Below are 57,671 nucleotides of genomic sequence, written 5' to 3'. Positions count from 1 at the left end.
GTAATACCAGCAGCCCTGCCTTAAATTCTCTTAATTTGTCGTGCAAGAGGCCTTCGTGGGTAAGACTGTTTATAGAGTAATTCTCAAATATTGATAAGTAAATTTTAATTATATTTAATTATTTTTTAATTTAACTAATAAAAATACAATTATTAACGTTTCTTTAACTTAGTGCTTTTGCTCTAATAAATTTAATGTTTTATTTTTGAGACACAACCAAATATAATTTAATATGAAAAAATTTTTGTTGCCTATCGGAATTATTGCATTGTCAATGTTCTTCGCCTGTTCATCTGAAAATGATGCCACATCATCTCAAACCATTAATACAACAGCAGCTTACCGCATAGGTAGCATGGATGTGTCAACTGCGAAACAGCTTTATTTAGACATGACAAAAACTAATGAGTACATTGACTTTAAAAAAGCTATTAAAGATTTCAATTCATTATTAGGTGCAAATGAAGTTTCATTTGAAAGCAAAGCTAAATTGATGGCATGGATAAATTCTAATCTTTCAAAAACGTCATTTAAAAGCGTTACTCAATTCGAAACTATGTTTGATGACAGTGTTAATAAAGGTCAGATTTTAATAGATGCAAATACCAAACTATTTGGTTACTTAGGCAAAGCTGATAAAGACGAAATAGCTATAATTGTTGCCCCTGAGATTGGCGATGGTTCAATACCTGATTATACTGCCAGCCCATCGTCATGTCTAGATGATTGTATTGCAGCATATGAAACCGCTTATGAACAGGCAACTGAGGACTATTACGGTGATTTAGACACACCTAGTGGTGATATTTTTTCAGCGATATCATTGGTGCTTAACTTGAGTGATTATGAACATACAATTTACGTAGATTTGCCGTATCAATTTAATAATTGCGTAGGGTCAACACCAGGATGTAGTTAATATGAAATATCTTATTATACTTATATTTTTATTCTCAACTGTTGTTTATGCACAGAATCCTGCAACATCAACAATAAATAAGTCAGGCCTTACTCCAACAGAACTTGAGGCTACGAAGGATATGTACCTGAAAATGATGCAATCGGATACTTATATTAAATTGCAGGCGGGTACAAGGGCTATGAATAAAAAATTTAAAAATGTTAAATTACCCAAAGCATCCGAGTTTTCGGGAGTAAAAGATTCAATAGAAGTTAAGGACAGACTTAAAGTTTTATTAGCTAAGGATATAGGTAAGACAAATTTTAAATCCTTGGATGAAGCTGTAGACACGATGATGGGTAATATTTTGTTGACTCAAAAGTTGTTAAAAGAGAATCTGGAACTGTATACGTTATTACCTAAAGCAACTAAAGATCAATTTAAGGAAATTCTTGAACCTGAACGGCAACGGGCATTTGATTCGCTTGTGCCAAATTAATCAAAATTGTTTTAGAGCGTTATAGAACTTAAAACGGGCTACCTTTTGGATAGCCCTTTTTTTATATACGGTTTAGTGGTTATATCCCGAAAGCAGCTTTCACTTTATCCACATCATCCTGTCTACTATTGCTTTTCAAGCAACGTTAAATGCGGCATGGTTTCTCCGGAATCGCTAATTTTCACTTTGGATACCGTATATAACCTGTTCTTTTTGTAAATTGTTAAAGACGAGTCTTTATAATCTGCGTTGTCAGGATGCAGTGTTACAGTTTTTCCAGACCTTTTCCAGGTTCCCGTATAGCTTACCAACCCTTCGGAGCAGGTATTGATTGTACACACAAATGTACTGTCCGGTTTCAACTCCAGTTTTTCATTCTTTGGCCCAGTGTATAAAAAATTGGGATGCCCTCTCAAATACATCATAGCTGCTTTTTCGCCAAATGTCGGCTGCTTGCTGATGTAAACACCTGTAATGTCGTCTTTTTCCTGTTCCGGAAATGACACACTTAAAAAGAGGGTACACAAAATAAGGATACTAAGGAGGGTTTTCATGAAGTTATGTTCTAATTTTCTTTTTACGATATAAATTTAGTTAACTTCACTAAATAAAAAATGCTCCCATATCCTGAGAGCATTTTTTGATATAATAAAAAAGCGATAATTACAGATTAAAAGCACTTTTTACTTTCTCTACATAATCCAGTTTTTCCCATGTAAACAATTCCACAGTTACCTCTTTTGTTTCACCGTTTGGCGATTTAAAGGTTTTAGTAACGGTTTCCGGCTTGCGTCCCATGTGGCCGTAAGCAGCCGTTTCGCTGTAAATAGGGTTCCTTAGCTTCAGGCGCTGCTCGATAAAGTAAGGGCGCATGTCAAACAGCTCCTCTACCTTCGCCGCGATTTCGCCATCAGTAAGGTTTAGTTTTGAAGTACCGTTGGTATTTACATAGATATTTGTAGGTTTGGCAACCCCGATAGCATACGAAACCTGTACCAAAATCTCTTCGGCTACGCCTGCAGCTACAAGGTTTTTGGCAATGTGGCGTGTGGCATAAGCAGCGCTGCGGTCAACCTTACTTGGGTCTTTGCCCGAGAAAGCGCCACCACCGTGGGCTCCTTTACCGCCATAGGTATCCACAATGATCTTCCTTCCGGTAAGCCCGGTATCTCCGTGAGGCCCGCCTATCACGAACTTGCCCGTAGGGTTGATGTGGTAGGTTATATTTTCATTGAAAAGGTGCGCATACTCCGGGTTGTTCTTTACCACCCTTGGTATGAGTATTCCTTTTATGTCCTTGTGTATTTTGGCAAGCATGGCCTGCTCTTCATCGAAATCATCATGCTGTGTGGAGATTACAATAGCATCAATCCGCACCGGCTTGTTGTTATCATCATACTCCAGCGTCACCTGGCTTTTTGCATCCGGGCGAAGGTAGGTGATCTCATTATTCTCGCGCCTTAAAACGGCAAGCTCCTGCAGCAGCTGGTGCGACAGGTTCAATGCAAGCGGCATATAGTCGGCAGTTTCGTTGGTAGCATAGCCAAACATCATACCCTGGTCACCGGCACCCTGTTCTTCCTTATTCTGGCGGTCTACACCCTGGTTAATGTCCTGCGACTGCTCATGGATGGCCGAAAGCACACCACACGAGTTAGCCTCAAACATATATTCGCTCTTGGTATATCCTATTTTACGGATAACTTCGCGCGCTATCTGCTGTACGTCGAGGTATATTTTAGATTTTACTTCACCTGCAAGTATTACCTGTCCTGTAGTTACAAGGGTTTCACACGCTACTTTCGACTCAGGGTCGAAAGCCAGGAAGTTATCAATTAATGCATCCGAGATCTGGTCAGCAACTTTGTCAGGATGCCCTTCGCTCACTGACTCTGACGTAAATAAATATGCCATATAGTTATAATGTTTAAGAGGAGGAAGATTGCTGGGCTAAAGGGAGTGGGTCCTGCTTTAGCATTTTTTAATGAGGTTGCAATCAGTACAAATTTTTCCTCCGGGATTAAATCAGGGACAAATGTATAAAACCCGATTGGAATAAAAAAAGTACAGCGTGTAAATAATTTAAAGTTTTGCTGACACTAATGTAATGTCCCTACAAAAACTGGCGATCATCCTTTTAAATCCGAATCATTTGCTCTTGCTTCTTCGCAAACGTTTTCTGTTAAAATTTAAAATTATGCTTGCATATATTAAAAATAGTGACGAAGTTTGTTTCAGTTAAAAATACGAAAAAATGAAATCTTTTATCTGTCAATACCGTCATTCGATGTGGAATATTTCCGCAGGGGTCGCTATTGCATGATTTTAAGTAGTACAATATAAAATCAAACGAAGCCCCTGCAACACCAAGCAGGGGCTTTTTTATTACCATAAGAATTAAAAAAATGAAATCCATTATCCGCACATCGTCACATATCCAGCATATCCGTTTTTCATGGATGTACTGTATGCGCACGCTGTTGCCAAAGGGAACGACTTAATCTTTAGTTTTATTTAAATTCAGATAAGGTCCTTTGGTAACAGCTCCAAAGGGCCTTTTTTGTTTCAGCACTGTTCAATCATTAATCATAAAAAAATCGCAATCATGAAAAATCAAATTAACGTACTTGGCTACACCGGAAATAACAGCCAGTTTGTTGTAAAGACACTCAATGCCAACCTCAGGTTCAACCAAAATGAAAAATACCCCGAGCTCGAAGGGCCCAATCCCTACGAATATATCCTTGCGGGCTTTGCCGGATGCATTAATGCGCTGGGGCAGGAGGTGGCGGCAGAACAGGGGATAACTTTGCGTTCTTTGCAGATAGAGATAACCGGCAGCATGGAAACTCCTGATGCCGGAAGCCGTAAAGTAAGGCCGGGCTTTAAAAATATAGAAATCACTCTTAAACCCGCAACTACTGCCCCACTCGGGGCGCTGCAGGCCTGGATGAAGGAGGTGCAGTTTCGCAGCCCCGTATATGATACGCTTGTGAACAACACACCCGTACACCTGTCGCTGTACAAAGAGTACACGTATAATTATAACTAAGGTAACTAACCCGGAAACACCTGCGGGTCTGCGGATGTTGCGGGTGTTTTATTAAAAAATATGGTTTGTTTTGTTTGTTTGTGAAGAGGGTGTTCCATGAGTCTGTCATTCTGAACGGAATAAAATGGAGTGAAGAATCTGATATAATTATTTAGAGATTCTTCCTTCGTCAGAATGACAAATAGCACTCCAATTGGAACACTCTTTTTTTTAAAAATCGTAAATTATCATCATGTCTAAAAGAATAAATATAGTGCTGTTCGGTATCGGAAATACAGGCAGCGCACTCATTAATAAAGTAGTAAAGGAACGCAAGGAACTCGTTCTCGAACGAAATCTCGACCTGAGGTTTCCGGTAATCACCAACTCGACGGTGGCATTCTTTGAAAAGGAAGGCCCGAGTTACTCCTGGGAAGCCAACTTCATACAGTTTGCTATCCCTTTTAAGCTGGAGGATGTCCTGTATTACCTGATGGAGAACAATATTGAGAATATCATTGCGGTAGATGCTACTGCCAGCGCTGCCCTTGCCGTAGAATACCACGACCTTATAAAAAGTGGCTTCAGCATTGTAACCGTAAACGAAAGCCTGAACGACCTGCCGGAAGACTTTACAAAAGGTTTGCAATTCCTTGCGGAAAGCAGGGGAATGGAGTTCCGCCGGGTAGCGAATGCCATTAAAGGGAAAGAAGCAGCTGCCGATGCCTTGTTCGATGCCATACTGGATGTGGCCGAAAAGCGCAGGAAAGTGGCCTGAAAATAAAATGTGTTTGGTTTTTTGTTTGTTAAAACCCTGTCATGATCATGGCGGGGTTTTATTTTTGGCCACATATTCAGGAAGTACAATTGTAATTTCGAATACAATATACAACTACGTCACCGTCATTGAGCGGAAGAACGGAGCGCGGCAATCTTTCTGTTCCGGCAAAAGAATTACTATACGGAGGAAAGATTGCTTCGTGCCTCGCAATGACCCCGCCGATCATCTGACTTTTATCTTCACTTTCTTCCCCACAATATCCGCACCTTCCTCATCCCAGTTGCGGTAATGCAGGTAATAACCCATTTTTTCTTTCTTCACCCGCAGGGCATCCGGCTCATCATCATCAAATGTGTTAGCTTCGGCGAGCAGGTGCCACTTTTTGCCGTCATAGCTCCATACCAGCATGTCGTGGCAGCATCCGTGAAAATAGTGGGTTGCTATAATGATCTCGTCCCTGCCATCGCCGTTGAGGTCGGGCAGTGGCTCAATGCTCATCCAGTAGCACATGGACCGGGTGATGTCAGGAATGCCCTTGCCAAAATTCGCCGTCATATAGCAGGTTCCCCGCCCGCAGTCATTGCTTAGGGTATCATTGGCATCAACCACCTGTTCATAATCGACTCCCGCAGTATCGCCTATCCTGTCGCCATCGATATCGCCGACTATATAGTTGATCCTGAACTGCTGTATCCTTTCGCCTTCCGCCAAAAAAGTAAAAGCAGGGTCGACCACTACGGGATACGCAATGTTTTCGGGGTTGTCGATAACGGCTTTTAGCTTGTAATATTTAGAATTCCCATCACAAACATGGGCGCTGTTCACGGTTATGACCACAGTGTCATTCTTTATTTTGGCTGATGCCGAATACTTTCCGCATTCTAATATGTTGAAGTAAGTAGTAGCAGTAATTTTTTTATCATCCCTCGTTACACTGATACCCTCTTTTTCGGCCATTGCCTTCACTGCATCAGTAACTTCTGTGTCCGGAAGCTGCGCGATGGTTATGTCAGCAGGGATGTTTTGCGCATTAGCATAGCGTGGCCAGCTGAAGAACAGGAACAGCAATAGCGAAAGGGTTTTCATATAAGAAGAGGTGTGTTTGTAGTATCGGCTAATTGATTAATCTCAACAACGAAAAGCGCTGCTTAATTATTTCTTTTCCGCGACCTTAAAAACGAATATCTTGCATTTATTCGGCAGGTAATCCACATTTGCTAAAAGGGCCTCTGCATTTTCGTTGGGTGTCGTTTCCAGTATCTTGCCTTCCGGGAGTTTCACGATAGCATTGGCAATTGTTCTGGCCGACTCTTCGCCGTTCATACTGTTGTTCACAGCTATCTTGTCATTTTTAAAACCGTTCACATGCCATGATATCTTTCTCATTTTGGTATTCACATGCTTTTTTCTGGCAAGGTGGAGGTTTACCTGCCCGCTGTCGCCAGCCGGTTTTTCGGCTCTTTTCCAGTAGTCCATTATACCGCTTTCTGTCCACGTGCCTTCTTCGGCAGATTCGATATCGGCTGCATCGCCAATAACAATTATATGGAACATATTCCTGTCTTCGGCTACGGTTGCATTTAAATACGACTTGAATGATTTCATTTTATGGGTGATGTATGGTTATTCGCGCACGAAGATCGGGCACGGGCTGTAAAGGTACGACTTTGTCAATTGCTATTTTCGCAACAGCAGCCTTTCGGTGGTGAGGGTGGGGAAGAGAAAGAAGTTATGGGTGGGCATTGGTTAAAATATTTGAATATAAGACGTGGGCTACGGCTATCTCTTAACTGGACCTTTTCTTTTATTAATAGTTTTTCCTAAAGATTTGATTCGTTTAGATTCCATTTCAAATAATTTATTTAAAACATGTTCTAACATTTCAAACCCATCAAGTATGTCATCTTGGGTTAAAGGTTCAATAGAGTGACTTCCAATATTTCCAATCCATTTGATGGCCATTAATAATTCACCTTCAGAAGAAAATTTCTCTTTGAAGAGTTCAATCCTTTCATGTAATGTTACTCTTTTTCTTTTTCTCCTACTGGTTATAATTGTTTTTTTAATCTTATAAAAATCCATCAAAAGCTCAACTACAATTCTAATTTTATTAGCACAGGCAGAGGTGTCAACATGATAAAGGGAAAACGCCTCACGTATATACATGTTGATTGATGGAGGTAGATTATCATTCAAGTCAAATATCTGCAAAGGAGGTATAAATATTTTAGGTTTCAAAACTTCATACGCTACGTATTCTACATCATCATATTTATCATCATATACATGTTCTTCTTCTACAGACATATCACCAATGACCGCTACGAATTCCATACATTTTGAATTATTACATTGAATCATTCCAGTAAAAACCCCTGTAATCCAAGAGGCTTCCCAGTCGCGCTCTTTAAGCATAGTTTTTGAAGCGCTATCTTCATGTATAATGAAATTGCTTTTATTGCCGGTTAGGTTCCCTTTTTTACAGGTTGGACAAATCCATTCTGGTAATCTTTCTACTGTAAAGGTATATTTCCAAATGATTCGATTTATTCCCATGTGTTGTTTTCTATTAAATACTGATCTAACCTGTTAATCAATGAATCTTGTGCTAAGATTATATGATCTATATCAATTACAAGTTTTCTAATATATGTTAACCTAAATTCATGCTCTTTTTGTTTGGATGTCCATGTAGTCGTAAATCCATTTTTTACCTCTGTTTCAATATGTAACCTGGATTCATAGCATTTTATCAAAATATCATTTTCAAATTCATATGGTTCGCCCCATACTCCATGAATAAAAAGATTTCTTTTAGATTTAATATTCCCTATTTTTCCAATCAAATCATCAATTATGTTTTTTTCAAATTGACGATGTTTGCTAACTTTTTTTAGTAATTCAATATTTGTTTGTAATGTATTACCTTGAAAAATAAGGGATGTCAAAATGTAATCATCGACAATTAACAAGCCTAAGATGTCCATTATATTTGATTCCATCTTTGCAAATTTGGTTGATAGCAGACCCAAATAACAATAAAATTCCTTATTCGGTTCTTCGATTTTTGAATACCTCATTTAGTCGAACTTTTAGTAAATATAAATATTAAATGGTAATTGATTATTGCCAAAACATAAATTTGCATCTTCCCATTTTATTCCGTTTCTTTGTCCTGTTCTTTTACACACTGATACGTTATCACGAAAGGCAGAGGGAATAGACCCTATGAAGCCTTAGCAACCCTTTAATCTTTAAAGAAGGTGCTAAATTCTACCAAACTCACGTGCGGATAGATAACACACGAAATACTTCACGGTATTTCCCTTCCATTTTTGATGACATATTTAGTAAAGCACGAGCGAATCACAGGTTCAATTCCCGTCTTCGCTACAAGTTTTTTTCGGTCTCAGAGGCAACTTTGGACTTTAAACCTTAAACTTTGAACTAAAATTATGTCTAAAATACAACAAGTTATAAACGAACGTATCCTCGTACTCGACGGCGCGATGGGCACCATGCTGCAGCGCCATAACTTTTCGGAAGAAGATTTCCGCGGCGAACGCTTTAAGGATTTCCCGCATTCGCTAAAGGGCAACAACGACCTGCTATCTATCACGCAGCCCGAAGCCGTAAAAGGCGTGCACCGCCAGTATTTTGCGGCAGGCGCCGATATTGTGGAAACGAATACCTTTTCAGGAACCACCATCGGTATGGCCGACTACCACCTGGAAGATTTGGTATACGAACTTAATTATGAGTCTGCCAAAATTGCCCGTGAGGTAGCCGATGAGTTTACCGACAGGCCAAGGTTTGTCGCAGGTTCGATAGGCCCGACCAACCGTACCGCCAGCATGAGCCCCGATGTGAATGACCCGGGCTACCGTGCCGTAACCTTCGACGACCTGCTCATTGCCTACAAAGAACAGGTAAAAGCCCTGATAGATGGCGGCGTAGATATCCTTTTAGTGGAAACCATATTCGATACGCTTAACGCCAAAGCCGCCCTTTATGCCATCGAGGAAGTAAAGGACGAACTCGGCATTGACATCCCCATCATGGTCAGCGGCACCATAACCGATGCATCGGGTCGCACGCTCTCCGGACAAACGGTTGAGGCATTCCTTATCTCCATTTCGCACATACCATTGCTAAGCGTGGGCTTCAACTGTGCCCTTGGCGCCGACCAGCTTAAGCCTTACCTAAAAAGGCTGGCGCACAATACCACGCTCAACATTTCGGCACACCCAAATGCAGGCCTGCCCAATGCCTTTGGCGAATACGACCAGACTCCCGCAGAGATGCAACAATTGATCAAGGAATACCTTGATGATAACCTGATAAATATTATTGGAGGTTGTTGCGGGACAACGCCTGAGCATATTAAGCTGATAGCTGAAGTGTCAAAGCAGTACAAACCACGCCCCCTAACCCCCGAAGGGGGAACTGAGCTTCACTCAAACGAAGAAGTATTATCCCAAAACAGAGCCTTTTAATGATGAACGATAAGAAAACTGATATAGTAACAGATAAGGATTCTACTCCGTTCGAGTCGGCAGTCCCCCCTTCGGGGGTTAGGGGGCTTGGGGCGGAGGGGGTTGGAGCGGCCCGGTATTTGAAACTATCGGGGCTTGAACCACTAATTGTGACTCCCGAAAGCAATTTCATAAACGTTGGAGAACGTACTAATGTAACGGGCTCCCGTAAATTCCTGCGCCTCATAAAAGAAGAAAAATATGAGGAAGCGCTGGATGTTGCCCGGGCACAGGTAGAAGGCGGCGCACAGATCATCGACATTAACATGGACGAAGGGATGCTCGACGGCATGCATGCCATGACCACTTTCCTGAACCTAATTGCCGCTGAACCGGATATTGCCCGCGTTCCCGTAATGATCGATAGTTCCAAATGGGAGATTATTGAGGCAGGATTAAAGGTGGCGCAGGGGAAGAGTGTCGTGAATTCCATCAGTCTTAAAGAAGGTGAGGAGAACTTTATCGCCCACGCGAAAAAAGTAAGGCGTTATGGCGCAGCCGTTATTGTAATGGCTTTTGACGAAGCAGGGCAGGCCGATAGCTACGAGCGCCGCATCGAAATATGCAAACGCTCGTATGATATGTTGGTGGACAAAGTAGGCTTCCCGCCCGAAGACATCATTTTCGACCCGAACATTTTCCCCGTGGCTACAGGCATGGAAGAGCACCGCAGGAACGCGCTCGACTTTTTCCTGGCAACAAAATGGATACGCACCAACCTGCCCTATGCCCACGTTAGCGGCGGTGTGAGCAATGTATCATTCTCCTTCCGCGGGAATGACAGGGTGCGCGAGGCCATGCACTCGGCGTTCCTGTACCATGCCATCCAGCACGGTATGGACATGGGTATAGTAAACCCCGAGATGCTTGAAATATATGACGAAATCGACAAAGAACTTCTGGTTCATGTGGAAGACGTGCTGCTCGACCGCCGCGATGACGCTACCGAAAGGCTTCTGGCTTTCGCCGAAAATGTAAAAGGTGGTGCAAAAATGACCGAAAAGCAGGCGCAGGAATGGCGTTCGCTTCCGGTGCAGGACAGGATAACGCATGCCCTCGTAAAAGGTGTTGATGAGTTTATAGAGATCGATGTTGAAGAAGCACGGCAGCAGGCAGCAAAACCGATAGAAGTTATCGAGATCAATCTGATGGCCGGCATGAATGTGGTAGGCGACCTTTTCGGAAGCGGAAAGATGTTCCTGCCACAGGTTGTGAAGTCGGCACGTGTTATGAAAAAAGCGGTGGCGTATTTGCTGCCGTATATAGAGGCAGCAAAAATAGCCGCGGCAGCCCCCCCCGCCCCCGAAGGGGGAGCTCCCAAGCCTGATGTAAAAGGGGAGTCGCATTGGAGGACGGCAAACCCAGCTAATTATGGGTTGCTTAAAGATTTTTGCAAGCAAATGCGAAATGTCCCAACTGAAGCTGAGAAGCTTCTTTGGGAGCAGTTAAGCGGAAAAAAACTGGAAGGGTATAAATTCAGGAGACAGCATATAATTGGAAATTACATTGCGGACTTTATTTGCGTAAAAGAAAATCTTATAATTGAAGTTGATGGACTCATACATCAATTGCCTGATAATATTGCCAACGATATAGAAAGGACACAATGGTTGGAAGAGCAAGGATATAAAGTGATACGATTTACAAATGATGAAGTTATTTATCGTTTGAACGAAGTACTCGATAAAATTGAGGCGGAACTGGTAGCAAACAAGCTAACGGCTGAGTCAGAGGCTCCCCCTTCGGGGGCGGGGGGGGCTTCTGGAGGGACTCGTGGCAAGATATTAATGGCAACCGTAAAAGGCGACGTGCACGACATCGGTAAAAATATAGTAGCCGTTGTACTTGGCTGTAATAATTTTGAAATAATCGACCTTGGCGTAATGGTACCGCCCGAAAAAATTATAGAAGTCGCTGTCAGGGAACAGGTGGATATCATCGGCCTTAGCGGACTAATAACTCCTTCGCTTGACGAAATGGTGTACCTCGCCAAAGAAATGGACAAGCTGAACATCAGCATCCCGATAATGATAGGCGGGGCAACAACGTCGAGGGCACATACCGCAGTGAAGATAGCGCCGCAGTACCGCGAGACCGTGGTGCATGTGAACGATGCATCAAGAGCAGTAACTGTGGCGGGCAATCTTTTGAACAGGGCCACAAAACTTGATTATTCGATAGCGCTACGTGAAGAATACGACAAGTTGCGCGAAGGCTACCTGAACCGTGCCCGCGATAAGGATTTCCTCAGCATTGAAGAAGCCCGAAAGAACAAGCTGCAACTGGAGTTCGATCCCGTGAAGCCTAATTTTATCGGTACCCAAACCCTCTATCCGGAACTGAAAGAGCTGGTGCCGTATATTGACTGGACGCCCTTTTTCCAGACATGGGACCTGCACGGACGATACCCGGCAATACTCACCGACGGCGTTGTAGGCGAGCAGGCACAGATACTTTTTGAGGATGCCCAAAAAATGCTGAGCCAAATAGTGGAGGAGAAATGGCTTGAAGCCAAAGGTGTCTATGGTATCTTTCCGGCGAATACTGTGAATGATGATGATATTGAGATAGGCCCCCTAACCCCCAAAGGGGGAATCAACTCAGACGCAACAGTGGCTAATGGGTTCGAGTCGGCAGCTCCCCATTCGGGGGCGGGGGGGGCTGGCAGGGGGGCTACGTTCCTTACATTGCGCCAGCAATCCCAAAAAACAAAAGGCGCACCTAATATAGCTCTCGCAGATTTCATTGCACCAAAGGATTCTGGTAAGCAGGATTACATGGGAGCCTTTGCCGTCACCACTGGTTTTGGCGTGGATGAGAAGGCGCGTGAGTTTGAAAAAGCGCAGGACGATTACAACTCCATTATGGTAAAAGCCCTTGGTGACCGCCTTGCTGAGGCATTCGCCGAATATTTACATGAGAAAGTGCGTAAGCAAATTTGGGGCTATGCCTCAAATGAAACCCTTAGCAACGAGGCCCTGATTAAAGAAGACTACGAGGGAATACGCCCTGCACCCGGCTATCCTGCGTGTCCCGACCATTTGGAGAAAAACACTATCTGGCAAATCCTGGACGTGGAGAAACAGATCGGGATAACATTGACCGAAAGCCTTGCCATGTGGCCGGCATCATCGGTTTCGGGGTACTATTTTGCCCATCCGCAGAGCAAGTACTTCGGACTAGGAAAGATAAAAGAAGACCAGGTAAAAGATTACGCCAAAAGAAGAAGTATAAGCACAGAAGAAGCCACGAAATGGCTCAATCCTAATATAGCCGAATAAGCCCCCTAACCCCCGAAGGGGGAACATAGTAGCGGCTATTCAACACTATATTAAAATATGATGAAATACGAGAATAAGAATAATAACGATAATAATTCCCCCTTTGGGGGTTAGGGGGCTGAAAAAATGAAAGTAACAGAACATATAGAGAACGCTAAAGGAAAACCGCTTTTTTCCTTTGAGATACTGCCGCCGCTAAAAGGCCAGAACATTCAGTCGATATTCGACAGCATCGACCCGTTGATGGAGTTTAAGCCGCCCTTTATCGACGTGACCTACCACCGCGAGGAATATGAATATAAGGAACTGCCAAGCGGCCTTCTGGAAAAGAAGATCGTAAAGAAACGTCCCGGCACGGTGGGTATTTGCTCGGCCATACAGAACAAGTACCAGTTGGATGCCATTCCGCATATCCTGTGCGGCGGCTTTACCAAAGAGGATACCGAGAACTTCCTTATCGACCTTGACTTCCTGGGCATCCAAAATGTTGTGGCCCTGCGTGGTGATGCCGTAAAAAGCGAGATTTATTTCAAGCCCGAAAAAGAAGGTAACCACTATGCAACCGAACTCGTAACACAGATCAAGAACCTGAACAAAGGTATTTACCTCGATGACCACCTGCAGAATTCGTCAGCTACCAATTTCTGCATTGGTGTGGCCGGATACCCTGAAAAGCACATGGAAGCGCCCAGCCTCGACAGCGATATTTATTTTTTAAAGCAAAAGATAAGAAACGGTGCGTCCTATATCGTGACACAGATGTTTTTCGATAATAAGAAATTCTTTGATTTTGTTGCGAAATGCAGGAAGGAAGGAATTACCGTACCTATTATCCCGGGACTGAAGCCGATATCCACCAGAAAACAGCTCAACCAGATCCCGCACCGCTTTAAGGTCGACCTGCCGGACGACCTGATAATGGCAGTAGTGAGGGCAAAAGACAACGAAGCCGTTCGGCAGATAGGCATCGAGTGGTGTACTGCACAAAGCAAAGAGCTGGTTGCCGCCGGTATTCCGGTGCTGCATTATTATTCAATGGGTAAACCGGATAATATTAAGGCAATAGCGGAGGAGGTTTTTTAAAAAATCCCGCGTCCGACCCTGAAAGGGTCAGACAATATAGCCCGGGGCATTGCCCTGGGTTAGGATCCAACCGGGTGATAAAGCCCTGAAGGGGCGTAACATTTAACCTGTAAGCTTTTTTGGGCGTGCCACCTCCCTGTTTCTGCCTTTGCTGTGGCCGGGCTGTCGGCTGTATCTGCTTCGTGCCTCAGCAGGATTCCACCTCCATCCCTCACGCATCCGTTCGAAAAGGAAATTCGCGTTGGCTACAGAAATCCGCACAATAAAACCGTTTAACCACAGTTTTAATTTCAACCAAACCAAACAAAGATGCGCCAACTACTCCTTTTGGCATTGCTCGTTACAAGCAATGCCTCCTTTGCCCAGGATTACCCGTTCCTTTCTGCTTCAAGCAAAAAATCGAACATGACCGACTATATTGATTACCTCAATACCCAGCCGGCGGCGAAAAGGGACAGCCTGATAAAGTTTACCCGTTATTATAAGGAAGATGGTACGCTTTCAAACAAAGCGTATTCCGACTCATTGTTCCACTCTAAAGAAGGCTTTAAATACAATACACTCATTTACAAAGATACTTTGACAAATTCTTACAGTTATATTTTTCATAGGCAGACGGAAGAAGAGATAACGGCAAACAATGAGCATTGGAAAAAGCAGCAAAAGGACGATGAGGAAAACCGCAAAAACCTTTTGGGGACAACGATAAACGAATTGAGCCTTACCGATATGGATGGAAAAACGCATACACTTGAAAGTCTTAAAGGCAAGATTATAGTCCTCGATTTCTGGTTTGTGAATTGCGGTGCGTGTATTGAGGACATGCCGGAACTGAATAAGATGCGGGAAGAATACGGTACTGACGATGTTGCCTGGTTTGGCATCACCTTCGATAAAAAAGAAAAGGTGGAAAAATTCTCGCAAAAAGTAAAGTTTGATTTTACGCTGATTCCGGACGGCAGGCACCTCGTAGACCGCTTTGCTATTAAATACTTCCCTACTACCTTTATCATAGATCCATCCGGGAAAATAGTTTTTACGGGTAAATCACTTCTTGCCAACAGGACAAAAGAAACGGCCCGCGCCCTTAAAAAGGCAGTTAGGGATTTAAAGAAAACCAGGAAGTAATAGTATACAGGCTGTAAGTTTTTTCGATATACTTACCACAGCATAATAATTTTCCTATTTTTGGCAAAACTTTAACCAAATGCCAAAAAAAATTGCGATCGGTTCAATTCTCGCAGGTTTAATGGGAATGTATACCGAACTTATGCTTACCACTTCTGTTGGCAGCAGGCCTGCATGGCAATACTATATAAAAGATTTTTTCACATCGCTGAATCTTGGTTATATAGGCGTCGAAGCCAGTTTCAATGAGATCAACTATATCAATCTCTTCTTTTACTCTTTATTGCTCGCAGGCGGCATCCTTTATTTTTTCAGTAGAAAAGAAACCCGGCTGGTACGCTATGTGCTTTCCATGATATTGTTTTCGAAGGCAATAAAGGTTTTCTTTATGGTAATTTACATCCCTTCGAGTCTTGTATGGCTGCTTCAGGGGTTCAACTCGCTTATTTTTATCGGCTACCTTATATGGTACCTGCTTTGGGTATGGCTGTGCTGGAAAGCGCTTATCTATTTCCGAAATCACAAACAGATCGCTACGGTAACGCAGCAGTATGGTGACGATACAGAGCGGGAAATCATTGTTGAGTCTTCCCGTTGGCAGCGCCTTTTTAACCTTATTACTGATGCATTTACCTTTATTTTTATATTCTTCCCAATAGTAGAGTCGTTGATCCGGGTCGATGCAATACGGAATTTCCTTGAGCCACTTGAAAATTCAGTGGGTCCCCAATTGGGATTGTATATGATATGCGTCATTTTCCAGGTTTTGTATTACATGCTATTCGAAGGCTTGCTGCAGACCACGCCTGGCAAGATGCTTACAGAAACCAGGGTTGTAACGGATACCGCAGGGAAACCCGCTATGGGAAAATTATTCGTGCGCACTATCGTAAGGTTTGTGCCTTTCGAATCCCTTTCGGTATTGTTTGGCAGGGGCTGGCACGACGACTGGTCGGATACTTATGTAGTCCGTGAAAAGCGCGAAGGCGTCAACGGCGGCTGGTACTTTTTCATCTTCCCTGCTTTTCTCTTTTTAGGTGTGACGGGATATTTGGGATATAAATCCTACGAGAAGCATAAGGTCGAGGTAGCGGCACAGGAACGGTTCAAAAAAAATGCTGCTGTAATAAAAGAAACGCTTAAAAATCTTACAGCGAACCATGTTATCAAGCTGGAAAGGCCGGATAGTTATGTGTACTCCGGAAGGACGGAAATGTTTCTGAAAACGGAAGCTGTTGGGCCGGACGGGATAACATTTTCGGTAATGGAAATACCTGTAAACTACCAGGAGAGTAATTCTGAGGTACTTGAAAATTTTTATAACAGTAATGACGGGGACCTCCCAGTTATAAAGTTTACGCTAAAGCAGTTGGAGGATGCTGTCCGCAAAGAATATGTTTCCAGTGAAAAACGCTATAATGAAACAGGTAGCGCAGATAAAGAAGCTGCCGGTGCGATAACCGTCAATGGCTATCCGTATCATATTGAGTCGGTAGAATTATATTTTATGCCGAACATAAAACTGGAAAGCATGGGCGAGTACTACCTCGATGACTATAACCTGGAAATTGTACTGTCCAATAAAGGAAGGGCAGCCGACCTGATCAGCATTAAAAGCAATACGGAAAAAATAGAATGGGAAGGGTCATTCCCGAAACATTATGATAGTGAGAACCAATATAGAACCGGGCCGGAACTACATGGTAAAGCCGAAGATAATGATGACCTCGACCTTACGCTGACTTTCAGGGACGAATCTTTTAAAGAATATGTGTACCGCCTTACCTGCGATGGGGATTATGAAGAAGCGGTATTAAAAAAAATAAAATAGCATAATGCGCACACGGTATTTTTGCATTCTGTTATTCTCGGTGGCTTTATTTGCCCAGGAATCCCCTAATGGCAAATTCAGCGTGGATGCCAATTATTTTTATGGCAATATCGTACCGCACCGCAAATCGATACAGCACCTTATTACTGCGCATCCGGTGGGCGTTATCCTTGGGTTTAACCGCCACACCTTTGGCGACGAAAAATGGCAGGCGCGCTACAACTACCCGGATTATGGCTTTTCGTTCCATTACCAGAATATGCGGAACGAGACCCTTGGCGATATGTATGGGTTTTACGGGCATTATAACTTCTATTTCCTGCAAAGGCTCCTGATGCTGCGGGTGGGGCAGGGGGTTGCTTATAATACTAACCCTTACGATAAGGAGACTAACTTCCGTAATAACGCCTATGGCCAGCACCTGATGCCGTCTACCTATTTTATGCTGAATTTCAATAAGGCCAATATTTGGGAGGGCCTGGGGGTACAGGCGGGGATGGTATTTATCCATCATTCCAATGCAAGCATGACATCGCCCAATACCAGCACCAATACTTTTGCAGTGAATGTAGGATTGAACTATAGTTTCGGCAGAGGCGAAGAGCATCGTTATGTTTCGGAAACGGATACTATTAAATATAGTGAGCCAATAAAATTCAATTTTTCTTTCAAAGGCGGCCTCAACCAAAGTGATGTCATTGGAAGTAAGCAGTATCCTTATTATGCGTTGTCGGGTTATATAGATAAGCGATGGAGCCGCAAGAGCGCTTTCCAGTTGGGTGCGGAGGTTTTCTGGCCCAAATACCTGAAGGAATACATCCACTATAAATCGGTTGCCTATCCGGAAGAGCATGTAGATGGGAATACGGATTATAAGAAGGTAGGGGTTTTTGTTGGTCATGAATTGTTCATCAACAGCCTGTCGATAGAAGCGCAGGTGGGCTGCTATGTGTATGAGTCCTTTAATTCAACGGGCAGGATTTACCAACGCATCGGGGCAAAATATTACTATACGGATAAAATTTTCAGTACGATAGGGCTAAAAACCCATGCGGCAAAAGCGGAGGTAATGGAAGTAGGAATTGGAATAAGGCTATGAGAATTATGAATTATAAAGTACGAATTGCGATTTTTATGCTGTTGCTAATGGCGTTCGTTTCCTGCAACAATGACCTTGCACCGGAATGCTTTACCGCCATGGGCGATGAGGTTACTTATGATGTGCAAGTCGGAGAATTCAATAGCATTCATATATCACCGGGAATTGAGCTTATCGTAACTCAGGGGCCGGAACAAAAAGTGACGATAGAAACTGGCGAAAACATTAAAGAATATATTTCTGTAGCAATAAAAGGCAGCGAACTCTGGCTTGAAAATGCCAACAATTGCAACTGGGTACACTCCTACAAAACCACTACAGTTTATGTTACCACACCTAACCTCGAAAAGATATATTCAGCATCGCAGTTTGCAGTGAAATCGGATGGGGTGCTGGCATTCCCAAGCCTTAACCTGCAATCGGGGATTTTCAGCGAAACGGCTTCGGGTACTTTTGAATTAAAAGTAAATTGCACCAACCTGGATATCCAAGATAACCAGTCTGCCTATTATGTGCTTACCGGGACAGTTGAAAACCTGACGGTAAATTTCTATTCCGGTGATGCGCGCTTCGATGGAACTGATCTCACATTGCAAAACCTGCAAATATTCCACAGGAGTTCCAACGACATCATTGCAGAAGTACAGCAAAAAGTAACGGGCACGATCTATTCCACAGGTAATCTGGTGCTAAAAAATCATCCACCTATTGTTGAGGTGAACAGGGTGTATAGTGGCAGGGTGGTTTATGAGTGATTATTTTGCGTTTCTTTTATTTGGATTTTTCCGGTTGTTGTAAAAAGAAATAATTTCGATGCTATTATCATTTATCCGATAATAAAGGGAGTTGTATTTAGCAACTACCGCCCTCCTTATATCTTCTTCTATATCTGAGATTTGGAAAATGAAAGGATTAGATGCGAGAATTTTTAAAGTAGTATCAAGTTTTACAAAAAGATTTTTTATTTCTCTGTCTGTCCAGTTTTCTTCAAGATAAGCTATTGCTTCCTCAAGTTCTTTATCGGCAAGTTCAGTCCAGAATAGCTTATAGCCATTTTTCATATCGTTTCCTTACGTCAGAATGAGGTATTAATTTTCCTGCATCGGCATCAACGATACCTCTTTTAATCGAGGCTTTCTCATCGTCACTTATAATATCCCACCAATCTTTTTCCTGTTTTCTTAAAGCGAGTATCTTATCAAGTAGCGAAACGTCTTCAACAGTTGAAAGCCACTGGATGAGTTCCAGTTTTTTATTCTGTATGTTCAATTCAATATCCATAACTTAATTTCATAATGTTATTCAAATATACAAAATTACTCATTCAAAAAGAACTACTTCTTCTTCGTCATTTCCCTGAACACCGTCTCCAGGTTTTTGTTTTTTAGCGTAAGCTGAAGTGTCTTCAGGCCATTATCATGGGCAAAGTCAAACAGAACCGGACGCATATCGTCATCAGACGTAAAAGCAAGCTCCCATATATTGCCACGAAGGTTGCGGGAGGCAACAAAGTTGGGGATAGCCTGTAGCATTTCTGTGGTCACGGCTTTATCGAATTCCACTTCAATAACCTGCTCTTTCTTATCGTCTTTCACCAGGTTTTTCAGTTTCTTGTCGGTAACGATTTTTCCATGATTGATGATGATCACGCGGTCGCATATCGCTTCTACCTCCTGCATGATATGTGTAGAAAGGAACACCGTTTTATTCTTCCCGATATTTTTTATAAGGTCGCGAATCTCAACGATCTGGTTAGGGTCGAGGCCGGTGGTAGGCTCATCGAGGATAAGCACTTCGGGATCATGCAGCAGTGCCGTGGCAAGGCCCACACGCTGACGGTACCCTTTAGATAACTGGCCTATCTTTTTGTGCGCTTCGGGCGTAAGGCCGGTAAGCGCTATCACTTCGTCAATGCGTGATTTTTTTACTTTATACACATCGGCATTAAAGGCAAGGTACTCCCTTACATACAGGTCGAGGTACAAGGGGTTATGCTCCGGCAGGTAACCCACCGATTGTTGCACCGCCCTTTGCTGCTCTACAACATCGCTGCCATTTACTACCGCAGTACCTTCATCGGCATTGATAAAGGTAGTCAGGATCTTCATCAGGGTCGATTTTCCCGCACCGTTCGGCCCAAGGAAACCTACGATTTCTCCCCTGTTTATAGAAAATGAAACAGCATCCAGCGCTTTTTGTGCGCCATAGCTTTTAGAAATATCCTTTACCTCGATAGACATAGTTTTGATTTTGAAACAAAAATAGTAATTCCAAATTCCAAATCGCAAATTCCAAATCACAAATTCCAAATCACAAACAGCATCGGACCTCCGACATCGGACTTCAAACATTTTTTATTCGTACCCAAATGCACTAAATTTGTAGTATGATCGAGAAAATGGAAAACAACAGCGGGATGCGCCAGTGGCTGGACGATTTCAAATTGTCGCACCCGTTAGTAATAGCAGGGCCGTGCAGCGCAGAGACTGAGGAGCAGGTGCTGGATATAGCCAGGCAGTTAAAAGATTCTGATGTGAGCATCTACCGCGCGGGGATATGGAAGCCGCGCACACGGCCCGGAGGTTTTGAAGGCGTGGGTGCTATAGGCTTGGGCTGGCTGCAAAAAGCGAAAGCCGAAACCGGCCTATTGATGGCCGTTGAGGTTGCTAATGCCACTCACGTAAAGCTGGCGCTGGAACACGACATTGACGTATTGTGGATAGGCGCGCGTACTACCGTAAATCCTTTTGCCGTGCAGGAGATAGCTGATGCCCTTACCAATACCGATAAGATAGTACTCGTGAAAAATCCCGTTAACCCCGACCTGGCACTTTGGCTGGGCGGTGTGGAGCGCTTTTATAATGCAGGCATAAAAAAGCTGGGCGTGATACACAGGGGGTTTTCTACGTATGAAAAAACCAAATACCGCAACATACCCGAATGGCAGCTGGCTATAGAGCTGCACGACCGTTTCCCTGACCTGCCGATTATCTGCGACCCGTCGCATATTACAGGAAGGCGCGACATGATCCAGCAGGTGTCGCAACAGGCGCTCGACCTGAATTATGACGGCCTGATGATCGAGACCCATAACAACCCGGACAAAGCATGGAGTGATGCCGCACAACAGGTAACCCCCGAAAGGCTGAAAGAGATAATGACCAGCCTTAAAGTGAGGAATAAGGGAGCCGAAAATAGCGTCTTTAACGAGCATATTGAAAAACTGAGGCTCCGGATAGATGAATATGATTCCAAATTGATTCAGGTATTGGGCGAAAGGATGCGCATAGCCGACGAGATTGGGATGCTCAAAAAGGAAAATAATGTGTCGGTACTACAGGGAAAACGATGGAAAGAAGTGTTGGAAAACATGAGGACAGAAGGCCTTCCGCAGAATCTGGGCGAAGAATTTATCCTCAAACTATTCAGGGCAATACATCAGGAAAGCATTGTGCATCAGGAGAAAATTATAAATGCGCAAAATTCATAACAAAAAGTTAAAATTTTAACATTGTAGTTTTTCTATATGTTAAAATTCTTTTGTACTATAGCTTCCTGAAATACCTAACCAACAAAAACACATGAAGAAAGTAAAACATGCCTTATTAGCCCTTTTTATGGGGCTGGGGGCGTTGCATGCACAAAACAAAATTGACAAGGTCAACATTACCTACGGGCACGAACTGCCGGATGACAAGCAGACCCTGGTAGATATACTAGGCGAGGCAAACGGCAAGATATATGGTGTAGGCCTTAAAAAGGATGATTACTTCCTTAAGATCTTCGATGCAGCGAGCATGAAATTGCTTTCTTCTAGTGCAATTAAAATACCGGAACTTAACGATAAAGACGTAGAGTTTGAAAACGTATACCTGCTTAATGGTAAGTTGTATGTTTTAGGCAGCGTATATAACCGCAAGGAAAAAGCGTACAGCCTGGTGGCCAACCCTCTTTCGGAAGCCGGTAAGCTTGGTGCTGAAGGCACGGTGCTGTTTAAAGTACCGGTGGAAAAGAAAAGTGAAATGGGCAGCTTCTACTTCAGGACTACACAGGACGAAGCAGGGTTGCTGGTAATGCACGCTACAAAACTTAAAAAAGAAGATGCCGTAAAGTATGAGATCAAGTTTTTTGACGACAACCTTAAAACGATATTCAATACAACCGAAAAAGTAGTATTTGAAGACGACAAGAAAAAGGACGTTACCTTTAACATCCCTGATTTCCAGGTAGGGCTTAATGATGACATTTATGTTGTAGTAAGCGAAGGCTACCGGGATAAAAAGAACAAGAAACGTGTAGAGACCTTTGAAGTACATGCCTATAAAAGCACAACGGGCTACAAGAAAGAAGTTATAACTATAAAATCTGACGGGCGCTATCCGCTGAACTGCAAGATCGTGCCATCGGGCAACGAGCTTCACCTTATGGGCTTTTACCTTAGCGTTCGCGAAAGCGGAAGGGTAAACAATGACCTTGAGGGCGTATATGCCGCGACCATCGACCTGAAATCGAATACAACTACAAGCCTTAAGTTCAACGAACTGGATTATAAAACTAAAGTAAAGCTGATTGGTGAGCGAAGGGCAAGGAAAGGAAAAGACGTTCCGCCGCTATATAATATTATTCATATTATCGGCAGGGCAGATGGTGGTATGATCATGCTTTCAGAGTACCAAACGGTTTATGTAGGGCAGTCAACCGGACTTTCAATAGGAGGTATTGGAGTAGGGGTAACGCCAATAACATACACTAAAAATGAGATAATCGTAACTTCTCTTGCAAAAGACGGTTCACACGAGTGGAGCAATGTGGTGCCTAAAGAACAATCTGCTTCGATAAGTACAATGTTCCTTGGCCTTTCTTTTGGAGGTAACAGTGGTAATTTCTCAGTGGGAGGCGCAATTGCAATCCCGATAGCGCAAATGGGCAGCGGACCGGAGTATCTGGGTGCATTGCCGATCTATAAAGATGGCGATCTTAGCATCATGATCAATGATAATGTTAAGAACAAAGGCATTACAGATATTGAGGAGATCAAGTCTATGGGCAACTACAACAAAGCGGTACCGTCATTGTTCATATTCGATAAAAATGGAAATATCACCCGTAAGGATCCTGAAGAGGCTGTTAAAGATGGCCTTGTGCTAAGGCCGGGCGTTAGCTATGAAGTATCGGATAACGAATACATCATCTATTCAGCACGGAAAAAAGCCGACAAGCTGGGCAGAATGGTAATTGAAGATTAAATCTACTCCTATAATTTATAAATGCCGTTGCAATTGCAGCGGCATTTTTATTCCTGTTTTTTTGGAAAGATAAAAGCATTGAGATTATTATCTTTGCGGTATGACAGGACTTGTTTATAAATCTACGGGAAGCTGGTACACCGTGAAAACGGAGGAAGGCGTTATATATGAATGCCGCATCAAGGGAAAATTCCGCATTAAGGGCATCAAGAGCACCAACCCGGTGGCAGTGGGCGACATTGTGGATTTTGAGCTTGATGAAACTTCCGATGCTACTACCGGGGTTATCATGAATATCCATGAGCGCAAAAATTATATTGTCCGTAAATCGGTGAACCTTTCCAAGCAGCTGCACATTATTGCATCCAATGTCGATAAAGTTTTCCTGCTGGTTACCATCAACAACCCGCCAACCACCACCAGCTTTATAGACCGTTTCCTTGTCACTGCCGAAGCGTACCGTATAGAAGCTATATTGGTATTTAACAAAATAGATACCTATGATGATGCTATGCTGGACGAGCAGCTGTTCCTGCAATTCGTATACAACAGGATTGGTTACAAATGCCTCCGCATATCGTCTACCGAAGGGAAAGGCATTGATGCGCTCAAGGCAGAGATGACCGGTAATGTGAGCATGTTCTCGGGGCATTCGGGCGTAGGGAAATCGACCCTTGTCAACACGCTTCAGCCTTCTTTTAATTTAAAGACGAAAAAGATAAGCGACCAGCACAGTCAGGGACAGCACACCACCACGTTTGCCGAAATGTACGACCTAGACTTTGGTGCCAAAATTATAGATACTCCAGGTATCAGGGGCTTTGGTATCGTAGATATGGAAAAAGAAGAGATAGGCGGCTATTTCCCCGAATTCTTCGCCCTTAAAGATAAATGCAAATTTCATAACTGCCTCCACAGGGAAGAGCCCCACTGCGCCGTGAAAGACGCGCTTGACAAGGACGAAATAGCCTGGTCGCGCTACCGGAGCTATCTCCAGATGCTGGATGGCGAAGATGAGAATTACCGTACCGATGTTTATGGCGATGGTAAAAATAAAGAAGAGTAATGCGGGCTGTTATTCAACGTGTAAGCGAAGCATCGGTAACTATTTCCGGCAATAAGGTTGCAGAGATTGGCGCAGGCCTGCTGATACTGGTGGGTATTGAGGATGCCGACACGCAGGAAGATATCGACTGGCTGGCTGCCAAAATAGTAAAGCTCAGGATATTTGCCGATGAAAACGGCGTTATGAACCTCCCGATACAGGAAATTGATGGCGATATTATAATCGTGAGCCAGTTTACGCTGCATGCCGCAACCAAAAAAGGTAACCGCCCTTCATACATAAAAGCCGCCCGCCCCGAAATTGCCGTCCCGCTTTATGAAGAATTTTTATTACAAATGGAAAAAGAACTGGGGAAAACGATACAGACCGGTGAGTTTGGTGCCGATATGAAAGTCGCACTTATAAATGACGGCCCGGTAACGCTTCTTATTGATACTAAAAACAGGGAGTAAGTTATTTAGTATTCAAAATCAAATCTATACTTATAGAAATTCAGTGATCTCTCTTGTTAAATAATCAAAGGTATACCCAAATAAAGTTTTGATATTTAACAAATTCACCTATTTTTGGCGAAAATAAATTTAACATGATTTTAAGAATTTCCCTGATCTTGATGTTGTTGCTTCAGATGAATGCAGGTGCCCAGGAAAATCTCACAGTAGCCTCGATTCCCGCAGGGCTAACGGATAATGCGAACGCCGTAATTAGGCTGGATCAGACCGATATCACCATCTCTTCCCGAAAATCGATGGAAGTAAAAAAAACAAGGATCGTAACCATCCTGAATGACAAAGGCCTTGGCTACATTGATGCATCGGAATATTATGATAAATCGACAGATATCAACTCCATTGAAGCAGTGGTTTATAATGCTTTTGGCCAGCAGGTAAAAAAAATAAAGAAAAAGGACTTTAAGGAAAGGGCCGTATCAGAAGGATCGATCATTACCGACAACAAAATGATTTACCTTGACTACACGCCGGTACAATACCCGTTTACGATTGTTTATACAAGCGAGACCGAAACCTCGAATACCGCATTTATACCACGATGGTCACCGGTGGAAGGGCCTTATGCTTCGGTGGAAAAAGCGGTATTTACCATCACCTGTAATCCCGAACTTGGATTTCGTTACAAAGAATATAATTTTGACAGCACAACCGCAGATAAGCAGGAAACAGACAACTCATTTTCGGTTACCGTAAAAAACCTGCCGGCACCCAAGCCGGAAGATTATTCTCCTTCTCTTGATAAATTGAGGCCACACGTACTCTTCGGCCTTAAGAAATTCCACCTTGAAGGCGTTGATGGCGAAGCGGATAGCTGGGGATCGTTAGGTTCATGGATGTATAACAGCCTGCTTACCGGCACCGATGAGCTTAGCCCTGAAACACAGGCAAAGATAAAAGCGCTGGTAGGCACCGAAACTGACCCGATGAAAAAGGCTAAGATCGTTTATGAATATATGCAGGGCAAAACACGCTACATCAGCATCCAGCTGGGTATCGGCGGATGGAAGCCTATGGCAGCCAAAGATGTCGACAGGCTGGGTTATGGCGATTGTAAAGCACTGAGCAATTACACCAGGGCATTGCTGAAAGTGGTGGGTGTAGACTCCTACTATACAGTAGTGTATGGCGACAGGAGTAAGCGGGATATGCGCGAAGATTTTGTTAGCATGCAGGGCAACCACGTTATACTGGGTATACCGGACAACGGGAAAATGGTTTGGCTGGAATGTACCAGCCAGGCGATGCCGTTTGGTTTCCAGGGTGACTTTACCGACGACAGGATGGTGCTGGTTGTAAAACCCGATAAAAGCGAACTGGTAAGGACGGCGATATACAACAGTAAGGGCAATAGCCAGGTGTCAAAAGGAAGCTATGCGATAACAGAAGCCGGAAAAATTAACGGCGGTGTGGTAATTACCACTAAGGGTACCCAGTATGACAGCCGGTTTGTACTGGAGTCAAAGTCTAAAGAAGAGCTGGACGAGATATACAAGTCGGGTTTCAGTACGATAAACAACCTGAAACTTAAAAAGACGGGCCTTAAGAACAATAAAGACAACCAGGAATTTATAGAAGACATTGCCATAGAGGCCGAGAACTATTGCAGCAAAAGCGGCAACAGGATGATGTTTGCGGTAAACGCATTCAACCAGTATTCGAATGTTCCGCAAAGGTACCGCGACAGGAAAAACCCATTTGAGATACCAAGGGGCTTTTATGATACCGATGAGATAACCATAAGCCTGCCACAGGGCTATGCCATGGAAGCCAAACCGGAGAATATCAAAATAACCGATAAGTTTGGCGAATATACTGCCGAGTATGTCGTGGTAAACCCAACCGAACTGCTCTTTAAGCGTTCGCTGCTTATCAACGAAGGCTTTTATGACAGCAAGGAATACGAAAACTACAGGCTGTTCAGGGAGAAGATCGCCCGTAATGACAATGCAAAAGTAGTCCTGGTTAAAAACGCGCAGTGATGTTAAAGATAATCCTGGCTGTATTTTTGTTTTTTGGGCTTAATGCTTTTGCTCAGTTACCAACACCCTCTCCGCCACCCGTATCTTTAGCAGAAGTTGCCGAAAAAGCACATCCAAAAGACAGTACTGTGGCTGCAGCTTACCTCTACCGCTACGGGAAAACATGGTTTGAGCTGAAAGGTGGCTATTGGGTAATGGTTACCGAGGTATACACGCGGTTAAAGGTTTACAAAAAAGATGGCTATAGTTATGCCAATGCCCAGATTGTATATTATTCGGATGACAGGAAAGCAAAAGGTTTCTTTTCGGAAGCCAATACCTATAATCTTGTAAATGGCAGTATAGAAAAAACACCGCTGAAAAAGGATGGCGAATTTGAAGAAGAATTCCAGGAGGATTTTACCATAAAAAAAATTGCGATGCCCAATGTTAAGGAAGGCAGCGTCCTGGAATACAAATACACTATAAGGACACCTTATTTCGCCGCATTCAGTGATTGGTACTTTCAATATCCAATTCCTGCAAATGATGTGCGGTATGACGTTGCTATCCCTATATATTTTGTTTATAACGTTTATTCCTTAGGTTTTGTAGAGATCGATGAATCCAAAACTTCGATAATTTATAATGATAAGACATCCGTCAACGATAAGCAGTATTCGTATAAAGCCAAAGATGTAAAAGCCATTAAAGACGATGGATATGTAAATAATATCGAAAATTATACTTCTGTGCTAAAGCACGAGTTGGCAGCAGTGAGATATCCGGATATGCCGCCGCAACTTTTTTCTACCGACTGGGTGACCGTTTCTTCGAAGATTTACAGAAATGAGAATTTTGGAAGGGAGCTTGAGTTCAGTTCCTATTTTGAGAAAGACATTGACAAAATAGTGAAAGAAGGCTATACGCCCAGGCAGAAAGCAGATAGTATATATGCTTTTGTAAGGGACAGGATGGCCTGGAATGAGGACATGGGCTATCTGTGCGACGATGGGGTGAAAAAAGCCTATTCGTCTAAAACCGGAAACGTTGCCGAAATCAACCTGATGCTTACTGCCATGCTGCGATATGCGGGTCTGGATGCCAACCCGGTGCTGGTCAGCACCCGCTCTAACGGTGTCGCGGTATTCCCCAACCGATATGCGTATAATTATGTCATCTCTTCGGTTACAATTGATGGCAACATAATTTTACTCGATGCAACAAGCAAGTACTGTATGCCTGATATTTTACCCGCCCATGCACTCAACTGGAATGGAAGGCTGATAAAAAAAGGAGGAGAAAGCATAGAAGTGAATCTGATGCCAAAGATAAATTCGAGGGAAAATATAAGTATTATGGCTCAGATTGATGCCCAGGGGGTAGTGACAGGAAAGGCCCGGGATATTTATTTCGACTACATCGCCAATGTTTTCAGGGAAGTATTTGCTAAAGTCCAGAAAGACGAATATATCGGCCAGTTAGAGTCCGCTAATAAAGGCATGGTCATTAGTAATTATAAAATAGCCAATGATAAAGATCCTTCGAAGATACTGACAGAAGAATATGATTTTACAAACACGATGCTTTCGGACGTAATGGGTAGCAAAATATACTTTAGCCCAATGTTGTTTTTTGCCACGGAAGAAAACCCGTTTACAGCAGAAACAAGGGACTATCCTATAGATTTTACATATCCTGTACAACAGCGGCACATGATAAACATTACATTACCGGAAGGCTATAAAGTGGAATCGCTGCCCCAGTCACTTTCACTGGCAATGGAGGATAATATCGGCAGTTTCAAATACAATATTACTGTAAACGGTAATAAAATACAGCTCTCCTCAACCCTTGATATTAATTTCCCTAACATCCCTAAGGAATACTACCAAACACTAAAAGACTTCTTCCGGAAAATGCTGGAAAAGCAGAACGAAAAAATAGTGCTTACAAAAGCATAAATAAAAGATAAACCAACCTACCCTTATGAAACTATTCAAATTAATCGCATTATTTATGCTGGCAGGCTTTTCTGCCCAGGCACAGAAGTATGAGCTTGGCGAAGTGACCAAAGAAGAACTTGAAGAAAAAAACCACCCGACCGACCCTTCTGCCGGTGCGGCGATCCTGTTTAGCAAAGGGCAAACCTACATGACCTATTCTGAGCAGGGAGGTTTTGACCTGATGACCGAAGTGGAGGTGAAAATAAAGATATATACCAAAGAAGGATATGAATGGGCCAATAAAATTATTCCCTATTACAGCAGCGATAGCAACAGGGAAAAAGTAGATATATCAAAAGCGGCAACCTATAATCTTGTGAACGGTGCCGTGAAAAAAACCAAGCTGAAAAGCGAGGGTGAATTTGATGAGCAGGTAGATAAATTCTGGAAGCAGAAAAAGATAGTGATGCCTGATATTAAGGAAGGCTGTATTGTTGAATATAAATACACTATCAGGTCGCCATTTATCGAAACCTTCCCTGACTGGGCCTTTCAGGAAACAATCCCGGTAAACCATTCTGAATATTTAACCATGATCCCGGAGTATTATATGTATAATACTAACTTCAGGGGCTTTTTCATGCCTAAAGTAACAAAGACAGTGGCCAGCAAGTCTATTAGCATTACATCGAAAGAGAGGACAGGAAATTACGTGAGCAAGACTACATTTAGTACAGATAAGATCGACTACCAGGAGCAACACATTACTTATGTGCTTGACAAGCTTCCTGCCATGAAAGAGGAGAGCTTTGTAAATAATGTGCTTAATTACACGGCATCGTTAGAGCACGAGCTTACCATAGTGAAATATCCGAACAGCCCGATAAAATCCTATTCTACCAACTGGGAAGATGTGGTAAAGACCATTTACAAGTACGACGATTTTGGGCCAGAGCTTGAAAGGACCGGTTATTTTGACAATGACATCGACGCCCTGCTGGCTGGTGCAGCTTCGCCGGCAGAGAAAGCCCTTACCCTGTTTTTTTATGTGAAGAACAGGATGAACTGGAACGGTTACCACGGCTATTCGTGCAATTCTGGCGTTAAGAAGGCTTATAATGATAAGGTAGGCAACGTGGCCGAGATCAACCTCATGCTCACAGCAATGCTGCGGTATGCAGGGCTTGATGCCAACCCGGTACTGGTGAGCACACGCTCGAACAAGATAGCGCTTTACCCTAACAGGACAGCTTTCAATTATGTTATAGCGTCGGTTGAAATAGACGGGAAAATGATGCTGCTGGATGCGACCTCAAAGTCGGCCATGCCCAATGTACTTCCGCCAAGGGCGATCAACTGGACAGGCAGGCTGATAAGGAAAGACGGCACATCGCAGCCAATTGAGCTTACGCCGCAAACTAACGCCAAGGAAGTAATAAATATATCGGCGCAGGTGGATGCGGAAGGGAAAATAAAAGGCAAAGCAAGGGATCAGTATTTTGATCATAATGCCTATATTTTCAGGGAAACTTTTGGAGGGTTAAGCAAAGAAAGCTGTATGGAAAAGCTGGAACAAAGATACAAAGGCATTGAAATAGGTGTCTATAATATAACCGATGACAAAAGCCTCACCAAGCCCGTTATTGAGGACTATGATTTTACCCACAACAACATCAGCGATATCATCGGCGGCAAGATATATATCAACCCCATGCTTTTCTTTGCACAGTCCGAAAATCCTTTCAGGCAGGAAAAAAGGGAATACCCTATTGATTTTGTATATCCGCACCAGGACAAATACATGATCAATATAATGATACCCGAAGGCTATGTGGTAGAGTCGTTCCCCGCACCGGTAAACATGGCCATGGAAGATGGCATAGGCAGCTTTAAATACAACATAGCCGTAAATAAGAACCAGATACAGATAGGGGTATTGATAGATATCAACAACGCTGTCATCCCGCAGGATTATTATCCGACTATCAAGGACTTTTTCCAAAAAATGATCGACAAAGAAAATGAAAAGATTGTGCTCAAAAAAGCATAATTTTGGCATAAATGAAGAAAATACAACTTTTACTGCTGTTGCTTGGCGGGTTTTTAGCGAACGGCCAGGAATTTAAATTAGGTAAAGTGAGCCGGGCGGAACTTGAACAGAAATTCCATCCGGCTGACACGGCTGCACCGGCCGCTATTTTATATAAAAAAGGGCACACCTATTTCACGATTGATATGGATGGCTACTGGTCTATGGTTACCGAAGTGGAGTGCCGCGTTAAGATATACAAAAAAGAAGGTTATGACTATGCCACCGATAAACTCTACTATTATACAGGTGGCAAAACGCTGAAGGTATATTATTCCGATGCGTATACTTATAACCTTGTAGATGGTAAAATAGAAAAGACAAAGCTGAAAGGCGATGGCGAATTCCGGGATAAAGTTCAGGAAAATTACAGCCAGAAGACCATAACCATGCCCAATGTGAAAGAGGGCAGTGTGATTGAATATAAGTATACGATTATAACGCCTTACTTTACGGTTTTCCGGGACTGGTATTTTCAATACGACATTCCTGCAAACTATGTGTCGTATGAAATTGCGATCCCCCAGTATTTTACGTATAACCGTTTCCTGTCGGGGTATGTCAAGCCGGAGCAATCGGAAACTAAAGTAAAACTGGGCAGCGGCGGAAGGTTCAACGAAGCTGTTGTCACTTTTACGGCAAAAGATGTAAAGGCGATCAGGGATGAAGACTATGTAAATAACATAAAGAATTATACCTCGATCCTGATGCATGAGCTGGCATCGACAAATTTCCCGTCGGGTAAGGAAGACTATGCCACGGACTGGCCCTCGGTTACAAAACGTATATATGACGACGACGATTTCGGACGCGAACTCGGGTATACTTCTTATTTTAAAGAAGACCTTGCCCGTTTGATGGCTGGCGTTACAACGCAGGCAGAGAAAATAAATACCATTTTCGATTATGTCAAAAACCGCATGAACTGGGATGGCGAGGCAAGCTACTATTGCGAAAAAGGGGTAAAGAAGGCGTATGAAGATAAGGTTGGTAATGCTGCCGAGATCAACCTGATGCTCACAGCAATGCTTCGCGAGGCGGGCATCACCGCAAACCCGGTACTGGTGAGCACACGGGCCAACGGCGTTGCGATGTTCCCGAACCGGGCGGCCTATAATTATGTGATCACTGCTGTAGAGACCGGAAAGGATATTGTTTTACTCGATGCCACAAGCAAAAATACCACGGGCAACATACTGCCTTTAAGGGCGCTGAACTGGCAGGGCAGGATGATACGAAAAGACGGCACCAGCCTGGAGATCGGGCTTACGCCAAAGGTCAATTCCAGGGATATTGTGAATATTTCGGCGGCCGTATCAAGCGACGGAAAAGTATCGGGCAAGGCAAGGCTGCAGCACCATGACTACAATGCCTATCTTTTCAGGGAAAAATATGCCGGTACGAATACCGAAAGCTATTCGGCACAGATGGAAAAACGCTATCCCGGTATTGAGATAAGCGGCTATAGCGTGGAGAATGAAAAAGATGCAGCAAAGCCTGTAGTTGAGGAATACTCCTTTGTGCACGGCAATATGAGCGATATCATCGGCGATAAGATATACATAAGCCCGTTGCTGTTTTATACGGAAGAACAAACGCCCTTTAAGAAAGAATCCCGCGAATACCCGGTAGATTTTGCCTTTCCTTACCAGGATAAATACATGATCAACATCACGATACCTGAGGGATATGTGGTTGAGTCGCTCCCTAAATCGATAGCCTTAGCAATGGAGCAAAATATCGGTACCTTTAAATACAATATTGCGGCAAAGGCAAACATGATACAGATAGGGATAGTCCTCGATATAAATTTTGCCAGTATTTCCCAGGATTACTATCCGACATTGAGGGACTTTTTCCAGAAAATGACAGACAAGCAAAACGAGAAGATAGTACTTAAAAAAGCATAGCCAAATGAACATACAAAACGCACAGTTGGATGTGGACAACTGGATAAAAGAGCATGGTGTCCGCTACTTTAACGAGCTGACCAATATGGCCCAGCTAACCGAAGAAGTAGGTGAAGTGGCCCGTATTATAGCCCGCCGTTATGGAGAGCAGAGTGAGAAAGAAAGTGATAAGAACAAAGACCTGGGCGAAGAACTTGCCGATGTGGTTTTTGTAGTGCTGTGTCTGGCCAACCAGACCGGTGTAAATTTGCAAGAGGCTTTCGATAAGAAAATGGACCTCAAATCCAAACGCGACCACGACCGCCACCACAACAACGAGAAACTGAAATAATGGACGTAAAGCTTCATCTGCCATCAGGTATCCGGAACGCCGGGATTGCTGTTACAGGCAGCAAAAGCGAGACCAACCGGCTGCTGTTGCTGCAGGCGCTCTTTCCCGGATTTGAGATAAGGAATAGCTCCTCTTCCGATGACAGTGAAGTAATGCTAAAGGCGCTTGAGGGCAATGATGAAGTTATCGACATACACCACGCGGGCACGGCCATGCGTTTCCTCACGGCTTATTTTGCCATTCAGGAGGGGAGGGAAGTAGTGCTGACAGGCTCACAACGCATGCGCGAACGCCCGATAGCCGTTTTGGTCAATGCCCTCCGAAGCCTTGGCGCAAAAATAGAATATGTCGAAAATGAAGGCTTTCCGCCATTAAAAATTACCGCCAAAAAACTCATAGGAAACGCCGTCAGTATAAAAGCTGATATAAGCAGCCAGTACATAACCGCCCTGCTACTCATCGCAGGCAAACTCGAAAATGGCCTCGAACTCACCCTTGAAGGTGAGATCACTTCCCGCCCCTATATCGAAATGACCCTTTCATTATTAAATGAAATTGGCATAGAAAACAGTTTTAATGAAAATACGATTATTGTCCGTCCTCCTGGCAATCTGAAATCTAAAATCTACAATCTGAAATCTGTGACCGTGGAAAGCGACTGGAGTTCCGCTTCTTACTTTTATTCCATCATAGCATTATCGCAGGAGGGGACATTGATAAGATTATCGTCTTTCAAAAAAAACAGCCTTCAGGGTGATAGTGCTTTGGTCGAAATTTATGAAGCCCTTGGAGTTTCAACAAAATTTGACGGCGACACTATTACGTTAAGAAAGGAAAACCGGCAACTATCAACTGTCAACCGACAACTAAATAACACACCGGATATCGCCCAAACCATTGCCGTAACCTGCTTCGGACTCGGACTCGGCTGCCATCTCACCGGCCTGCATACCCTCAAAATAAAAGAAACCGATCGCCTTTCTGCCCTCAAAACCGAACTCGAAAAACTGGGCGCAAAAGTTGAGATCACAGACGATAGCCTGATATTACAGCCACATCAACTATTTTCGGCAGGGGTGTCACGTCCTGGCTCCTTCTCTTTTGGAGAGGGCCGGGGAGAGGATTTAGGCACGAGTGTAGCTCGCTCCCCTCTCCTTGGGAGAGGGGCTGGGGGTGAGGACCTAAGCAAGAGTGAAGCTCAAGACAGTACTGGTTTTTCCCGCATGAGTGAAGCTGCTCCCCTCTCTTTTGGAGAGGGGCCGGGGGTGAGGCCAGAAGGTAGCATACAAACCTACAACGACCACCGTATGGCGCTAGCCTTTGCACCTCTCGCCATAAAAAGAAGCATCATAATCAAAGACGCAGAAGTCGTGTCAAAATCCTATCCGGCGTTTTGGGAGGATTTAGGGACATTAGGCTTCGAAATTACGCATCTGTAAACCCCTGTGTTTAAAGGGATGTTGTAAATATATTGCAAAACACTTGACAACGCCTATCCCGCGATAGTATATTTGCACGCAACTAAGAAATGCCGGGCATGTCAATTAAGGCCGCCCGATACTATAAGAAAGCTACATACATGAAATTATCAAACTTCAATTTCAACCTGCCAAAAGAACTCCTTGCTGAATATCCTGCTGAAAACAGGGACGAAGCGCGCCTTATGGTAATTGACAGGAAAACAAAAAAGATCGAACACAAGCTGTTTAAGGATGTACTGGATTATTTTGATGAAGGAGATGTAATGGTGCTCAACAACACCAAAGTTTTCCCGGCACGCCTTTATGGCAACAAGGAAAAAACAGGTGCAAGGATAGAGGTATTCCTTTTAAGGGAGCTTAACTCCGAGCAGCGCCTTTGGGACGTTTTGGTTGACCCTGCAAGGAAAATACGTATCGGTAACAAGCTGTATTTCGGCGATGACGATTCGCTTGTGGCAGAGGTAATAGACAATACTACATCGCGTGGGCGCACCCTTCGTTTTCTTTACGACGGGTCGTATGAGGAATTCCGTAACAAGCTTACCGAACTGGGCGAAACCCCTATACCCAAATACATCAACCGCGAAGTAGTCCCGGAAGATGCGGAGCGCTACCAAACCATATATGCCAAGGAAGAAGGAGCTGTTGCAGCGCCTACTGCCGGGCTTCACTTCTCTAAACACCTGCTGAAAAGGCTGGAAATTAAAGGGATAGATTTTGCAGAGATAACACTTCACGTGGGCCTTGGTACTTTTAACCCGGTTGAGGTGGAAGACCTTTCGAAACATAAAATGGACTCGGAAGAGCTTATTATAAAGCAGGAAGCCTGCGATATTGTAAACAAGGCAAAACTGAACAAGAAAAAAGTATGTGCTGTGGGTACAACCACTATGCGCGCCATGGAAAGCTCGGTATCATCAGCCAAAACACTTAACCCGTATGTGGGCTGGACCAACAAATTCATCTTCCCACCGTATGACTTCAGCGTGGCCGATTGTATGATAACCAATTTCCATACGCCAAAATCAACCTTGCTTATGATGATCTCTGCCTTTGTCGGGCATGACCTAATGCGTGCTGCCTATGACGAAGCGATCAAGGAAGGCTACCGTTTTTACACGTATGGCGATGCAATGCTAATATTATAATACGCTGTCATATCGAGCGCAGTCGGGATGATAAAATACAATAAGCAGCTTTCGGGCTGCTTTATTTTTTTTCTGATGTTTTTTCGTAGGTCATTATTATTTCCATCCCGTCGCCTTCCTTTCCTGAAAGGACAAGGGCTTTGCCGCTCATGGTCATCATAAAGTCACCTCCATTCATTTGAAGATACTCTACACCTTCTTTTTCAAATATATAGTAATGCCACGACAAGGGTTCTTCATTTTCTTTTCGGAATATCACTTTGATGCCGTCTTCAAAAAATAACTCCTGTTGTTTTGGTTTATTTTTCTTTAATTCTTCAACCATCATTTTTCGAAACGTTTCAGCTTTGTCACCATATTTTTCTTTCATTTTAGGTGAAAGGATAATGTCAGAGGTTTTGTAATTTATGGTCATGCCATTGGCCTCAAAGGCTGTAAGTTTCCATGTGCCTGACAAGTCTTTTTCAGTGATTTTTTGGGCAAATGCCGTGGTCATAAAGACGAATAGCATTAAAGAACAAAAGATCTTTTTCATAAAAATAGTTTGTATATTGTTAGTGAAGCTGTTTTTCTGTTTAAAATTTGCCATAAAACTACTGAAAATTTATGCCCGTTTTTAGTTTGCTGCAAAATGATTAAAATCATTATTTTTACCTCACAAACAAACAACACATGGAATTTCAGAATACACGCGAATTTGCACAGGGGCTTGATGCTGCCGACAAGCTCGCCAAATACAGGGAGGAGTTCCTTTTTCCGCATGTAAATGGCAAACAGGTGATCTATTTTACGGGCAACTCGCTCGGGCTGCAGCCAAAACGTACCAAAGCCTATGTAGACGAGGTTATGGACGACTGGGCAAAACTGGCGGTGGAAGGCCACTTCTATGCCGACAAGCCATGGTGGGACTATCACGAGCGCTTTGCCGCCCCGCTAGGCCGTATCGTTGGGGCGCTGCCTTCGGAAGTGACCGTAATGAACACCCTTACTGTAAACCTGCATTTATTGATGGTGACGTTTTACCAGCCGACGGCAAAACGCTTTAAGATCATTTGCGAGGAGAAGGCATTCCCAAGTGACCAGTACATGATAAAAAGCCAGGTACGCTTTCACGGCCTTGAACCCGACACCACAATTGTCGAAATAAAGCGCAGGGAAGGGGAGCATAATATACGCCTGGAAGATGTACTTGCTAAAATAAATGAAGTAGGCGATGAGCTTGCCCTTGTACTGATAGGTGGTGTAAATTACTATACCGGCCAGGTGTTCGATATGAAGACCATTACCAAAGCAGGCCAGGATGCCGGTGCTTATGTGGGGTGGGACCTTGCGCACGCCGCAGGAAACATTAAGCTCGAATTGCACGAATGGAACGTCGACTTCGCAGCGTGGTGCAGCTACAAATACATGAACTCAGGACCGGGAAATGCCTCGGGAGCCTTTGTGCACGAAATGCACCACAACGACCTTGACTTGCCGCGCTTTGCGGGATGGTGGGGCCACAATAAAGAGCGCCGTTTTTTGATGGAGCCGAATTTCGACCCGGTGCGTGGCGCCAACGGATGGCAAATAAGCAACCTTCCGGTATTGTCGCTGGCTCCGTATTTAGCTTCTGTAGAGATGTTCGACGAGGTAGGGATGGATGCCCTTATCAAAAAGAGGGACTGCATTACATCCTATCTTGAATTCATCCTACATGAAATAGACAAGGAGGTCGACAGCACTTTCGAGATTATAACGCCTTCCGATCCTGCCGAAAGGGCCTGCCAGCTATCGGTATTCCTGCACGGTGAGGGAAGGAGCCTTTTCGAATACCTGATGAAGAACGGCGTAATAACCGACTGGCGCGAACCTAATGTGATCCGCCTTGCCCCGGTGCCACTATACTGCTCGTTTGAGGATATGTACGAGTTCGGGCAGGTACTGAAACAGGGCATACTGTCGCATAAGAAATAATATCGTAATGCAGAGAAGCATTGGATGCATCTCGCATAAACTTGAGAACAATAAAAGAGACGTATCCAATGCGTCTCTTTTTTATATCAACCCATTTCCTTATTTTGCGGGGAATCTATCCGCCATTAACCCATGGAATTATTTTTCGATACCTTATTTCTGATTTTTATACTGCTCCTGGTAATTTGGGCGCTGTATTTCATTTTCACCAATATCATCGAATCGGCATGGATGATCGTTTTCGACAGGCCGCTTTACGTGCACTTTTATCCTTTTCCAAAGGAACTGCCTTCCCATAGCCGGAAAGTGCTCGAAGACAACTTCAGCTTTTACAGAAATTTATCCGAAAGGCGCAAGAAGTTTTTCAGCCACCGCATCTACAATTTTATAAAGAAGTACCGCTTTTTAGGCAGGGGAGGACTGGAGGTTTCCGATGACATGCAATTGAAGATTGCGGCAACATGGGTAATGCTCACTTTCGGGATGCGAAAATACCTGACCTCCGTCTTTAACACGATCATTATATTCCCGGACATATTCGAATCCCAGAATGGCAACTGGCATAAAGGTGAATTCAATCCTGCGGGAAGGGTAGTCGTATTCTCGTGGAAGCATTTTGCAGAAGGAATAGCATTTGACACGGACAACCTGAACCTTGGGCTGCATGAATTCGCCCATGTGCTCCATGTCGATTCGGTAGGTATACGCCGGCCGGGTGCTTCGGGTATTATTTATAAAGATATGTTCGGCAAAGTGCTCGAATATCTGGACAATCCAAACAACAGGCAAAATCTGCTTGCCGCCAATTATTTCAGGGACTATGCCTATACCAACAGTCTAGAGTTTATGGCCGTAGTACTCGAATACTTTTTCGAAACGCCGCGTGAGTTCGAGCAAAAGCTCCCCGAACTGTATGGAATGGTGAAGAAGATGATCAATTACCGTGAATAGTTTTCAGTCGCAGTCGCAGTTTTTAGTGAAGCAGAGTTCGTGTCATTTCCACCGAAGCGCAGCGAAGTGGAGAAATCTCAATTAAGGTCACTTTGGTTTCCGGCAATCGGTACTGAAAACTGCGACTGTGACTGAAAACCAGATTACATTTTACTATAATCCTGCGTGCTGAAACTGATCATCCACTGGATGCCATACTTGTCAAAAAAGCTGCCGAAATAATCGCCCCAGAACATATCTTCCATAGGCATGGTCACTTTTCCGCCTTCCGAAAGCCCGTTGAATATGCGGTCGGCTTCCTCGCGGCTGTCCATATGGACGCAAAGCGATACGCTGGTGCCATTCACGACCTGTTCCATGGACTTCGGAACATCGGTGCCCATGATAACACTGCTGCCTACGGGTAACGCAATGTGCATGATGCCATCTTTCTCATCTTCAGGCATATGCTCGCAGCCTTCGGTATCCCGAAAGCGCATCACCATCGCAAATTCCCCGCCCAAGACCGATCTGTAAAAAGTAAAGACTTCTTCTGTGTTCCCGTTAAAATTCAGGTACGGATTGATAAATTTCATAATTAAATATTTAGTTTGTTTGTTTGCTCTCAAGGATGTTTTTCAGGTTGCCAAGGCTAGTACCAATGTCTTTAGCAAGCGCGCCTTTCATCATGGCGGTCATCAGGTTCAACGGATAATTGCTTTTGCCTGTCAGTCCCCAGATGACTTTGGAGCTGTGCTCGCTCATCGTTTCGGTAACCATATAGGTATGCGATACCGCTTTGAACGGCCTCACAAAACGGATCTTTGCCGTGATGCGCTCACCCTCGGCAATACCCGTAATTTCCTGCTCGCCTTCCTCGGCCTGTTTGTTACCGTTCCAGGCGTAAATAAAGCCTACAGTCCCATCGGAGCCGGTAAATGTTTTCTTCATACCGGGGTCGGTCATGACCCACTTGCTGTATCTGTCCTGGTTTTTGATCATCTTTATATAGTCAAAAACTTCTTCCTTGGGTTTATTAATAACGATCTCGTTTTCAACCCCATAATTTTTAGGGATGAAAAGCGCTATCACCAAAGGAAGAACAAAAATGATCACTATAATAGCTATAGCTATATTCATAGGTTATTTGCTTTCAAGGTTTTTCTTCATGTTATCCAGTCCTGTCTGAAGGTCATTTCCCATCATGCCGCTCATCGTCGCAGTCATAACATTCATAGGGTACTTACTTTTGCCGGTGATACCCCATTTTACCTTAGTGCTGCCCTCTCCTTCGTCTTCAGTTGTCATATAAGCCTCCATAGTGTTTTCCATGGGCCTTTTCATACGGATCTCCATATCGATACGGCTTCCTTCGTCGATGCCCTTGATCTCCTGGGCTCCGGCACCTACATCACTATTTCCGTCCCACGTATTTATAAAGCCGATGGTTCCGTCTGTACCCGTGAAGGTTTGCTTTTTGTTAGGGTCTTTCATGTTCCATACGCTGTAAGTATCCTGATTCTTAATGTGCTTTATATAGTAAAAGACTTCTGCTTTCGGCTTATTGATAACAACTTCACGCTCTATTGTAAAGTCTTTTTTAATGAATAGCCCTGCAATAAGCAGAATCGCAATAATGCCGAGCAATACGAATAAAGTCCATTTTAAAAATTTCATCATTTTTTGTTTTATGGTTTGTTTCTGGTAAAGCCGCACTTTCCCTTTGGCATCACCGCCAAAAAATCAACTGTCTTATTTTGAGTGTTTTAAATATTAGTAATCTGCGTGCTCTTTTTTGCGGAACAGTATTGCGTCAACTGAGTATTTTCCGCTACCAAGGAAGAACAGCACTACAGCCAGAATCATGTATACGAAGGAAAGCTCTTTTACCATGAATTCGTCAGCGGCATGAACTACAAAGAAAGCGACCACCATAGTAATGAGCATCGGAATAACCGACAAACGCGTAAGAAAGCCCAGCAGGATAAAGATGCCGCATATAAGCTCTCCGAATATTGCAAGTGAAAGCGAAACATCATTGCCAAGACCAATAGGGTTAAAGTCGGTAACGTACTGATCGTAGTTTTGCATCTTTGGCAATCCGTGCATGATCATTAATCCGCCTGAAAGGGCTCTCAATAGTAAAGCTGCAAGGTTTTTTTGTAACGGTTCAGGGCCTAAAAATCGTTTCATAATGTAATTGGTTTTAAGTGTTGTATAGTAAATATATTGATTTTTATAACCCGTATTACTATCCCTACATGTATTTCATGGCATCATAGCCCAACAGCCTTCGCCATAAAGCAATTTGCCCTATACAGTTGGCCTCCCGGTAGATGACGAATGAGATAAATTCAAACCGTGTCATTTCCATTCCAGGCATTACTATCTTGCTGTCCAGCTTTGCAGCATCGGCATTGATGAGCGCTTCCCTTGCAATGGGCGTTATCTTTTTCCAGTCGGCTTTAAATTGTTCTAATGAAGGATATCCAACACCCTCCTGTATCCCTTTATTATGCTCAAAAAGTTCGCCTGACTGCTGCTTATGGCTTTCTCCGGTAAGGTCGTTTGCCAACTCATAGCGTTGCTGCACAAGGCTGCCCGCGAGCCACGCCACATGGTTGGCTTTAGTATTCATCCGGTTTTGCGCATCGGTGTCCGAAATGCCTTCAAGGGCACGTATAAAAAAGTCGGTCTGCCAGTCAAAGAGCACTAAATAGGAAGATGACCTGCCGTCTTTTGTTGCTGTTGTTTCCATAGTTATTTAACATTTTGGTTAAGGATGTTTCCGTTCCGAATGTCTTTTACAAATGTATAGTAAGTATTCTCTACGGATGCTGTGCTAAAAAGTCATCGTTAGGGGGTGTTTAAGACAAAAACAATTATATTTGTTATCCAAGACATTTCACCATGAAATTAGGAATAGTACTGACCAAAGACCACCGCCTCCTGAGCGTAGCGGCACTGCTTGATGTTTTTGAGACCGCCAATCGTTTTTATGTGGAAGATAATCAACCGCCGCCATTTGCCATCGACCTGCTCCATTTGCCGGAACATGAATGCATTTCTTTTCCCGGGCAAATGGCAGTACAGGCAGGCAGGGATACTACTTACGACCTGCTGCTTATCCCTTCGTTTAAGCATGACGGGATAGGGGAGTCGCTACGTGCGAACATGGGCTGGGTGCCGTGGCTGCAAAACCAGTATAAGCAGGGCGCTGCAATAGCCAGCTTCTGTACAGGGGCCTTTGTGCTTGCGGCAACGGGGCTGCTCGACAACAAACCTGCTACGACCCATATCAACGCTGAAGCCGCTTTCGCCAAATTGTTCCCGTTAGTACAACTCCAGGCCGAAGCTGTCGTAACCGAACAGGACCGTATTTACACGAGTGGGGGAGCAACCAATACGTTCCACCTGCTTATGCTGCTGCTCGAAGTATATTGCAGCCGCAAAATGGCCGTCCGGGCAGCGAAGGTCTTTTCCATCGACCTTGACCGCAACAGGCAGACGTATTTCGGGACATTCACACCCTCTGAAGACCATGGTGACGAACTTGTCAAACAGGCGCAGAACGAAATAAAGAAGAAATTCAGTACGGCCAACACCATAGAAGAGCTGATTACCGATGTGCCCGCCAGCCGCCGCAACCTCGTGCGCCGTTTTAAGCAGGTAACGGGCATAACCCCTATTGAATACCTCCAGAAAACCCGCATTGAGGCCGCCAAGCAAATGCTCGAACAATCGCGTCACAGCATCCTCGAAGTAATGCTGGAGTCGGGCTACAACGACCTGAAGACATTCCGTTCCCTATTCAAAAAGAATGTGGGTATGACCCCGAAAATGTACAGGGAAAAGTTTAGCGGGCAGATGGTTTAAGAGGAGACTGTTAAATCGACCTGTATTTAGATATGTATAATTAACCCTGACTTAGAGGTTTTTTATTATATTTACTGTAATAATAAATTTAAATAATAATGGGAGATAATAATCAGCAATCAGGCGATTCAGCAGGTGGACAATCGCAAGAACAGCAAGGTTCTGGAAGTCAAAATGTACCTCAAAGAGATACTTCTATTTACCATACTAGAACTGAAGATCAAAGTGGAACTATAACAAAAAGAGGTTAATACATACTGGAATAAATCCACCAAGTAGGATAAAAATAGCAGCCTTATAAGCAAATACCCTTTTGCTATGTGATGATGTGTTCCTTTCTATATCTCTTTCGATACAGAATATTCTGTTTCTAAGGATTGACTCTTCATGCATTGTATCTTCAAAAAGCAGCATTGAAGGGGTAGTTCCCTTAAGATATACCCGATAGGGATATACCACATATAAAAGAAAGAGTAATGATATAAATAAACTACACGAGTAAATAACAGAACTTTGATATAGTAATCCTAGGCGAGTACTAATAAATTCATTTATAGAAAATCCAACTAATGATGTAAATATTACTATGTTGATTTGAAATATATTTGTTGCTTTGTTTATAATAATAGATGAAGATTCAACTTGATTTGACAAAAAGCACTCTGCTTCTTCTTTTAAAACGAGCAAGGCCGCTTTGTCCATTCTTCCCAAAATATCTAATTTAGATTCCTCCATAACAACAATTTAAGGATTTTGTTTTTAGGCAAATATACAACTGTAATGAATATATTCGTCTTGGATAACAAAATGAAGAATTATTCGATTCCCCGCTCCGCAAAGTCTCTGACTTTGAGGAAGCGATGGCATGTCTCTGACATGCAAGAGAAAGGTCGGAGACCTTTAAACACCTGCGCAAAGTCAGAGACTTTGCGCAGCGAGAGCCGCTCAATCGGCATGAGTGTTACGTACCGTCACCCTCTCCTTGGGATAGGGCCGGGGTGAGGACTATCGAATAATCTATTCTTTCACCATAAATTCCAATCCCAGCCCTCTATACCCCGTTATCGATATCGAAGCATCTTCACTAAAATACTTTCGCAGCCTGCTGATGAACACGTCCATACTCCGGCCCGAAAAGAAATCATCACTGCCCCATACTTCCAATAATATATCTTCGCGCTTCAGCATCCTGTTCCTGTTGTCAAACAAGTAGCGGATGAGGTGCGCCTCCTTTTCAGTAAGGCGGTGCAGGGTGTCTTTTATCGAAAGGGTGTAATTCGTCCCATCAAAATTATAGCTGCCGATAGCGGTTTTTATTTCCGGCTGTTCTGTTTGCAGTGTTGCTGAACGCTGTGTTCTTTTCAGGATATTGGTAATTCGCAATACAAGTTCATCGGCTTCAAAAGGCTTTACGACATAGTCATCCGCTCCTAGCTTCAGGCCTTTTATCTTGTCTTCCTTCATGCCTTTGGCGGTAAGGAAAACAACTGGCGTCTCAGGGTAATCGGCAATTATTTTTTCGGCAAGAGTAAAGCCGTCCATTTTGGGCATCATTACATCAAAAACGCAAATATCAGGTTTCGCTTCCGGGTACAGCGATAAGGCATCCGCGCCGTCTTTGGCCCAAGTTACTTTAAAACCGGATATTTCGAGGTACTGCCGCAAGATGCTGGCGTAATCAAAATCGTCTTCTGCCAAAAGGATATGCTTCATAAATTTGGCATTAAAATGATGAATGATGATCCGGTGCCATTGCCGCTTTCGATCACGATATTGCCCTTGTAGGCCGCGATTATCTGCTTCACGTAATACAACCCGAGGCCAAGCCCTTTTGTAGTGTGGATGTTGCCTTTCTCTACGCGGTAGAATTTATCAAAGATCAGCTTATGCTCTTTTTCGGCGATACCCATACCATTATCGGTTACGGTTATTATTGTGTCTTTTTCCGTTTCAGATAATGCAATGCGTATCGTGTCAGCACCATATTTCACGGCGTTGTCAAGCAAGTTCGCAAATACCGTCCCCAAATGGAACTTATCCATATAAATAACGGTGGCATTGGTTTCGCACTCGATAGTTATCTCGGGATGGGAAAGCGCAAAGTCGCTTATCATTTCCTGTACCTCTTTACAGCTTATCGGTTGTGCCTGTGCGGTATCTATCCCCACTGTTAGCGATGCTTCGGTCACCTGCGCAAATAATTTCTGCATACGCCTGTTCTGCCTTTCGATAATGGAAATAGAATTGCCAAACTGCTCTTCAGTAAGCGCGCTGTCCTTTTTTTGAAGCATCTTCACGGCTATGTCCAGCGCCCCGAGCGGTGTCTGGAATTCGTGCGTAATATTGTTGATGAAGTCGGTTTTGATGTCAGCTATTTTTTTCTGTGTAATGAGGTTCTTTATCGAAAGGTAGAACAGTGCGACCACAAAAGCCAGCAGCAGTACCGAGAATATCAGGAGTCCTGACATCCGTGCGAACACCTGCTTTTCCCAGTTGGCTATGCTGTAATAGCGCGTGGTCACTACTTCAAAAGCATTTTGCGGCAGGTTGGTCGCCGCATCCCGTGTGGCGTCGCGCCAGGTAGATTGTGATGCTTTGGTCTGGACTTCATTTTCGACATTAGTGCCGTAAAGGAGCATTTTTCCTGTGAAAATGGTGTCGGCTGTCCGGGCAGTGTCTTTGCAAACAAGCGCTGAGGTAACGTAGTTGGTATACGTCACATTATAATTATCGAAAGCCGGGTCTTTATCGATGCATAGCTGTACTTCATTAGAAAGTGAGTCGGACATTCCCTGCATGACCTTTGGATAATCGGCGCGCGAAACCTTGCCTTCAGTATAGTCCTTCATGAACTGCTGCGTTTTGCTCATCCATTTATAGTTGATGGTGTCAAGCTTCCCTGTAGTTTCCAGCTTCAGCAGTTCCTGGGTTATTTCCGTGTTGGCCTCCTTCGCATAAAGCTTGTAGGTATTATAAATGAAATACCCCTGTATGGGTGCAAGCGCTGCCACAGTAATAATGCATCCGGCAATCAGGAAATAGATCTTTCGCTTCATAATCGATAAGGCTGTAACTGCAAAGCTACTTTTTTAAACCATTCTGTATTTAAAAATCTTACCTGTTAACCGAGCATTAACTGAAAAATTGAAATTCCAAAAGATCAAATCCCAAATAATAAACCGTGCACCCCTCAAAAATCAATTCAATACTTTTAACATGTCGTTCCTCTGGAACTCATGAGTGCGTCGGCTGTTGTTGGCTATAAATATGTCGTCCCTCCGGGACTCATCAGTGGCAGCCCCGGCGGGGCGATATGTTTATAGAGTAATAATAATGACGGCTGTGAACTCCGGAGGAGTGGCATATAAATTCTTTCAATATATTGGATATTTATATTTTAAACATTGGATATTGCTGTGCCGCAACCCACAACCCACAACCCACAACTCCATACCCATTAACCTCCCATTAACCCAGCATTAACCTCCCCATTCATTGCGTTTTCAGAGATTTGCAGCAAACCAATTATCATCCATGAGTTCATCATCAATCATCAAAATTTTATTTGCGTTAGTTTTCCCGATCATCTGCTCCGCCCAATCAGCGGGGCTTTCGGGTAAAGTTTACGATTCATCAAATCAGCCACTGGCATTCGCCGATGCCGTTGTGCTCAACGTGCCCGATTCCACAGCCTACAAAGCTACTTATACTGATGAGGCCGGTCGCTTCGAATTTAAGGATATGGCGCATGGCAATTACCTTCTGAAAATAAGCACTATCGGGTATGCCGATTATTATAAATCCTTTTCACTGACAGAAAACACCGTACTGCCCAACATCATACTTAAAGAAACTGCTACCGAGCTCGGCGCTGTAGTAATCAATTCCAAAAGGCCTATAGTGAACCGCAAGATAGACCGCCTCGAATTTGATGTGGAAAATTCCATACTTTCCTCTGACAATGCCTGGGAGATCCTGCGGAAAACCCCCGGAGTGAGCGTAACATCAGGCGGTATTTCGATACGCGGAAGCAATAGTATTTTGGTAACCATAAATGACAAGAAAGTCTATCTCACCGGAACCGAGCTTAAGAACCTGCTGGAAAATACCGATGGCGATAACATTAAATCGGTCGAAGTTATCACTACGCCACCGGCCAAATATGAGGCACAGGGCAGCGCGGTACTTAATATAAAAATGAAAAAGAGCACCAACGAAGGCTACAAAGGCTCTGTGTCCGGTGCCTACGAACAAAGTATGTACCCAAAAGGCGTGGTATCCAGCAACCATTACTACAAAGGGAACCGCCTTTCGGCCTATGGTGGCTACATGTTCGGGTCCGGGCACTACTATGGCAGGAACTATGCAACGGTTAAATATAAGGATGAGAACGGCGATGTGAACTCTGTTTGGAACATCAGGGAGCAGGCCTTTTATAACGCCACCTCACAAAACAGCTTTAACCTGAACATGGAATACCAGATTGATAGCCTTAATACCGTAGCTTTGGGTGGCAACAGTTTTTTCAGCCTGAAAAGCACGGCAAACATTGATACCCCAACATATATCTACGATGGCAACGGTGTACTCGATTCACTATACACTGCCAAAAACCACCGCGATTACCCGCAGAAGAACAATACCCTTAACGGCTCGTTCGAGCATAAGTTCCGCAAAGGCAAGCTTATATTCATGTCCGATTATACCTGGCATTATTTCAACCAGTCGCAGGACGTGAACACGCTTTTTTCGCTGCCCGGCGAAGCGCCCTATCGCTCGCAGCTGCTTGCCAGCGATGACAACCGCCGCATCAGCCTTTTTTCGGCGCAGGCCGATTATACCGGTACGGCAGGCAAGTACAATTTTGAGAGTGGGTTGCGATACGGAAATGTAGATGCACAAAACAATTTTGACTACGACCAGCAGATCAATGGCCAGCCTGTTACGATCGACGGCCTTTCGAATGAGTTCCTTTACGACGAATCTGTTTTTGCAGGCTACGCAGGGCTCGACAGGGAGTTTGGTAAATGGGGGCTTAAAGCAGGGTTACGAGGGGAATATACCTCCCTGGAAGGCAATTCGGTTACCACTGCCGAGGTGAACAGGCAGGAGTATTTTAAGCTGTTCCCAACGCTTTACGCACTTTACAAGGCTTCAGACAACCACCAGATAGGGATATCGTATGGTAAGCGCATCAGCAGGCCGCCATATTCCTACCTCAATCCGTTCCGGCTATACAGTACGCCTTATGCCTATGTAACGGGCGACCCAAGATTACAGCCAGCCATCACGCACAATTTCAGCCTGCTTTACACGCTGAAGAACAGGCACAATTTCGACCTGTATTACCGCTATGAAAAAGACCCGGCGCTCGAAGTGATGATACAGGACTATGCAACCAATACCATTATAAGCAAGGTGACCAATATTGACCATAATTTTGTTGCCGGGCTTGATTTTAATACTAATGTGGAGCTAAAGCCATGGTGGCAAACGGGTGTACAGATAAGCACGATGTATAAGGAAGATACTTTTCAGGGCGCGGACGGCAGCCTGTACATCAATAATATCGTAAGCTTCTTTGGTTACATGAACCACCGCTTTACCCTCGACAAGAAAAAAACATGGAGTGCCGAAACCGGATTTTATTACGCTTCTCCCGGTGTTTCAGGAGCGTTTACATTTGGGGATATGTCCAGCCTGTCGGCCAGCTTCAGGAAAACGTTCCTGAAAGAAAAAGCAGAACTCTCATTCATCTTCTCCGATATTTACAGGGGCGAAAAACAAACCACAACGGTACGTTATGCCAACCAGGACAGGAAAGCCTATTCTTATAATGACACACAGAATTTCCGTATCCAGTTCCGCTACCGTTTCGGTAACCAGAAGCTGGGCGATAAGCAGAGGCAGGATGCCGATGAGAAGAACAGGTTGTAGCTTTGGAACACCGATGACGCGGATCGGGCGGATTTACACGGATTTCTATTCAAAATCACTTCGTGTTATCGTAGTAGAGGCGTTGCACTGCAACGTCTCATATTATGATTGTATAAAGTCACTTTGTATCAACCCTTCATATACCGTAGCGCCACATGCCCTGATTTAAAAACCTTTGATCCGGCAAGCTTTAATTGCGACTGTTCGGGCAGGTTTATACCATCGAAAAGCCTCCTTCCTTCTCCCGCAATAACGGGATGAACGACAACATGATACTCATCTATCAGCCCAAGCTGCAGGAGTTGCGATGGAACGTCAACGCCACCGGTCACGATAGCTTTGCCTTCTTCCTGCTTCAGCTTGAGTATTTCTTCCCGCAGGTTTGTACGGATGATCGCTGTTTTATTTCCCTCAGCTTTCTCTAGCGTCTTTGAGACTACTACGATCTTGTTTACAGCATCGAATGCTTTGGCAAAGTCATCTAAAGCTGTTGTGGGGGAAGAAGGGTTTTTTGCCACATCGGGCCAAAAAGGCACCATGAGTTCGTAGGTCTTGCGCCCATAGAGAAGCACGTCTGCTTCCCGGAGCAATTGGGTAAAATACTCATGTACTTCTTCATTGGCATTTCCTTTGGTGTGGTCGCAGCACCCATCCAGGGTTGTGTTGATACCGAAGATTAGTTTTCTCATGTTTTTTGTTTTAGCCGCAAGGCGTTTCCCTGCTTTTACAAAAATAAATGACTTTATGTGCGTAAAAGACACGGTAAAACGACAACTTAAGGTGGGTTTTGCGACAAAATTAATGGCTCTGTATGATTTCGTCGAAATATTGTTGCTACTGGCATACGCGGACCAATCAGGACAGGATAGCATATTTTTATGGTTACACCTGGATTTTTCCATACAGTTTCGCGACCGCTCAGTATCTAAATACTGCGTGAAAAATAGTGGAAGGATGCCGATCAGAAGCAATGAATGTAGTTTCATGTTACAACCACGGGCCATACTATTTGTATGTGTTGTAGTGGTTAAAAAATCCCGGCATGCAGCTACATCATTCCTGTATAAAGATCACCTATAAGTAATTTTATTCGTTAGCTTCTTTCAGGGCCAAAAGGGCAAATTCTCAAGAATCCACTTAGAAAACGATGTAATTATAAGAAAATTCTTTAACGAAAACGTTTACACTACCTTAACATTACTACATCAAAGCTTAAAATCACCTACACATACAGCGTCAAATGAATATTTGCAGCAATCAGCATGCAGGCTATTCGGGTTAAAAACGGAGTTGTATAGTTTTTATATCACTAAAGTTAAATAAATGTGAAAAACAAGAGTATTTTTGTAGTCTACAATTTTTTAAAATTATGAAAAAAGGATTACGATACTTATTCGGAAAAACACATTTCTTATTCTTCCTGCTGATAATAGGGAGCGCTGACATGAGCGCCCAGATATTGACGAATGGTAATTTTGAAAACGGAGGAAGCGGTGTTGGTTTTTTTGTACATGATTACACCCTTATCAACCCGGTTAACGGAACGAGTAATCCCGGCTTTTATGCAAGGACTACCGATCCTGCTCTCATGAACTCCACATACATTAGCGGAGGCGACCATACTACCGGTACGGGCAGGATGCTTGTTTTTGACGGATCGTCTTTGGCGAACAGGTACTTCTGGACAACAGGGGATACCGGTGGCGCTATCGGCGGCTTTACGGCAGGTACAACTTACACCTTCAGCTTCTGGATAAAATCGGTTTCAAACGCTGTTACTACAGATGAAGCTACAAGGGCCAGCATCGGGATTTTCATTGTAAATGGAAACAATATGAATCCGGCCAACCCGAACTTTTTGGCGCCTCTGCCATCTGAAGGATGGGTAAACATACAATATTCGTTTGTGGCTACGGCCAACAATGCAATGGTGCGCTTAAAGACCAACAATGCAGGCCCGGTAGGTAACGATTTTGCCGTAGATGATTTTTCAATAACGGTGGGAGCCCTGCCATTTGTAGGTTCATACGCTTCGGTTAATCCAACCTGTCCTACTGGAAATGACGGCTCTATTACTGTCAACCTTACAGGCGGAACACTGCCTTATACGGCGTACAGCCTTACAGGCACTGCTACCCAGACAAATAATTCAGGAATATTTAATGGCCTTGGTGAAGGCACGTATAATGTGAGCGTTTCAGATGCAGCAGGCCATACGTATACCCAGACAGGCATTGTACTGGAAGCGCCTAACAACTTAGTGCTGAGTGCACCGGTAACGGCATGCCCCGGCGACACTACACCGTTAACCGTATCGGGAGGGACAGGTGCTTACACCTGGACAGCGAGCCCGGCAGACAGTTCCATCACAAACCCAAATAGCGCTACGCAAAACGTAAGCCCTTTGGTAACTACAACCTACACGGTTACATCGGGAACGGCTTCTGCCCCGGTAAACCTTATCCAAAATAGCGATTTCTCTTTGGGGAATGCTGCCTATGTAACGGAATACCTCCAGGTAGCTGATCCTAACCCGTTTGGGGTCCAGACTTCTTATAATATTGTAACTAATCCAAATGCATGGTTTACCGCTTTTTCTTCTTGTGGCGATAATACATCGGGCAGTGGCAATATGATGGTTTTTGACGGTGCGACCAATTCAGATGCGAATGTTATCGCGTGGAGCAACCAAAACCCGATCACAGTAACTCCTAATACCGATTATACTTTTACTTATCATGTGGCTTCGGTATCTGCAGATAGCCCTGCAAGGCTGGAAGTGACCATCAATGGTGTTTCGCAGGGAACACCTGTAACGGCGCCGGGCACACCTTGTTTATGGAACGAGGTTTCGTATAATTGGAACTCAGGCTCCAACACTACAGTCAACTTTGCTATCTATGACAAGAATGTTGCTGACTACGGTAATGACTTTGCGCTCGATGATATTACATTCAGCGAAGCTATTACCTGCCTGTATCAAAAATCGGTAACGGTAACGGTAGCTCCGGGAGTAACGCCTGCATTCAACGCAGTTGCACCAATTTGCGCCGGCGAATCCCTGGCAGCACTGCCTACTACTTCTACCAATGCAATTACCGGAACATGGTCGCCTGCTTTAGACAATACTGCTACAACAACCTATACCTTTACTCCTGATGCGGGGCAGTGTGCATCAACAGCAACCCTTACCATAACGGTAAACGATCCTGTAACACCTACTTTTGCAGCAGTTGCCCCGATCTGTTCGGGGGAGACATTAGCGGCATTGCCTGTAACTTCTATCGAAGGAGTTACCGGAACATGGTCGCCTGCGCTTAACAATACTGCCACAACAACCTATACCTTTACCGCTGCTGCAGGGCAATGTGCTTCGAATGCTACCCTGACGATCACGGTAAATAACCCTGTCACGCCTACTTTTGCCGCTGTTGCCCCGATATGTTCAGGTGAAACATTAGCTGCATTACCAGTAACTTCTATCGAAGGGGTTACCGGAACGTGGTCGCCTGCACTTAACAATACTGCAACCACGACCTATACCTTTACGCCGGCAGCCGGGCAGTGCGCTTCAAACGCGACTCTGACAATAACCGTAAACCAGCCTGTAGTACCTGCATTTGCAGCAGTTGACCCTATTTGCGCGGGTGAAACTTTAACTGCGTTGCCAACGACTTCCAATGAAGGTTTTACCGGAACATGGTCGCCTGCATTAGACAACAATGCGACAACAACCTATACTTTTACGCCTGACGCAGGGCAGTGTGCTACTGCTACCACGCTAACTATAACAGTAAATGAACTTCCTGAATTTACGATTTCCGAAGGTTGCGAAGGAAACAGCTACACATTGGTTGCTGTTCAGGGTGATGCTTCAAATTCAGTATATGCATGGTATAATGCCGGAGGTACTCAGATAGGAAGCGGGTCTTCTGTTGTTGTTACTGCTCCCGGAGTATATGAGCTTATGGTAACAAAAGGAGGCTGTAGCAGTAACGATACCATTAACGTGCTTTCAACAACGTGTTTCGGGGAGATCCAAAGAGGAATTTCGCCAAATAATGACGGCCTTAATGATTATTTCGATCTTGAAGCTTTCGATGTTGCGCAGTTACAAATATTTAACCGCTACGGAATGAATGTGTATTCTAAATCGAATTATCAGAATGAGTGGTACGGCCAAAGCGATAGTGGCAACGAATTGCCGGATGGTACGTACTTTTATGTAATTGATTTTGCCGATTCAACAAGTAAAACAGGCTGGATCTATAGCAATAGGCAGCATTAAGATACAAATCCGGTTGAAAGTTGAAGCGCTGGCGGATACAATACCGACTATAAAAAAAATGCCACATTTAGCAAACGCTGAATGTGGCATTTTTTTATTTCCTGCGTTGCCCGATAAAACAAGCGGATGATAATGTGCTCACCGTTAAGAATACGAAACTACTGTTTAGACAACAACTCCTTCAGCTGTTCCGCTTCAAGCAATCCGTTATAATTACCGATAAATGTATAATTGCTATCAAGCAGCACCCAGGTCGGGTAGCCATCCTTCGGATTGGCCATAGCAGCAGCAAGGCTCTGCATTCCTCCTGTCCCATTCCCTAAAAACTGGTATTCGCGGTTGTTGAAGAAAATGGTTTTTTTTGATTCGGCATCCAGTTCAAGAAAGTAGCAATTATCGGCGAGGAGCTGTTGCAGTTCCTTGTTGTTTTCTATCTTCTTGTCCTGTATTTTACAAACGGAGCACCATGTAGTATAAACTTTTATTAGTATAGGCCTTGGCTCGTCAGCCAGTTTTTGCGGCAGCGATTCAAAAGTGACTGTATAACTTTTTTGGCTGTAGCCAATAGTCACCGAGAAAAGGAGTATTAGGGATGTAATGGTTTTCATTGAATATTGAGAATGCAGATATTTTACTATCCTGCGAAGTTTAATAATAAATAATAAATACAAAATAAAAAATCAGAAAAAATTATACCGCACCCCCAGGAACACCCTCCCTCCCTGCATCGAAGCATAGTTATAGCTCGGGTCGAAGGTATAGCCATTTGGGTTGTTTACAGGGTCATTTACATTTTTATCAAAGGGATCGAACGGCCGCAAGATCGGGTCTTTCGGCACAAAGTCAAACAGGTTCTTTACGCCTCCGTAAAATTCCAGCCCGTAGTCAAATTTTTTGGTCACCTGCACATTAGCGATACAAAACCAAGGTGAATATTCCGGCCTGTAATCGTTCGGCAATATCGGCAGGCGCATCGGGCCATACCAGTTGCCGGTCAGGTCAATGCTTACTCCTTTAGGAAATGTATAAGTGGATATAAAGTTCCCCGACCATCTCGGTGCGTGTAGCTGTTGGCTTCGTTCCTCCCCATTGCCTTTGTCCTCTATTTGAAAAACATCCATGTACGATATCCCTGCCATCACCTTTAGCGGAAAGATAAATGTCAGGTCGGTGTTGAGGGAAACGCCCTGCGATATCGCATGTCCTTTCAAATTGTCGTAAATAATCTTGTTTGGGTCGGTATCAAAGTCGCCCACGATCTTATTGGTAAAATAGGAATAGAACCCGGTAATATCGAACCCTAGGAAAAAATCTTCCGTAGGTATTTTCAGTACGTAATTCAGGTTTCCGTTATACGATTTTTCCGGGTTGAGCTTTTCGGCGATTACGACTTCGCGGGCACCGGTCAGGGCGGCATGATCTTCGGTAAACAGGTTCACGACCCGGAATCCCGTCCCAAAACTGGCGCGTATCGTGTTGTTGGCATTAGGCGAAAATTTATAGGCAGCCCTTGGCGAATGCACCCCGCCATGGTTCTTGTCATAATCAAACCGATAGCCGGCCAGCAGCTTGTGTCTGTCATTAAGCCTCCATTCGTCCTGGATAAAAAGGCCGGGCAGGGGAGTACGCTGCGGTTTGTTGCCGGTGCCGTCTGCCGATGCTGTGGCAGGCGTGTTGTCGTCATATTCGGTGTACCGAAACGCCCCACCCAGTAAAAAAGTGTGCTTCTCGCCAAACTGCTTGTCCCAGTACGTTTGCAGGAACGCTACCTGCTGCGTAGCCATATAGGGTGTAAAGCCGTAATACGAGTTTTGGTCATGCCAGTTGTAGGAGAACTGTGTAAATATCCGCTCTGTGGTTGGCAATTGATAAAGGCCTATCATTTCGGCGCGTTTGGTGTAAATGCTTTCCCCATAAATGCTGTCACTGCCCCTCCATTTTTTGCTCCAGTTAAGTTCACCGCCCCAGCGATCCTCGTACACATAACGTCCCGCAAGGCTGAACACGCGGTTTTCCAGCCTGTCGAAATTCCATTTGTTGAAGATGGAGATACGGTTCTGCTGCGTCACATCGGTAAAGTTGTCGCCATTCTTGTCGGCCTTGTGGTTGTAGTTGAAATAATTCATGCCGAATAATGATGTCGCTTTGCCCGCACTTATCTTCACCGCGCCATCCATGCTGAGTTCGCCCCAACTTGTCACAAAGGTATCGGCGCTTATGATTGGTGCTTTCGTCGGTGACTTAGTAATCACGTTGATGATGCCGCCCATTGCCTCCGACCCATATAATGATGATGCCGGGCCTTTCACGATCTCTATACGCTCCACAATGCTGTTGGGTATGCCGCTGAGGCCGTACACGGTGGATAGGGCACTCACTATCGGCATACCGTCAATAAGTATCATGGTATAAGGGCCTTCCATCCCGTTGATGTGGATGTCGCCCGTGTTGCACACATTGCAATTGAGCTGGGGCTGCACGCCGTTTATCATCCCTACGGCTTCAAAAAGGCTGGCTGTCGGGTTCTTTTTAAACAGCTTTGGTGTAATGATTTCAACAGGTATCGGGCTTTCGCTGCGGCTCACTTCCTTCATGGTGCCGGTTATCACGACTTCTTCGAGCGCCAGGTTATCTTCTTCCAAAACAATATTTAAGGTTATTGCTTCAGGCTTATCGACTGTTATTTTTTTATGAATAGTTTTAAACCCGACAGAACTAAATATGATTTCATAACTTCCATAAGGAATGTTCTTTATAAAATAATTGCCATCTGTATCTGCTGCGAGGCTGTACCCAATGGGTGAGACAATAATAGCAGCAGCGGGCACACTTTCCCGGCCGTCAGTTATTTTCCCGGAGATATTCCCGATTTGTGCATGTAGTGAAATTGCTGTAAACAAAAGGATAATCTGAATGTAAATTTTCATTAGCTAAACTTATAATTAGAATCACAAAATTATAAATTTAGTTTAGACTAAAAATTATTTACAAATAATTTAATATTTTATTTTAGGTGTATTCTAATAGTATTTATTTATAGGGCTAAAATCGATTGGTTTGCAGGTCTTTAAACATTAGTTAATAGTAATTTTAACTAGCTATGTAAGAAAATATATCTAAATAATGTGTTAAAGTAAAAGAGTTAGGAAATATAAACTGTTAGTTTTGTCCTTACACATTACGCTACTATATTTATGAAGGTCAAATATATTGTCTATACACTTATTATACTGGGCATTGGTGCCCTCGTTTATTACAGGATTTCCGAAAATAATGAAAAAAAAGCCGAAGCCTCAGGAGGCGGCGGAGGAAAAGGCGGTAAAAAACCGCCAATGGCTGTAAACGGTATTGTCGCAGCACCCGAAGATTTTTCCAGCACAATTTCGCTTTCCGGTTCAATTGAGGCCAATGAGCAGATAGAACTGCGCACCGAGGTATCCGGTATTGCGGAAAAGATATACTTTGAGGAAGGCGCTAAAGTCTCGAAAGGACAGGTGCTATTAAAAATAAACGATGTGGAACTCAGGGCACAGTCAGGTGCAGCTATGACAAGGCAAAACCTGGCATCTGAAAATGAAAGGCGTGCCAAATTGCTGTTGCAGAAAGAAGCCATAAGCCAGGAAGAATATGACATCGCCAGCGCCGACTTCAAGACGGCCCAGGCCCAGACACAACTTATAAATGCTCAGATAGCCAAGACATCCATCAGGGCACCGTTCTCTGGTACTGTGGGATTGAGGAGTATTTCACCGGGAACGTATGTAACCCCCGAAACACTGATCGCCCGCCTGGTAAACAGCAGCCAGATCAAGATAACCTTTTCTATTCCCGAAAAATATGCCTCGCAGATTAAGGTAAATTCCAAAGTTACCTTTACCGTTGCCGGCACCAACGATGTCTTTAATGCAACAATCTATGCATTGGAGCCTGCCGTTGAAGAAGCCACGCGCACCTTAAATGTAAGGGCGCTGGCACAAAACCCTAACGGAAGGCTTATTCCGGGCACATTTGCCAATGTCGCACTGCCTCTGGAAAAAATTGAAGGCGCGTTCATAATCCCTACCGAGGCCATTGTACCGGTACAGGGTGGCAAGAAAGTTTTCATATCCGAAAACGGCAAGGCCAAAGAAGTCATGGTAAAAACCGCCACCCGTACCGATAAGGATATTGTAGTATTGTCAGGGCTTAAAGCAGGCGATACCGTGCTGACCACAGGTGTACTTACCCTTAAGAAAGAAACCCCGGTTAAAGTGAAGGTAACCCCTAAAACTAAATCATGAGCCTATCCACGCTAAGTATAAAACGGCCGGTACTCACCATTGTGATGAATATAGCCATCATCCTTTTCGGGATCATTGGCTATACATTTCTGGGTGTAAGGGAATTCCCGTCTATCGACCCGGCACAAATATCGGTGCGTACCAGTTATGCCGGCGCCAATGCCGATATTATAGAGTCACAGATCACAGAACCATTAGAGAAAGCAATCAATGCTATAGATGGTATCCGTAATATAACGTCATCGAGTAACCAGGGCTCGAGCAACATTACCATAGAGTTCGAACTGGAAAAAAATCTTGAGGAAGCTGCCAACGACGTACGGGACAAAGTTTCGCAGGCCGTGCGGAGCCTTCCGCAGGATATTGATGCGCCGCCGGTGGTATCTAAAGCTGATGCCGACTCGGAGCCTATCATTACTATGACAGTACAGAGCGCATCAAGGAATCCGCTGGATCTTAGCGATTATGCCGAAAATGTAATTGCAGAAAGGCTACAGACGATTCCCGGGGTGAGCAGTGTACAGATATGGGGTCAAAAACGCTATGCC

At 44.0% G+C, this 57,671-nt stretch carries 53 protein-coding genes and 1 riboswitch (2 of these 54 cut by a window edge); of the genes, 30 read left to right on the top strand and 23 right to left on the bottom strand.

The features are described 5' to 3' along the window. On the bottom strand, window positions 1–46 hold the 5' portion of the coding sequence (locus tag AAEO56_RS05405) for a hypothetical protein (RefSeq protein WP_341696003.1). The gene continues 155 nt to the left of window position 1, outside the view; 46 of the gene's 201 nt are visible here — the first part of the coding sequence; it begins with the start codon at window positions 44–46; the stop codon falls past the left edge of the window. A gap of 186 nt (window positions 47–232) precedes the next feature. Between AAEO56_RS05405 and AAEO56_RS05400 the strand changes: the two genes are divergently transcribed. Then, window positions 233–919: a hypothetical protein gene (locus AAEO56_RS05400; protein ID WP_341696002.1), complete on the top strand. Its 687-nt coding sequence runs from the start codon at window positions 233–235 to the stop codon at window positions 917–919. Between the two features lies 1 nt (window position 920). Continuing rightward, window positions 921–1,400, top strand: coding sequence for a hypothetical protein (locus tag AAEO56_RS05395; RefSeq protein WP_341696001.1), 480 nt, complete (start codon window positions 921–923; stop codon window positions 1,398–1,400). A gap of 125 nt (window positions 1,401–1,525) precedes the next feature. On the opposite strand, the gene AAEO56_RS05390 is transcribed toward AAEO56_RS05395, so the two are convergent. Both AAEO56_RS05390 and metK read right to left on the bottom strand, forming a co-directional pair. Continuing rightward, complete coding sequence (locus AAEO56_RS05390) at window positions 1,526–1,954, bottom strand: hypothetical protein (RefSeq protein WP_341696000.1); 429 nt, start codon at window positions 1,952–1,954, stop codon at window positions 1,526–1,528. Window positions 1,955–2,063: 109 nt separating this feature from the next. Next, entirely contained in the window at window positions 2,064–3,314 is a 1,251-nt protein-coding gene (gene metK, locus AAEO56_RS05385; protein ID WP_341695999.1) for a methionine adenosyltransferase, read from the bottom strand. Between the two features lie 691 nt (window positions 3,315–4,005). Here metK and AAEO56_RS05380 point away from each other — a divergent pair. Together AAEO56_RS05380 and AAEO56_RS05375 are read left to right on the top strand one after the other, a co-directional pair. After that, window positions 4,006–4,452 (top strand): OsmC family protein, encoded by a 447-nt coding sequence (locus AAEO56_RS05380; RefSeq protein ID WP_341695998.1) that lies wholly within the window; start codon window positions 4,006–4,008, stop codon window positions 4,450–4,452. A gap of 232 nt (window positions 4,453–4,684) precedes the next feature. Beyond that, entirely contained in the window at window positions 4,685–5,209 is a 525-nt protein-coding gene (locus tag AAEO56_RS05375; RefSeq protein ID WP_341695997.1) for a hypothetical protein, read from the top strand. Between the two features lie 225 nt (window positions 5,210–5,434). On the opposite strand, the gene AAEO56_RS05370 is transcribed toward AAEO56_RS05375, so the two are convergent. The 4 genes from AAEO56_RS05370 to AAEO56_RS05355 all read right to left on the bottom strand — a co-directional run bounded on the left by AAEO56_RS05370 (window position 5,435) and on the right by AAEO56_RS05355 (window position 8,214). Beyond that, window positions 5,435–6,298 carry a hypothetical protein gene (locus AAEO56_RS05370; RefSeq protein WP_341695996.1) on the bottom strand — a complete coding sequence of 288 codons (864 nt, stop codon included), beginning with the start codon at window positions 6,296–6,298 and terminating at the stop codon, window positions 5,435–5,437. 66 nt (window positions 6,299–6,364) lie between these two features. Further along, window positions 6,365–6,817 (bottom strand): DUF6367 family protein, encoded by a 453-nt coding sequence (locus AAEO56_RS05365; RefSeq protein ID WP_341695995.1) that lies wholly within the window; start codon window positions 6,815–6,817, stop codon window positions 6,365–6,367. 174 nt (window positions 6,818–6,991) lie between these two features. Next, on the bottom strand, window positions 6,992–7,768 hold the full coding sequence (locus tag AAEO56_RS05360; protein WP_341695994.1) for a DUF4145 domain-containing protein: 777 nt from the start codon (window positions 7,766–7,768) through the stop codon (window positions 6,992–6,994). Then, window positions 7,759–8,214, bottom strand: coding sequence for a hypothetical protein (locus tag AAEO56_RS05355; protein ID WP_341695993.1), 456 nt, complete (start codon window positions 8,212–8,214; stop codon window positions 7,759–7,761). Before AAEO56_RS05355 ends, AAEO56_RS05360 begins: the two co-directional genes overlap by 10 nt. A 193-nt stretch (window positions 8,215–8,407) precedes the next feature. Beyond that, window positions 8,408–8,515: riboswitch (SAM riboswitch) on the top strand. A gap of 152 nt (window positions 8,516–8,667) precedes the next feature. Here AAEO56_RS05355 and AAEO56_RS05350 point away from each other — a divergent pair. From AAEO56_RS05350 to metF, 3 genes are all read left to right on the top strand, one after another. After that, window positions 8,668–9,708, top strand: coding sequence for a homocysteine S-methyltransferase family protein (locus AAEO56_RS05350; RefSeq protein ID WP_341695992.1), 1,041 nt, complete (start codon window positions 8,668–8,670; stop codon window positions 9,706–9,708). Then, on the top strand, window positions 9,708–13,028 hold the full coding sequence (locus tag AAEO56_RS05345) for a vitamin B12 dependent-methionine synthase activation domain-containing protein (RefSeq protein WP_341695991.1): 3,321 nt from the start codon (window positions 9,708–9,710) through the stop codon (window positions 13,026–13,028). The genes AAEO56_RS05350 and AAEO56_RS05345 overlap by 1 nt, the downstream gene beginning before the upstream one ends. A gap of 126 nt (window positions 13,029–13,154) precedes the next feature. Continuing rightward, complete coding sequence (gene metF / locus AAEO56_RS05340) at window positions 13,155–14,111, top strand: methylenetetrahydrofolate reductase [NAD(P)H] (RefSeq protein WP_341695990.1); 957 nt, start codon at window positions 13,155–13,157, stop codon at window positions 14,109–14,111. Window positions 14,112–14,213: 102 nt separating this feature from the next. On the opposite strand, the gene AAEO56_RS05335 is transcribed toward metF, so the two are convergent. Then, window positions 14,214–14,372 (bottom strand): hypothetical protein, encoded by a 159-nt coding sequence (locus tag AAEO56_RS05335; protein WP_341695989.1) that lies wholly within the window; start codon window positions 14,370–14,372, stop codon window positions 14,214–14,216. Window positions 14,373–14,420: 48 nt separating this feature from the next. Here AAEO56_RS05335 and AAEO56_RS05330 point away from each other — a divergent pair, with 48 nt between their 5' ends. The 4 genes from AAEO56_RS05330 (at window position 14,421) to AAEO56_RS05315 (ending at window position 18,924) form a co-directional block, all read left to right on the top strand. Then, a complete protein-coding gene (locus AAEO56_RS05330; RefSeq protein ID WP_341695988.1) occupies window positions 14,421–15,239 on the top strand; it encodes a peroxiredoxin family protein in 819 nt (272 codons plus the stop codon). 79 nt (window positions 15,240–15,318) lie between these two features. Next, a complete protein-coding gene (locus AAEO56_RS05325) occupies window positions 15,319–17,070 on the top strand; it encodes an RDD family protein (RefSeq protein ID WP_341695987.1) in 1,752 nt (583 codons plus the stop codon). 4 nt (window positions 17,071–17,074) lie between these two features. Beyond that, the gene (locus tag AAEO56_RS05320) at window positions 17,075–18,169 is read left to right on the top strand and encodes an acyloxyacyl hydrolase (protein ID WP_341695986.1); all 1,095 of its coding nucleotides are present in this window, start codon (window positions 17,075–17,077) and stop codon (window positions 18,167–18,169) included. Window positions 18,170–18,174: 5 nt separating this feature from the next. After that, window positions 18,175–18,924, top strand: a complete 750-nt coding sequence (locus AAEO56_RS05315) for a head GIN domain-containing protein (RefSeq protein WP_341695985.1) — start codon at window positions 18,175–18,177, stop codon at window positions 18,922–18,924. Here the strand turns inward: AAEO56_RS05315 and AAEO56_RS05310 are convergent, their stop codons facing one another. The 3 genes from AAEO56_RS05310 to gldA are packed head-to-tail and all read right to left on the bottom strand — an operon-like array spanning window position 18,925 to window position 20,409. Next, window positions 18,925–19,230, bottom strand: coding sequence for a type II toxin-antitoxin system RelE/ParE family toxin (locus AAEO56_RS05310; RefSeq protein ID WP_341695984.1), 306 nt, complete (start codon window positions 19,228–19,230; stop codon window positions 18,925–18,927). It lies immediately after the preceding gene. Then, on the bottom strand, window positions 19,214–19,450 hold the full coding sequence (locus AAEO56_RS05305) for a hypothetical protein (protein WP_341695983.1): 237 nt from the start codon (window positions 19,448–19,450) through the stop codon (window positions 19,214–19,216). The genes AAEO56_RS05310 and AAEO56_RS05305 overlap by 17 nt, the downstream gene beginning before the upstream one ends. A gap of 53 nt (window positions 19,451–19,503) precedes the next feature. Beyond that, window positions 19,504–20,409, bottom strand: a complete 906-nt coding sequence (gene gldA / locus AAEO56_RS05300; RefSeq protein ID WP_341695982.1) for a gliding motility-associated ABC transporter ATP-binding subunit GldA — start codon at window positions 20,407–20,409, stop codon at window positions 19,504–19,506. Window positions 20,410–20,567: 158 nt separating this feature from the next. On the opposite strand from gldA, the gene AAEO56_RS05295 reads away from it, so the two are divergent. The 11 genes from AAEO56_RS05295 to queA all read left to right on the top strand — a co-directional run bounded on the left by AAEO56_RS05295 (window position 20,568) and on the right by queA (window position 35,856). Next, window positions 20,568–21,659 carry a bifunctional 3-deoxy-7-phosphoheptulonate synthase/chorismate mutase type II gene (locus tag AAEO56_RS05295; RefSeq protein WP_341696075.1) on the top strand — a complete coding sequence of 364 codons (1,092 nt, stop codon included), beginning with the start codon at window positions 20,568–20,570 and terminating at the stop codon, window positions 21,657–21,659. Window positions 21,660–21,750: 91 nt separating this feature from the next. Continuing rightward, window positions 21,751–23,415 (top strand): hypothetical protein, encoded by a 1,665-nt coding sequence (locus AAEO56_RS05290; protein ID WP_341695981.1) that lies wholly within the window; start codon window positions 21,751–21,753, stop codon window positions 23,413–23,415. 100 nt (window positions 23,416–23,515) lie between these two features. Beyond that, window positions 23,516–24,481 carry a ribosome small subunit-dependent GTPase A gene (gene rsgA / locus AAEO56_RS05285; protein WP_341695980.1) on the top strand — a complete coding sequence of 322 codons (966 nt, stop codon included), beginning with the start codon at window positions 23,516–23,518 and terminating at the stop codon, window positions 24,479–24,481. After that, the gene (gene dtd, locus AAEO56_RS05280) at window positions 24,481–24,933 is read left to right on the top strand and encodes a D-aminoacyl-tRNA deacylase (protein WP_341695979.1); all 453 of its coding nucleotides are present in this window, start codon (window positions 24,481–24,483) and stop codon (window positions 24,931–24,933) included. Before rsgA ends, dtd begins: the two co-directional genes overlap by 1 nt. 134 nt (window positions 24,934–25,067) lie before the next feature. Beyond that, window positions 25,068–26,972: a DUF3857 domain-containing protein gene (locus AAEO56_RS05275; RefSeq protein ID WP_341695978.1), complete on the top strand. Its 1,905-nt coding sequence runs from the start codon at window positions 25,068–25,070 to the stop codon at window positions 26,970–26,972. Continuing rightward, a complete protein-coding gene (locus AAEO56_RS05270; RefSeq protein WP_341695977.1) occupies window positions 26,972–28,915 on the top strand; it encodes a DUF3857 domain-containing protein in 1,944 nt (647 codons plus the stop codon). The genes AAEO56_RS05275 and AAEO56_RS05270 overlap by 1 nt, the downstream gene beginning before the upstream one ends. A 25-nt stretch (window positions 28,916–28,940) precedes the next feature. After that, on the top strand, window positions 28,941–30,947 hold the full coding sequence (locus AAEO56_RS05265; RefSeq protein WP_341695976.1) for a DUF3857 domain-containing protein: 2,007 nt from the start codon (window positions 28,941–28,943) through the stop codon (window positions 30,945–30,947). Between the two features lie 11 nt (window positions 30,948–30,958). Next, complete coding sequence (locus tag AAEO56_RS05260) at window positions 30,959–32,896, top strand: DUF3857 domain-containing protein (RefSeq protein ID WP_341695975.1); 1,938 nt, start codon at window positions 30,959–30,961, stop codon at window positions 32,894–32,896. A 4-nt stretch (window positions 32,897–32,900) separates the two neighbouring features. Continuing rightward, window positions 32,901–33,227, top strand: a complete 327-nt coding sequence (locus AAEO56_RS05255; RefSeq protein WP_108777724.1) for a nucleotide pyrophosphohydrolase — start codon at window positions 32,901–32,903, stop codon at window positions 33,225–33,227. Then, window positions 33,227–34,666 carry a 3-phosphoshikimate 1-carboxyvinyltransferase gene (locus AAEO56_RS05250; protein WP_341695974.1) on the top strand — a complete coding sequence of 480 codons (1,440 nt, stop codon included), beginning with the start codon at window positions 33,227–33,229 and terminating at the stop codon, window positions 34,664–34,666. The genes AAEO56_RS05255 and AAEO56_RS05250 overlap by 1 nt, the downstream gene beginning before the upstream one ends. Before the next feature lie 140 nt (window positions 34,667–34,806). After that, window positions 34,807–35,856 (top strand): tRNA preQ1(34) S-adenosylmethionine ribosyltransferase-isomerase QueA, encoded by a 1,050-nt coding sequence (gene queA, locus AAEO56_RS05245; protein ID WP_341695973.1) that lies wholly within the window; start codon window positions 34,807–34,809, stop codon window positions 35,854–35,856. 61 nt (window positions 35,857–35,917) lie between these two features. On the opposite strand, the gene AAEO56_RS05240 is transcribed toward queA, so the two are convergent. Then, window positions 35,918–36,391 (bottom strand): hypothetical protein, encoded by a 474-nt coding sequence (locus AAEO56_RS05240; RefSeq protein ID WP_341695972.1) that lies wholly within the window; start codon window positions 36,389–36,391, stop codon window positions 35,918–35,920. A gap of 137 nt (window positions 36,392–36,528) precedes the next feature. On the opposite strand from AAEO56_RS05240, the gene kynU reads away from it, so the two are divergent. Continuing rightward, complete coding sequence (gene kynU, locus AAEO56_RS05235; protein ID WP_341695971.1) at window positions 36,529–37,812, top strand: kynureninase; 1,284 nt, start codon at window positions 36,529–36,531, stop codon at window positions 37,810–37,812. Window positions 37,813–37,944: 132 nt separating this feature from the next. Further along, window positions 37,945–38,763, top strand: a complete 819-nt coding sequence (locus AAEO56_RS05230; RefSeq protein WP_341695970.1) for a zinc-dependent peptidase — start codon at window positions 37,945–37,947, stop codon at window positions 38,761–38,763. Between the two features lie 143 nt (window positions 38,764–38,906). On the opposite strand, the gene AAEO56_RS05225 is transcribed toward AAEO56_RS05230, so the two are convergent. The 5 genes from AAEO56_RS05225 to AAEO56_RS05205 all read right to left on the bottom strand — a co-directional run bounded on the left by AAEO56_RS05225 (window position 38,907) and on the right by AAEO56_RS05205 (window position 41,500). Then, on the bottom strand, window positions 38,907–39,338 hold the full coding sequence (locus AAEO56_RS05225; RefSeq protein WP_341695969.1) for a VOC family protein: 432 nt from the start codon (window positions 39,336–39,338) through the stop codon (window positions 38,907–38,909). 10 nt (window positions 39,339–39,348) lie between these two features. Continuing rightward, window positions 39,349–39,882 carry an SRPBCC family protein gene (locus AAEO56_RS05220; protein ID WP_341695968.1) on the bottom strand — a complete coding sequence of 178 codons (534 nt, stop codon included), beginning with the start codon at window positions 39,880–39,882 and terminating at the stop codon, window positions 39,349–39,351. Between the two features lie 3 nt (window positions 39,883–39,885). Then, entirely contained in the window at window positions 39,886–40,422 is a 537-nt protein-coding gene (locus AAEO56_RS05215) for an SRPBCC family protein (protein ID WP_341695967.1), read from the bottom strand. 93 nt (window positions 40,423–40,515) lie between these two features. Beyond that, on the bottom strand, window positions 40,516–40,935 hold the full coding sequence (locus AAEO56_RS05210; protein WP_341695966.1) for a DoxX family protein: 420 nt from the start codon (window positions 40,933–40,935) through the stop codon (window positions 40,516–40,518). A 64-nt stretch (window positions 40,936–40,999) separates the two neighbouring features. Next, window positions 41,000–41,500, bottom strand: a complete 501-nt coding sequence (locus AAEO56_RS05205; RefSeq protein ID WP_341695965.1) for a hypothetical protein — start codon at window positions 41,498–41,500, stop codon at window positions 41,000–41,002. A gap of 152 nt (window positions 41,501–41,652) precedes the next feature. Here AAEO56_RS05205 and AAEO56_RS05200 point away from each other — a divergent pair, with 152 nt between their 5' ends. Further along, a complete protein-coding gene (locus AAEO56_RS05200) occupies window positions 41,653–42,618 on the top strand; it encodes a GlxA family transcriptional regulator (RefSeq protein WP_341695964.1) in 966 nt (321 codons plus the stop codon). A 98-nt stretch (window positions 42,619–42,716) separates the two neighbouring features. Then, window positions 42,717–42,869 carry a hypothetical protein gene (locus tag AAEO56_RS05195; RefSeq protein ID WP_341695963.1) on the top strand — a complete coding sequence of 51 codons (153 nt, stop codon included), beginning with the start codon at window positions 42,717–42,719 and terminating at the stop codon, window positions 42,867–42,869. Here the strand turns inward: AAEO56_RS05195 and AAEO56_RS05190 are convergent. The 3 genes from AAEO56_RS05190 to AAEO56_RS05180 form a co-directional block, all read right to left on the bottom strand. Further along, on the bottom strand, window positions 42,850–43,353 hold the full coding sequence (locus AAEO56_RS05190) for a hypothetical protein (protein WP_341695962.1): 504 nt from the start codon (window positions 43,351–43,353) through the stop codon (window positions 42,850–42,852). The two genes, AAEO56_RS05195 and AAEO56_RS05190, sit on opposite strands and share 20 nt — an antisense overlap. Window positions 43,354–43,635: 282 nt before the next feature. Further along, window positions 43,636–44,331, bottom strand: a complete 696-nt coding sequence (locus AAEO56_RS05185) for a response regulator transcription factor (protein WP_341695961.1) — start codon at window positions 44,329–44,331, stop codon at window positions 43,636–43,638. Then, window positions 44,328–45,674, bottom strand: a complete 1,347-nt coding sequence (locus tag AAEO56_RS05180; protein WP_341695960.1) for a sensor histidine kinase — start codon at window positions 45,672–45,674, stop codon at window positions 44,328–44,330. The genes AAEO56_RS05185 and AAEO56_RS05180 overlap by 4 nt, the downstream gene beginning before the upstream one ends. 478 nt (window positions 45,675–46,152) lie before the next feature. Here AAEO56_RS05180 and AAEO56_RS05175 point away from each other — a divergent pair, with 478 nt between their 5' ends. Continuing rightward, window positions 46,153–48,555: an outer membrane beta-barrel family protein gene (locus AAEO56_RS05175; RefSeq protein WP_341695959.1), complete on the top strand. Its 2,403-nt coding sequence runs from the start codon at window positions 46,153–46,155 to the stop codon at window positions 48,553–48,555. A gap of 128 nt (window positions 48,556–48,683) precedes the next feature. Here the strand turns inward: AAEO56_RS05175 and AAEO56_RS05170 are convergent, their stop codons facing one another. Beyond that, complete coding sequence (locus tag AAEO56_RS05170; RefSeq protein WP_341695958.1) at window positions 48,684–49,244, bottom strand: dihydrofolate reductase family protein; 561 nt, start codon at window positions 49,242–49,244, stop codon at window positions 48,684–48,686. Between the two features lie 680 nt (window positions 49,245–49,924). On the opposite strand from AAEO56_RS05170, the gene AAEO56_RS05165 reads away from it, so the two are divergent. Further along, window positions 49,925–52,843 carry a T9SS type B sorting domain-containing protein gene (locus tag AAEO56_RS05165; protein WP_341695957.1) on the top strand — a complete coding sequence of 973 codons (2,919 nt, stop codon included), beginning with the start codon at window positions 49,925–49,927 and terminating at the stop codon, window positions 52,841–52,843. Window positions 52,844–53,001: 158 nt separating this feature from the next. On the opposite strand, the gene AAEO56_RS05160 is transcribed toward AAEO56_RS05165, so the two are convergent. Together AAEO56_RS05160 and AAEO56_RS05155 are read right to left on the bottom strand one after the other, a co-directional pair. Beyond that, on the bottom strand, window positions 53,002–53,451 hold the full coding sequence (locus tag AAEO56_RS05160) for a thioredoxin family protein (protein ID WP_341695956.1): 450 nt from the start codon (window positions 53,449–53,451) through the stop codon (window positions 53,002–53,004). 72 nt (window positions 53,452–53,523) lie between these two features. Next, window positions 53,524–55,770: a TonB-dependent receptor gene (locus AAEO56_RS05155; RefSeq protein ID WP_341695955.1), complete on the bottom strand. Its 2,247-nt coding sequence runs from the start codon at window positions 55,768–55,770 to the stop codon at window positions 53,524–53,526. Window positions 55,771–56,037: 267 nt separating this feature from the next. On the opposite strand from AAEO56_RS05155, the gene AAEO56_RS05150 reads away from it, so the two are divergent. Both AAEO56_RS05150 and AAEO56_RS05145 read left to right on the top strand, forming a co-directional pair. After that, the gene (locus tag AAEO56_RS05150; RefSeq protein ID WP_341695954.1) at window positions 56,038–57,123 is read left to right on the top strand and encodes an efflux RND transporter periplasmic adaptor subunit; all 1,086 of its coding nucleotides are present in this window, start codon (window positions 56,038–56,040) and stop codon (window positions 57,121–57,123) included. Continuing rightward, window positions 57,120–57,671 carry the start of an efflux RND transporter permease subunit gene (locus AAEO56_RS05145; protein WP_341695953.1) on the top strand. It continues 2,526 nt past the right edge of the window, so only the first 552 of its 3,078 coding nucleotides appear in the window; the start codon lies at window positions 57,120–57,122; its stop codon lies off the right edge, out of view. The genes AAEO56_RS05150 and AAEO56_RS05145 overlap by 4 nt, the downstream gene beginning before the upstream one ends.

Origin of the sequence: Flavobacterium arundinis, assembly GCF_038289855.1 — a bacterium.
GTDB classification, from domain to species: Bacteria; Bacteroidota; Bacteroidia; order Flavobacteriales; family Flavobacteriaceae; genus Flavobacterium; species Flavobacterium arundinis.
The sequence above is the reverse complement of the archived record's forward strand: the minus strand, read 5'-3'. Positions and strand labels throughout refer to the sequence as shown.

Coding starts and splice junctions, on each gene's coding strand:
- AAEO56_RS05400 (WP_341696002.1), top strand. CDS start 233: ATGAAAAAATTTTTGTTGCCTATCGGAATTATTGCATTGTCAATGTTC.
- AAEO56_RS05395 (WP_341696001.1), top strand. CDS start 921: ATGAAATATCTTATTATACTTATATTTTTATTCTCAACTGTTGTTTAT.
- AAEO56_RS05390 (WP_341696000.1), bottom strand. CDS start 1,954: ATGAAAACCCTCCTTAGTATCCTTATTTTGTGTACCCTCTTTTTAAGT.
- metK (WP_341695999.1), bottom strand. CDS start 3,314: ATGGCATATTTATTTACGTCAGAGTCAGTGAGCGAAGGGCATCCTGAC.
- AAEO56_RS05380 (WP_341695998.1), top strand. CDS start 4,006: ATGAAAAATCAAATTAACGTACTTGGCTACACCGGAAATAACAGCCAG.
- AAEO56_RS05375 (WP_341695997.1), top strand. CDS start 4,685: ATGTCTAAAAGAATAAATATAGTGCTGTTCGGTATCGGAAATACAGGC.
- AAEO56_RS05370 (WP_341695996.1), bottom strand. CDS start 6,298: ATGAAAACCCTTTCGCTATTGCTGTTCCTGTTCTTCAGCTGGCCACGC.
- AAEO56_RS05365 (WP_341695995.1), bottom strand. CDS start 6,817: ATGAAATCATTCAAGTCGTATTTAAATGCAACCGTAGCCGAAGACAGG.
- AAEO56_RS05360 (WP_341695994.1), bottom strand. CDS start 7,768: ATGGGAATAAATCGAATCATTTGGAAATATACCTTTACAGTAGAAAGA.
- AAEO56_RS05355 (WP_341695993.1), bottom strand. CDS start 8,214: ATGGAATCAAATATAATGGACATCTTAGGCTTGTTAATTGTCGATGAT.
- AAEO56_RS05350 (WP_341695992.1), top strand. CDS start 8,668: ATGTCTAAAATACAACAAGTTATAAACGAACGTATCCTCGTACTCGAC.
- AAEO56_RS05345 (WP_341695991.1), top strand. CDS start 9,708: ATGATGAACGATAAGAAAACTGATATAGTAACAGATAAGGATTCTACT.
- metF (WP_341695990.1), top strand. CDS start 13,155: ATGAAAGTAACAGAACATATAGAGAACGCTAAAGGAAAACCGCTTTTT.
- AAEO56_RS05330 (WP_341695988.1), top strand. CDS start 14,421: ATGCGCCAACTACTCCTTTTGGCATTGCTCGTTACAAGCAATGCCTCC.
- AAEO56_RS05325 (WP_341695987.1), top strand. CDS start 15,319: ATGCCAAAAAAAATTGCGATCGGTTCAATTCTCGCAGGTTTAATGGGA.
- AAEO56_RS05320 (WP_341695986.1), top strand. CDS start 17,075: ATGCGCACACGGTATTTTTGCATTCTGTTATTCTCGGTGGCTTTATTT.
- AAEO56_RS05315 (WP_341695985.1), top strand. CDS start 18,175: ATGAATTATAAAGTACGAATTGCGATTTTTATGCTGTTGCTAATGGCG.
- AAEO56_RS05310 (WP_341695984.1), bottom strand. CDS start 19,230: ATGAAAAATGGCTATAAGCTATTCTGGACTGAACTTGCCGATAAAGAA.
- AAEO56_RS05305 (WP_341695983.1), bottom strand. CDS start 19,450: ATGGATATTGAATTGAACATACAGAATAAAAAACTGGAACTCATCCAG.
- gldA (WP_341695982.1), bottom strand. CDS start 20,409: ATGTCTATCGAGGTAAAGGATATTTCTAAAAGCTATGGCGCACAAAAA.
- AAEO56_RS05295 (WP_341696075.1), top strand. CDS start 20,568: ATGGAAAACAACAGCGGGATGCGCCAGTGGCTGGACGATTTCAAATTG.
- AAEO56_RS05290 (WP_341695981.1), top strand. CDS start 21,751: ATGAAGAAAGTAAAACATGCCTTATTAGCCCTTTTTATGGGGCTGGGG.
- rsgA (WP_341695980.1), top strand. CDS start 23,516: ATGACAGGACTTGTTTATAAATCTACGGGAAGCTGGTACACCGTGAAA.
- dtd (WP_341695979.1), top strand. CDS start 24,481: ATGCGGGCTGTTATTCAACGTGTAAGCGAAGCATCGGTAACTATTTCC.
- AAEO56_RS05275 (WP_341695978.1), top strand. CDS start 25,068: ATGATTTTAAGAATTTCCCTGATCTTGATGTTGTTGCTTCAGATGAAT.
- AAEO56_RS05270 (WP_341695977.1), top strand. CDS start 26,972: ATGTTAAAGATAATCCTGGCTGTATTTTTGTTTTTTGGGCTTAATGCT.
- AAEO56_RS05265 (WP_341695976.1), top strand. CDS start 28,941: ATGAAACTATTCAAATTAATCGCATTATTTATGCTGGCAGGCTTTTCT.
- AAEO56_RS05260 (WP_341695975.1), top strand. CDS start 30,959: ATGAAGAAAATACAACTTTTACTGCTGTTGCTTGGCGGGTTTTTAGCG.
- AAEO56_RS05255 (WP_108777724.1), top strand. CDS start 32,901: ATGAACATACAAAACGCACAGTTGGATGTGGACAACTGGATAAAAGAG.
- AAEO56_RS05250 (WP_341695974.1), top strand. CDS start 33,227: ATGGACGTAAAGCTTCATCTGCCATCAGGTATCCGGAACGCCGGGATT.
- queA (WP_341695973.1), top strand. CDS start 34,807: ATGAAATTATCAAACTTCAATTTCAACCTGCCAAAAGAACTCCTTGCT.
- AAEO56_RS05240 (WP_341695972.1), bottom strand. CDS start 36,391: ATGAAAAAGATCTTTTGTTCTTTAATGCTATTCGTCTTTATGACCACG.
- kynU (WP_341695971.1), top strand. CDS start 36,529: ATGGAATTTCAGAATACACGCGAATTTGCACAGGGGCTTGATGCTGCC.
- AAEO56_RS05230 (WP_341695970.1), top strand. CDS start 37,945: ATGGAATTATTTTTCGATACCTTATTTCTGATTTTTATACTGCTCCTG.
- AAEO56_RS05225 (WP_341695969.1), bottom strand. CDS start 39,338: ATGAAATTTATCAATCCGTACCTGAATTTTAACGGGAACACAGAAGAA.
- AAEO56_RS05220 (WP_341695968.1), bottom strand. CDS start 39,882: ATGAATATAGCTATAGCTATTATAGTGATCATTTTTGTTCTTCCTTTG.
- AAEO56_RS05215 (WP_341695967.1), bottom strand. CDS start 40,422: ATGATGAAATTTTTAAAATGGACTTTATTCGTATTGCTCGGCATTATT.
- AAEO56_RS05210 (WP_341695966.1), bottom strand. CDS start 40,935: ATGAAACGATTTTTAGGCCCTGAACCGTTACAAAAAAACCTTGCAGCT.
- AAEO56_RS05205 (WP_341695965.1), bottom strand. CDS start 41,500: ATGGAAACAACAGCAACAAAAGACGGCAGGTCATCTTCCTATTTAGTG.
- AAEO56_RS05200 (WP_341695964.1), top strand. CDS start 41,653: ATGAAATTAGGAATAGTACTGACCAAAGACCACCGCCTCCTGAGCGTA.
- AAEO56_RS05195 (WP_341695963.1), top strand. CDS start 42,717: ATGGGAGATAATAATCAGCAATCAGGCGATTCAGCAGGTGGACAATCG.
- AAEO56_RS05190 (WP_341695962.1), bottom strand. CDS start 43,353: ATGGAGGAATCTAAATTAGATATTTTGGGAAGAATGGACAAAGCGGCC.
- AAEO56_RS05185 (WP_341695961.1), bottom strand. CDS start 44,331: ATGAAGCATATCCTTTTGGCAGAAGACGATTTTGATTACGCCAGCATC.
- AAEO56_RS05180 (WP_341695960.1), bottom strand. CDS start 45,674: ATGAAGCGAAAGATCTATTTCCTGATTGCCGGATGCATTATTACTGTG.
- AAEO56_RS05175 (WP_341695959.1), top strand. CDS start 46,153: ATGAGTTCATCATCAATCATCAAAATTTTATTTGCGTTAGTTTTCCCG.
- AAEO56_RS05170 (WP_341695958.1), bottom strand. CDS start 49,244: ATGAGAAAACTAATCTTCGGTATCAACACAACCCTGGATGGGTGCTGC.
- AAEO56_RS05165 (WP_341695957.1), top strand. CDS start 49,925: ATGAAAAAAGGATTACGATACTTATTCGGAAAAACACATTTCTTATTC.
- AAEO56_RS05160 (WP_341695956.1), bottom strand. CDS start 53,451: ATGAAAACCATTACATCCCTAATACTCCTTTTCTCGGTGACTATTGGC.
- AAEO56_RS05155 (WP_341695955.1), bottom strand. CDS start 55,770: ATGAAAATTTACATTCAGATTATCCTTTTGTTTACAGCAATTTCACTA.
- AAEO56_RS05150 (WP_341695954.1), top strand. CDS start 56,038: ATGAAGGTCAAATATATTGTCTATACACTTATTATACTGGGCATTGGT.